Source organism: Sphaerotilus sp. (assembly GCF_013299175.1).
GTDB lineage: Bacteria > Pseudomonadota > Gammaproteobacteria > Burkholderiales > Burkholderiaceae_C > Sphaerotilus.
Window position 1 is genome coordinate 1 of the sequence record NZ_JAAFKF010000016.1, and the last position, 46,612, is coordinate 46,612.

The following is a 46,612-nucleotide window of genomic DNA, read 5'->3' on the forward strand; positions in this document are numbered from 1 at the left end:
CACGGATGTCGTAGCACACGTTGGCGAGCTTGCTGGACTTGGCGACGGTCTTGAGCACGGGAGAGGTCCGATTCAAAAAGGGTTGGGGAACAGGCCGCGAAGGCGCAGAAGGGCACAAAAGGTAGAATTTACCGCATCCCGACCCCTCCCGGCATCCGTGCCGCGTGCCGTGAAACTCCAGCCCGACCGCATCGATGGCGTCAACGCCATCTTCTCCACCACGGCCGACATGGTCTCGGTGAACAACCAGACCAGCCTGCAGCACTGGCGCAGCAGCGTGATCGTGCCGTTCAAGGGCGAGGTCGTGGCCTGGGCCTGCACGCGCCACGAGGATCTGCGCCGCGAGGATTTCGATGCACTGATGGCTTACAAGCCGGAACTCGTGATCTTTGGCAGTGGCCCGAAGATCCGCTTTGTCCACCCATCGCTGATCCGCACGCTGATCGACGCCCGCATCGGCGTGGAGTGCATGGACACACTGGCCGCCTGCCGCACCTACAACGTGCTGGCCAGTGAAAACCGGCGGGTCGTGGCGGCGCTGCTGATCGGGTGAAGCCCGCATCCAGGCCCATCCCGCCGGATGGGAGAAGCTCCCCATATGGACTTATAATAGATGGCTTATCCCCGTCAGGGATCCTCAGACTCAAAGAAATTGCATGACGCCCGCTCTCAACAAACCTCTTCCGGAACTTGAAGCGAATGCAACCGGCGGCGTGAAATTCACCCCCCAGGCGTTCCTCGGCAAAACGGTGGTGCTGTATTTCTACCCGAAAGACAACACGCCCGGCTGCACCACCGAAGCCATGCAGTTTCGTGACCACCACAAGGACTTCGTGGGCGCAGGCGCCGTGGTGTTCGGTGTGTCGCGTGACAACATGGCCTCGCACGACAAGTTCAAGCAGAACATCGAACTCCCCTTCGAGCTGATCGCCGACACCGAAGAAAAGCTCTGTCACATGTTCGGCGTGGTCAAGAACAAGATCATGTATGGCAAGAAGGTCAAGGGCATCGAACGCTCGACCTTCCTGATCGATCCTGCCGGCGTGCTGCGTGCCGAATGGCGTGGCATCAAGGTGGCCGGCCATGTCGAAGAGGTGCTCAAGGCTGTGAAGGAGCTGAAAAGCCCCGCTTGAGCAGGCTTGGCGGCACGGGCTGCCTGTGCATAATGGGTTCATGCGTTTAAGACATGAACCGCATCCGCCGACCAACGAGAAGCCGCACAGCTTGCTGTGCGGCTTTTTCTTTTTCCAGTGACGCCATAGCTCATGCCTCTGCCCAAACCTCCCGCCAAGCGCGGCTCCCTCCTTGACCCCTCTGCCTTCGATGCACAGGCCGCGCCCAAACCCGCGCGCCGAACGCTGAAGGCCCCGGCCGAAGAGACCGTCACCCTGGAGCTGCAGCCGCCCCCCCCGCCGGCTGCCGCACCGCCAGTTGCCAAGCCGGTGCCGATGGGTCTGCCCATCAAGGCTGCCGTGGCACCGTCAGCCCGTCCGGCCCCCGTCGCCAAGCCGGTGCCCAAGGCATCCCGCACGCGTTCCGCCCGCACCGGCCCCGCCAAGCTGTTCGTGCTCGACACGAACGTGCTGATGCACGATCCGATGTCGCTGTTCCGCTTCGAGGAACACGACATCTACCTGCCGATGATCACGCTCGAAGAACTCGACGGCCACAAGAAGGGCATGAGCGAGGTCTCGCGCAATGTCCGACAGGTCAGCCGCGAACTTGACGCGCTCGCCGCCAGCCAGGGCGATTCGGCGAAGTTCGATCCCGCCATCGGCATCCCGCTGGCGCGCACCGGCCACAAGGACGCGGGCGGCAAGCTCTTCTTCCAGACCACCTTCGTCGATTTCAAGCTCCCCGACGGTCTGCCGCAGGGCAAGGCCGACAACCAGATCCTCGGCGTCGTGCAGGCCCTGCGCACGCAGCAGCCCGAGCGCGAGATCGTGCTGGTGTCCAAGGACATCAACATGCGGATCAAGGCGCGCGCGCTGGGCCTGCCCGCGGAGGACTACACCAACGACAAGACGCTCGAAGACGGTGACCTGCTGTACACCGGGGTAATGGCGCTGCCGGCGGACTTCTGGGAGCGCCACGGCAAGACGATGGAGAGCTGGCAGCAGGCCGGCGTCACCTTCTACCGCATCAGCGGGCCGCTCGTGCCGTCGCTGATGATCAACCAGTTCGTCTACCTGGAGAGTCCGGGCAACGCGCCGCTGTACGCCCGCGTCACCGAAATCACCGGCAAGTCGGCGGTGCTGAAGACGCTCAAGGACTACACCCACGCCAAGCAGGCCGTCTGGGGTGTCGTGGCGCGCAACCGCGAGCAGAACTTCGCGCTCAACCTGCTGATGGACCCGGACTGCGACTTCATCACGCTGACCGGCACGGCAGGCACCGGCAAGACGCTGATGACGCTGGCCGCTGCGCTCAGCCAGGTGCTCGACGAGCGGCGCTACACCGAGATCATCGTCACCCGCGTCACGGTGCCGGTGGGCGAGGACATCGGCTTCCTGCCCGGCAACGAGGAGGAGAAGATGAGCCCGTGGATGGGCGCGCTCGACGACAACCTCGAAGTGCTGGCGCGGGGTGAAACCGGCGCGGGCGAGTGGGGCCGTGCGGCGACCAACGACCTCGTGCGCAGCAAGATCAAGATCAAGAGCCTGAACTTCATGCGCGGGCGCACGTTCCTGAACAAGATCGTCATCATCGACGAGGCGCAGAACCTCACGCCCAAGCAGATGAAGACGCTGATCACGCGGGCCGGCCCGGGCACCAAGATCATCTGCCTGGGCAACCTGGCGCAGATCGACACGCCCTACCTCACCGAAGGCAGCTCGGGTCTGACGTTTGCGGTGGACCGTTTCAAGGGCTGGCCACACGCCGGGCACATCACGCTGGCGCGCGGCGAGCGGTCGCGGCTGGCGGACTTTGCCTCGGAAGTTCTTTGAGTCAATACGCTTGAAGAATTGAAAAACACCTTGAAAGCGCCACACGGCGCTTTTTTCATGTGCATTCATCCATGGTGTCGCACCAAATACGTGCCAATCGTGTCGGGAAGTCACGCATTATTCATGCGTGAACTATGCCCGTTTCTGGCATTGACCGACCCGCTGTGTTGACTATGATCGCCCGCAAACAAAAATCACAACCATTACCCGCAGCAGGAACCAGTCGAGAATGTACGGAGGCGACCACTCAGCAGCGTTCGACGCCGCCAGGCAAGCCCTGCATGGCGGTCAGGCACCGCAGGCCAGGGCATTGGCCACCGCCCTCTTGTCGCAGGCCAAGTCCGCCGGCGATCTGCTGACCCAGGCGCGCGCCTTCCACCTGCTCGCCCGCATCGAGCACCAGCACGCCGACCTCAGCGCCGCCTTGTCGCTGGCGCGGCAGTCGGCCCACCTGCTCCACGTCCTGAACATCCCGCTGGAGGAATCGGCGGCCCTGTCGCACGTCGCCCACCTGTCCACGCTGCTGGGCCTGACCGAAGAGGCGGTCGAAAGCGCCACGCTCAGCGTGCGGCTGGTCGATGCACTGCCGCCGGGGATGCACACGGTCGATGCCTACAACTACCTCGGCGTGGCGTCCATCGCGGTCGATGCGGCGCATGCGGACAAGGTGCTGTGCAAGGCGGTCGCACTGGCGCAGGATCTGCTCGCTCCCCAGGCCGCCGTGCGCCCGATGAGCAACCGGCTGTTCAACGAGCTGTACCGGCTGGAGCTGTGCCGACAGCAGGCGCTGCCGACGGTGGTGCGGCCCGTGATCCAGGAGGAACTGGCGCGCTACACGGCGCTGCTGGATGAGCGCCATGGCCTGCGCGCGGACACCACCCCATTCGGCGCCGCGATGCTCCGCGCCACCTTGCACACCGCCCGCGCCGGCCTGCTCGCCCACAGCGGTGCATTCGACGCCGCCCTGGACGCCGCCGAACAGATCGATCTGGACGCCATTCCCCTGTGGATGCAGGGCTTCGTACACTTCGTGCGCGCACGCTGCCAGCTCGCCGCCGGCCACTGGCAAGCCGCACTCGCCACGACCCACCACACGCTCGCCATCGCGGCGGCGCAAGGCCAGATTCCCTTCACCCTGCTGTCGCACTACCAGCGCATGGAAGCCTTCGAGGCGCTGGGCGACACCGGCCAGATGCTGCGGGAATTCCGCGCCTTCCGTGCCCACCAGCTCCAGCAACAGGCCGAAACCCTCATCAGCCGCGAGCGCGTGGCGGCGCTGCGGCTGGCCTGGCGCGAACAGACCCGCGCCATGGAAGTCCTGCACAGCAGCACCCGCGCCCTCGAACAGTTGACCCGCGAAGACCCGTTGACCGGACTGGCCAACCGCCGCGCACTGGAGCTGTGCCTGGACGACCTGCTCTCGCAACACCCGAACCAGCCGGCCGTGCCATGGTGCCTCGTGATGCTCGACATCGACGGCTTCAAGCAGATCAACGACCGCTACTCCCACGTCCTGGGCGACCACGTCCTGCGCCAGATGGGGCAACTGCTGCGCGAGGTGGTGCGGACGCAGGATCTGGCCGTGCGGCTGGCGGGCGACGAGTTCGTGCTGATCCTGCGCGACACAACCGAGGCGGTGGGGCAACAGGTCATCGACCGGCTGGCGACAGCGATCGACCAGCACCCCTGGATCACCCTGCAGCCCGGACTCGCCGTGCGCGTGAGCATCGGGCTGGCGCAGGCGCTGGACGGTGACACCAGCACCAGCCTGCTGCTGCGCAGCGACATGCGGATGTACGCCGACAAGGCCGACAAGCTCGCTCGCCACTTCAGCCGCACCGCCCCGCTCAGCCCGCCCGCGCCCGACTGAACGCGGCGACTGGCTGGCAGGCCACGATCCGCCCGCCCTCCAGCACCGCCACGCCATCGGCCAGCGCCGCGACCACCGCGGGGTCGTGCGTGATGCACAGCAGGGCCACCCCCGTTTCACGCTGCAAGCTGCGCAGCAGGGCCAGGAGCTGCGCCTGCGCCTGCCCGTCCAGCGACGCGGTCGGTTCGTCGCACACCAGCACCTGCGGCGCGATCACCAGCGCCCGCGCCAGCGCGCACCGCTGGAGCTGCCCGCCCGACAAGGCGTGTGGCCGCCGCCCCAGCAGTGCCTCGTCCAGCCCGACCCGCGCCACCATCGCCCGCGTGCGTCCCAGCCGCTCGGCCGCCGACCACTCGGGCCGCAGCGCCTGCAAGCCCTCCGCCAGCGACTCGGCCAGCGTCAGGCGCGGATCGAAGGCCGCCAGCGCATCCTGGAACACCATCTGCACCGACGCCCGCGCCCGCCGCAGCGCCGCGCCCCGCACCGCGTGCAAGGCCACGCCCGCGATCTCCACCACGCCCTCCACCCGCGCCCGGCCCGCCAGCAACTGCACCACCGCCTGGGCCGCCGTCGTCTTACCGCTGCCGGAGGGGCCGACCAGCGCCAGCGTGCGCCCCGGTGCGAGGCGGAACGACACGCCGTGGAGCACCTCCCGGTACGCCGGCCGCCACGCCCCACGCCAGCCAACGGACAAGGGATACGCCACGCGCAGATCCCGGACCTGCAGCACCGGTGCCGAGTCCGCGGCCTCCGCCGCCGCGGACACCGGGACAGCCGCCGACCGGGCAGGTGCCGACACGGCCACGCCCGGCATCCGCACCACCGCATCGGCGTACCGTGCCACCAGCGCCGCGTCGTGGCTGATGAGCAGCAGGCCCAGCCCCCGCTCCCGCTGCAGCCCCCGCAGCAGGTCGAGCACCCGGCCCTGCGTGGCGGTGTCGAGCGCCGAGGTCGGCTCGTCCGCGATCAGGAAATCCGGCTGACAGGCCAGCGCCAGCGCGATCGCCACCCGCTGCTGCTGCCCGCCGGAGAGCTGGTGCGCGTAGGTCCGCAGCCCGCCCGGCAGATCGGCCAGCCCCACCCGCGCCAGCCACTGCGCCGCCTGCTGGTGTGCCACGGCACCACGGGCGGTGGTGTGGGTCTCGATGGACTCCACCAGTTGCGCGCCGATCGCGCGCACGGGGTTCAGGCTGCCGCCCGCGTCCTGGAACACCAGCCCGATGCGCCGCCCCCGCACCCGCTGCAGCGCCGCCAGCGGCTCGTCCAGCAGGTCCACCCCGTCCAGCCGCACAGACCCCGCCTCGATGCGCAAGGCGGGCGGTGGCAGCCCGATGAGCGTGCGCGCCACCAGCGATTTGCCGCAGCCGGACGGCCCGACCAGCGCCACCGTCTGCCCGCGTGCCAGCCGCAGGTCCAGCCCGTCCACCACCCGCGGCTGCCCCGGCCACGCCAGACACAAGCCTTCAACGTGGAGCATGGGGGTCTCCCGCTTCACGCACGCCGTCGGCCAGCAGGTTGAGCGCCAGCACCAGCGTCACCATGCCGACGAATGCCACCGACATCGGCCACCACACCAGCGGCGTGCGCGTCCACTCGGCGCGGGCGGCGTGGACCATGCCGCCGAAGCTGTCGAAGGCCGGATCGACCCCCAGCCCCACGAAGCTCAGCACCGCCTCGTACAGCACCAGCGCCGACACGTCGAGCACCGTCGTCACCAGCACTACCGGCAGGAGCTGCGGCAGCACATGCCGGAACACCAGCCGCCACGGCCCCAGCCCCAGCCCGGTCGCGGCCTGCACGAACGCCAGCGCCGCCACCTGCCGCACCCGCGCCCGCACGAGGCGGCACAGCCCCGTCCAACCCGTGGCGCCCAGCAGCAGGCAGAGCAGGAACACCTTGGCGTCCGCCCGCTCCAGCGCGCTGGCGTAGCGGTCGGGGTCGCGGTCGATGTGGAACTGCGCCAGCAGCACGCCCGCGGCGATCAGCAGCACGTTCGGCACCGCCTGCAGCACCGCGCAGAGGTATTGCACCGCCGCGTCCACCCACCCCCGCCGCCAGCCCGCCCACAGCCCGAGTCCCAGCGCCAGCGGCAGCGTCGCCACCGACGCGAGCACGCCGATGACCCACGCCGTCCGCACGCTGCGCAGCGCCTGCACGCCCACGTCCTGCCCAGTGCGGTCGGTGCCGAGCAGGTGGTAATGCCCGCCCAGCGCGACCGCCACGCCGGCCAGCACCGCGAGCAGCGTCGCCGTCGCCCATGCAGTGCGCAGTGGCAGCGGCGGCCCGTCTCCCGGCGGCCGACCACGGCACCACCACCGCACCACCGCCGCCAGCGCCAGCATGGCCAGCAGCGCCGCACCCGCACCCGCCGCGCCCCGCCGCAGCACATCGCCCGACCACTGACGCGGTGGATCGACCAGATGCGCGCCGCCATGGAGCAGCCGCGGAAAGTCGCGCACGGGCGTGCCATCGGCGGCGACGGACACCGCTTCGCGGCCGAAACCCTGCCACGCCAGCGGCCGGGAGTAGCTCGTCTCTCGCATCGCCCGCGGTCGGGACAATGCCACCTCCAGCAGCGACTCGGTCAGCGCGTCTGTCCTGCCCCGCAGATGCACGCTGTCCAGCAGCGCGATGCCCGCCAGCCCCCCCAGCACCACCGCCGCCGCCATCGCCGACCGGGGCACCAGCGCCCGCCGACACGCCGCCCGTGCCGCGGGATGCCGCCACAGGTGCCAGACCCACACGGTCAACCCGAGCGCCAGCCCCTGCATCGCCGCGTCCGTCCACAGCCAGACGAGCTGCACGCCACTCATGGCGAGCGCCCCACCCGCGGATCGGCCCACGCGCAGGCCAGGTCCACCAGCGCGTTCGTTCCCACCACCAGCACCGCGCCCACCCACACCAGACTGCGCACCACGGCGAAATCCTGCGCCGCGATCGCGTCCACCACGTAGGCACCCAACCCCGGCAGCCCGAAGAACTGCTCCACCACCACGCTGCCCAGCACCACCGTCGGCACGCTGTTGCCCACGCTGGTGAGGATCGGCACCAGCGCCTGCCGCAGCACGCACTGCCCCATCACCCGCGCCGCCGACAGCCCCCGCGCCTGCGCCGCCCGCACCGGCGCCGAGTCGAGCGCCTCCAGCAATGCTGCCCGCTGAAACCGCACTTCACCCCCGAGCCGCGCGAGCACCGCCAGCACCACCGGCAGCACCAGGAACCGCACCCCCTCCCCGCCCGGCACGAACCCCGACGCAGGTGCCAGCCGCCACACCCCCGCCACCACCGCCTGCCCGAACACCAGCACGAACAGCGTCGAAACCGCCAGCAGCACGCCGCACAGCGCCAGTCCCCACGCCTCGGCCCGCGTGTGCCGCGCCCACGCCAGCCCCGCTGCCAGCAGCGTGCTCATCCCCAGCAGCCCCACGACCACCGGCCCCGCCAGCGCCAGACTCACCGCCATGCGCTGGCGGAGTTCGTCGCCGATGTCGCCCGCGCCCTGCGCATCCGGCGGGCCGAAATCGCCTTGCAGCAGCGAGGCCGTGCGCAGCCAGAACACGGTGTCGGTGAGCTGTGCCGCGCCGGTGCGCTGGTCGTTGTGCCAGAGCGGGCGGTCGTAGCCGCGGGCGGCCTTCCATTGCACGACCTGCACCTCGGTCAGGCGCTTGCTGCCCAGGTTCTGGCGCGCCATGTCGTCCGGCGTGTGGAGGGTGAAGAACAGCGCGAAGGTCAGCAGGTGAACCCCCGCCAGCACTGCCCCCGCATGGCCCAGCCGCCGCAGCACGAACCCGAGCATCTCAGCGTCCCGCCCGGTGCAGCGCGCGCAAGGTCTGGCGCTGCCGACGCCGCTGCCAGCGCCAGCCCGCCCACGCCAGCCCACCCGCCCCGAACACCACCAGCCCCACCGGCACGGCCCACTGCGGCGCATTCCAGTCCCGCTGCTGCGCCACCCGATCCGCCACGTCCAGCCGCAGGTAGCGCACCCCGTCGCGCACCACGCTCGACGGCTTGGCGTTGCGCACCCACCGCTGGTAGGCCCCGCCCGCAGAGGGAAAGTAGCCGAAGCTCCACGGCGCGTCCTCCTGCACGGTGCGCACCATGGCGTCGAGGCGTGCCTGCCGCGGTGGCCCGTCCGGCACCTCGCGCAGCGCCACGTAGTCGCGGTCGAAGGCGGGGCTGGCGTAGTTGCTCAGGTTCTCGCCACCGGACACCGCCTTGCCGTTCGGGCCGTGCAGCAGGGCGAGGAAGTTTTCGGCGTCGGGGTAGTCGGCCAGCCAGCCGGACCAGTAGATCTGGTGCTGCCCGCGGCGCACCTTTTCCTGGAACTGGTTGTGGTCGGTGGCGCGCACGTCCAAGCGAATGCCTAGCTTGGCGAACTGGCGGACCATCCAGTCCAGATCGGCCTTGCGCTCGGGGGTCGGAGCGCCGAAGTAGTCGTAGTGCAGCACCAGCGGGTGGCCGGTGCGGGAATCGCGGCCGCCGGGATGACCGGCCGCCACCATCAGCGCCTGCGCGTCGGCGATCGGGCGGCGCTGCGGGCCTTGGGGCGTGGCGCGGTGGGTGATGGGGTTGTGGCGGCCGGGCTGGCCTTGCGGCGAGCCGAACAGCCCCGGCGGAATCGGCGACATCGCGGTCTCGCCGGCATCGGTCGGGAAAATGCGGCTGCGCTCCTCCCAGTCGATGGCGATGGAGATGGCTTGCCGCAAGGCGCGGTGGCGGGCGCGCTCGGCGTCCGACTGGCCCCAGCCGACAACGGGATCGTCGAGGTTGAAGCCGAGGTAGTAGACGCTCAGGTCGGCGTAGCGCGGCAGTTGCAGCCCGCGGGCGGTGAAGTCGCGGCGCGTGTCGGGGTCGTCGGCCATGTCGGACTGCAGCGCCGCGCCCCACTCGTCGCGGTCCAGCAGCGGCACGTCGAGGTAGCCCTGCAGGAACTTGCCGCGCACCGCCAGCCGCTCCGGCTCGATGCGGAACTCGACACGGTCGATGAACGGCGTCGGCCGGCCACAGTCGGCGAGGCGGCCGGTGGTGCGGTCCTCGTCCGTGCCGTCGCAGGGATAGGGCACGCCGCGGTAGTGCGGATTGCGGGCCAGCACATGGCGGCGGTCCTGCTCGGACACGACGAGGTAGTACGGCCCGGTGCCGACGGGCCAGCGGTCCAGCGACAAGCCTTGCCGCGCCATGCCGGGCTGGGCGTAGAAGGCGTCGGCTTCCCACGGCACGGGGGCGAGGAAGGTGGTCGCCATCCAGTGGTCCCACTGCGGCAGGCGGCCCTTCAGGCGGATGCGCAGCCGGTGGCGGCCCGGGGCGGACACGCCCGCCAGCGGCCAGCGGCGGAAATCGAGGAAGGGCCGGTCCGCCGCGCCCGGCGGATGGCCCTGCAACAGCCGCGCATCTTCGCGGCGCACCTGCTCGGCGTAGTCCTGCATCCCCACGACGTGTTCGGTCAGCACCGCCAGGAACGGCGCCGGCACCCGCGTCGTCGCATGGCGCTTCAGGGCGTAGACGTAGTCCTCGGCGACCAGCTCGCGGGTGCCCTGATGCGGAAAATCGAGCGGACTGCGCCGTGTGGCGATCTCGGCGCGGGTGAGCTGGTGGTAGCGCAGACGGCCTTGTGCGTCGGTGGCGAAGGCGGGGTGCGGCTGGTAGCGGATGCCAGGCTGGAGCGGGATGTCGTAGACGCTTTCGGCCACCTGCACGGCGGGTGCGTCATCGGGCAGGACGTGGCCGGCGCGGTCGAGCAAGGTCGGTTTCACCAGTGCCGCGGCAGTCTTCGGGACCAGCCGGTAGGGGCGGTGCAGGTAATGCACGCCATAGAGCGGCTCGTAGACCTGGTAGGTGAAGGGACTCTCGTTGCTCCAGTAGGAGGCGGTCGGATCCAGGTGGTGGGGCGAGTGTTCGGTGAAGGCGGTGTAGAGGGTGTTCGACGCGGCGGCGGCGGGCGGGTACGGGCTGTTGCTGCAGCCGGCCAGCAGCAGCACGCCCACCCACGCCAGCCGCCACACCGTCAGTCGCCCCAGAGCATCAGGACATCGCGCCCCTGCACCACCAGCTCGATTTCCACGCCCACCGGCAACGTCACCTTGGTCGGCACATGCCCGAACGGCAGCCCGGTCAGGATGGGCGTGTCGCAGACCGAGCGCAGGTGCTGCACCATCGCCTTGAGGTTGTAGCCGCGGTCCAGCGGCGACTTCCGCCAGTTGCCGAAGTCGCCCAGCACGATGGCCTTCTGCGCACCGAGCACACCCGCCTGGTGGAGCTGCAGCAACTGGCGCTCGACGCGGTACGGGTGTTCGTTCACGTCCTCGACGAAGAGCACGCCGCCCGTCACCGTGGGCCAGTGCGGCGTGCCCAGCAGCGAGCACAGCACCGTGAGGTTGCCGCCCCAGAGCGTGCCCGTCACCTCCAGCCCGTCGAAGCCCGCTTCGGTGCGGAAGCCCACCGCCTCCAGCTCGCCGGACATGGCCTCGCAGAAACAGTCCGGCGTGATCTCGTCGAGTCCGCCGTCCGCGTCCGCCCGGCCGAAGTCGTCGCAGGCGAGCGGGCCGGCCCAGCTCGGGGTGTTCGTGTGGGCGAGCAGGCCGAGCTGCAGAGCGGTCTGGTCGCTGTAGCCCACCCAGCGCGTGCCGCGGGCGGCGGCGTCGGCGAGCAAGGGCCAGTCGATGCGGTCCAGCAGCCGGGTCAGGCCGTAGCCGCCACGGGAGGCCATCGCGACGGACGGCGCGGCACGGGCGACGCGGTGCAGCGCGGCCAGCCGCAGGTCGTCGTCGCCGGCAAAACGCTGGAACTTGGCGGTGGCGCTTTCGTCGATCTGCACGTCGAAGCCCAGCGTGCCGAGGCGCTTGGCGGCCAGCCGGATCGGCGCCACCTTGGCGAGGACGCCGGACGGGCTGTAGATCGTCAGCGTCGGGCGCTCGGCGGGGGCGTCGAGAGCGGTGGGTGCGCGCGCAAGGTCAGTCATGGGAGCAGTCCGGGTGCAGGGTCGGGGAGGATTCTTCGGTCAGCGCGTCCGCATCGTCGGCGGCCAGCTCGCACGCCTCCCCGGCGGGGATCGGCGCAGCGGGCGGCGATGGTAGCGCGGCGTCGCCGCGTTCCTCGGCACGCTCCTGCAGCCGCTGCGCCTTCTGTTCGGCGCGGCGCCGGGCGAAGAACGCACGCAGCAGGTCGCCGCACTGGTCGGCCAGCACGCCCCCTTGCAACGCCGTGTGGTGGTTCAACTGCGGCTGGGCGAACAGGTCCACCACCGAGCCAGCGGCACCGGTTTTCGGGTCGTAGGCGCCGAACACCACCCGCTTGAAGCGCGCATGGAGCAAGGCCATCGCGCACATCGCGCACGGCTCCAGCGTCACGAACAGCTCGCACTCGGGCAGGCGGTAGTTCTCCAGCAGCGTCGCCGCGTGGCGCAGAGCGACGAGTTCGGCGTGGGCGGTGGGGTCGTGCGTGGTGATCGGGCGGTTGTAGCCGGTGGCGATGACCTGCCCGTCGCGCAGGATCACGGCGCCGACCGGCACTTCGCCGACCAGTGCGGCGTTGAGCGCCTGGTCGAGCGCGAGGCGCATGGCGTGTTCGTCGGCGGGCGAGCAGGCCATGGCGGGTATTTCGGGGGTCACGGGAGCTTCAGGCATGGTCGGAGATTATGCTGGCGCGATGTCCAATGTCCTCGCCCAACCGCCCGACGACGCGCTGCCCGCACTGGCCCGGGCACTGTCGCCGCGCATCCACCTCGGCACCTCCTCGTGGAGCTTCCCCGGCTGGGCGGGACTGGTCTGGGCCGGCATGCACCGCGATGCCGAACTCGCCCGCGATGGCCTGCACGCCTACGCCCGGCATCCGCTGCTGCGCACGGTCAGCATCGACCGCAGCTTCTACCGCCCGATGACCACCGCGCAGTTCGCCGAGTACGCGGCGCAGGTGCCGGACGATTTCCGCTTCATCGTCAAGGCGCCGGCCCTGGTCGCGGACGCCGTGCTGCGCGCTGCGGATGGCCGGGGGGTGCAGCCGAACCCGGCGTTCCTCGACCCGCGCACCGCCATCGACGCCTTCGTGCAACCGGCGCTCGACGGGCTGGGCCACAAGATCGGCGCGCTGGTGGTCGAGATCCCGCCGCTGCCGTCCGTGCTGCGGCGCGACATGCCGGCGCTGTTCGGGCGGTTGGCGCGCATGTTGGCCGCCCTGCCCGCACTGGCGCCCACCGCGCCGGAGGGGGTGATCGCCGTCGAGGTGCGCGATGCGGACTGGCTGGTGCCGGCGTTCCGGGATGTGCTGCGGGAACACGGCGCACGCTACTGCCTCGGCCTGCACCCCCGCCTGCCGCCGATCGCGGAACAGCTTCCGTTGCTGCGTGCCATGTGGCCGGGGCCGTTCGTGTGCCGCTGGAGCCTGAACCGGCTGCACGGCGCCCAGGGCTACGAGGCGGCCAAGTCGGGCTATGCGCCGTTCGACCGGCTGGTCGATCCCGATCCCGAGACCCGCACCGCGCTGGCCCGCATCGTGCGCGGCACGGCAGCGGCGGGGTTTCCGGTCTACGTCAGCGTCAACAACAAGGCGGAAGGCTGCGCGCCGCTGTCGGTGGTGGCGCTGGCGCAGGCCGTGATCGCCGAGACCTGACTCGGCTTGGCTCGGGCAAGATGGACGCCATGCTCGACGCCCAATCCGACCTCGCCCCCCTGCCCGACACCCCGCTCGGCCGCTACCGCCACTACAAGGGCGGCGAATACGAGGTCATCGGCGTCGCCCGCGACAGCGAGACGCTGGCGCCCATGGTGGTCTACCGGCCGCTCTACAACGCGACCGGCCTGTGGGTGCGGCCCCATGCCATGTTCATGGGGACCGTGTGCCTCGATGGACAGACCGTGGCGCGGTTCCAGCCCCTGCCACCCTGATCCCTTGAACGCCAGGGGCAACAGCACGGCAAAGCGCCGGCTGTTGCGGCTTTTGCACCTCCGGGTGCTGCCTACAGTCATGAGCGACGCTGCCCGCCCTCGCCCACATGACTGCACCCCTGCACGACCACCCGGCAAACCGCCTGCTGCTGCACCTGTCGCGGGTGCTGTGGCTGACCCTGTGCGGATGCCTGTGGGTCGCGGCGCCCTTCGCACAGGCTGGCACCACCCCGCCGTGCCAAGCCCCCTGCCAGACCGACCTCGCCGGCACCTGGCGCTTCCTGCCCGGCAACCTGGTCGGCGCTCCGCAGTTCGACCCCGCCCAGCGCAGACCCGATGCCCAGTGGCGTGACATCCGCGTCCCGGCGAACTGGCACCTGGAGGGCATCGACCACAGTGGCGTGGCCTGGTACCGCAAGGAATTCGAGGCCCCCGCCGCCGCGCCCGCCACCCGGGCCCTGCTCCAGTTCGGCGGCATCGACTACTTCGCCGATGTCTGGCTGAACGGACGCTACCTCGGCGCGCACGAAGGTTATTTCGAGGCGTTCGCCTTCGACGTGACGCACGCGCTGCGCCCCGGCCAGCGCAATGAACTCGTGGTGCGTGTGGACAGCCCGGTCGAGCACCCCAGCGCCTGGTCGCTGCGCAAGCGCCTGATCAAGGGCATCTTCTCGCACCACGACACCCGCCCCGGTGGCGCCTGGTCCACGCGCGGACAGGAGCAGAACACCGGCGGCATCTGGAGCGAGGTCACCCTGCGCTTCGGGCAGCCACTGGTGCTCGACGAGCCGCAGGTGCGCAGCCGCGTGGACACGGCGGCCGGCACTGTCGCGGCCACCGTGACGCTGGGCACCTGGAGCGACACCCGCCGTCCGACGCCGCCCGCCGAGCTGGAGCTGACCTTCACGCCCCACAACTTCACGGGCCGCAGCTACCGGGAGCGGCGCGCCTGGCCGGTCGCGGCCGGGCACACGCACCAGTCGATCGACATCGCGCTGCCCGCGGCCGAGCTGTGGTGGCCGGCGGAGCTGGGACAGCCGCACCTCTACCGCGTGCAGGCCACGCTGCGCAGCGGTGGCCGCGTGCTCGACCAGCGCGAGACCGTGACCGGGCTGCGCGAGGTGCGGGTCGATCCCCGCACCCAGCAGTGGCACGTCAACGGCCAGCGGCTGTTCCTGCGCGGCACCAACTACATCCCCACCCAGTGGCTGGCCGAGATGGACAGCGGCGCCTACCGCCGGGACATCGCCCTGATGCGCGCCGCCCACGTCAACGCCGTGCGTGTCCATGCCCACGTCGGCGACCGCCGCTGGTACCGCGCCTGCGACGAGGCGGGGCTGCTGGTCTGGCAGGACTTCCCGCTGCAGTGGGGCTACACAGACAGCCCCGAGTTCCAGACCGAAGCCCAGCGCCAGGTCGCCGCCATGGTGCGCACGCTCGACAGCCACCCGTCGATCATCGCCTGGAGCCTGCACAACGAGCCACCCTGGGACGCCTGGTGGATGAAGTACAAGTATCCGGACTACGACCCGCACCAGAACCGCGTGCTCGACGACGATCTGGAACGCACCGTGCGGCATCTCGACAGCAGCCGCTACGTCCACAAGGCGTCCACGTCCGGCGAGCACCAGTGGCAGGGCTGGTACTCGGGCCACTGGACCGACTTCAACAAGCCCACCACGCACGCGCTGGTGACGGAGTTCGGCGCGCAGGCACTGCCCGGCATCGCCTCGCTGCGGCGCCTGTTCAACGAGGACAACCTCTTCCCGGACACCGACAAGAAGCTTGAAGCCTGGCAGTACCACAACTTCCAGCCCGACGAGACCTTCAAGAACGCCAAGATCAGCAAGGGCAAGAACATCCACGCGTTCATCGCCAACAGCCAGACCTACCAGGCCCGGCTGATCCAGCTCGCCGCGGAGTCGCTGCGCCGGCAGAAGTACCACCCGGTCGGTGCCATCTTCCAGTTCATGTTCGTCGAGGACTGGCCCTCGATGAACTGGGGCGTGGTCGATTACTGGCGCGTGCCCAAGGCCGGCTACGACGCCCTCGCCCGCGCCTACCAGCCGCTGCTGCCCAGCATCGAGTGGGACCAGGAACAACCCGCCGCCGGCAGCGTGGCCACGTTCACGCTGTGGCTGGTGAACGACACGCTGCAGTCCCACACCGCACTGGCCTACGCCTGGCGCCTGGCCTGCAACGGCAAGACGCTGGCCGAGGACCAGTTCACCGCCGCCGTCGAAGCCGACGCCGCCACCCGGCTGCGCCGCATCGAATCCCCCGCCCTGCCGCCAGGCAGTTGCACCCTGCGCGCCACCGTGACCAGCGCACAGGGCACCCCTCTCGCCGACAACCAGCATGACTTCAATGTTCTCTGACCGCTCCACCCGCCACGGACGCCACCCGCGCCACGCCAGCGTGAACGTCCTGCGCCTCGGACTCGGCCTGTGCGCTGGACTGGTGGCGGCGGGCGCGCTGGCGCAGACCACCGCCGGCAGCCTCGCTGGCGTGGCGCCTGCGCCTGCGCAGCCTGTGCTCAACCAGCTAGGCAGCAAGCCCGGATGGCCCCTGCACGCCCGGCTCGTGCAGACCGAGCGCGACAACCGTCCGGTCAAGGCATCGGTGATCGACCTCGCGAACGGCGCAGCGGTGCGCAACCTCGTCGCCGGACCCGGTGCGCTGGACGCCGACAGCGGCGACTGGATCCGCAACCTCGATCTCGGCGCGCCGCTGCCCGCGGGCCGTTACGCGCTGCAGATCGCCGGGCTGGAGCCGGTGCGCTTCGAGGTCGGGAACGCGGTCTACCAGCCGCTGCACCGGGCGCTGCTGCGGGCGTTCTACCTGCAACGCTGCGGCGCGGCGCTGCACGATGCGGAAAGCGGTCTCGACCACCCCGTCTGCCACGCCGAGGACGCCACGCTCGCCCACGCCGACGAGGTCAACCCGAAAGGCCACCCCCTGGGCGCGGCCGGTGGCTGGCACGACGCGGGCGACTACGGCAAGTACGTCTCCACCACCGCCGTCGCCATCGCCCGGATGCTGGCCGTCTACGAACGCGACCCGGCCCGCTACGCCGACGACGCCACCGGCATCCCGGAAAGCGGCAACCGCACACCCGACCTGCTCGACGAGATGCGCATCGGCCTGGACTGGATGCTGGCAATGCAGCGGCAGGACGGCGCCGTCTACCGCAAGCTCGGTGGTCCGAACTGGCCGCACAAGAAAGCGCCGCACGAAGATGTCGTGCCGCGGCTGGTCTACGGCGTCAGCTCACCGGAAACGGCCAAGGCGGCAGCCACCTGGGCGCAGGCCGCCCGGTTGTTCGCCACGCACGACGCAAAAACTGCCGCCCGCTACCTCGACGCGGCGCGGCGAAGCTGGGCCTGGCTGGAGGCGCAATCCGGCCCGGCCCAGCGGTTCGACTACACCGAGGGCGACGACAACGGCTCCGGCCCCTACCGCGCCAACGCGACCGACACCGAAGCCTCGCTGACCTACGACTGGGACGACCGGCTCTGGGCCGCCACCGAGCTGTACCTCACCACGCGGGAAGCGCCGTACCTGAAGCGCATGGAGCAGTGGCTGCCGCAAGCCCCGCTGAACCTGTTCGAGTGGAAAGACCCGTCGGCGCTGGCCATGTCCTACCTGCTGTGGCACCCGGCGCTGCAGGGGCGCGAGGATCTGGCCGCTCCGGTGCGCCAGCGCATCCTGCAGCGCGCCCGCGGTCTTTCGGAGCAGCACCGCAAGAGCGGCTGGGGCATCGCCAACAACCGCTTCGTCTGGGGCTCCAACAAGATGACGGCCGAGGAAGGCATCACCCTGTGCATGGCCTACCAGATCGGCGGCAATCCGCAGTACCTGGCCGCCGCCCGTGACCAGCTCCACTACCTGCTCGGGCGCAACCACTTCGGCAAGTCTTTCGTCAGCGGTGTCGGCAGCGACGCGGTGCGCGAGGTCAGCCACCTCTGGTACCAGGTCAGCCACCAGCCCATCCCGGGGCTGTTCGTCGGCGGGCCGAACACGCTGGAGCAGTCGAACATCGGCCCCAAGGGCCGCGGCCCGCTGAGCTGGATCGACGACACCCGCTCCTACGCCACCAACGAGTTCGCGCTTGACTACAACGCCAGCCTCATCGGCTTGCTGGGCGAGCTGGAAACGGACTGCCACACACGCCGCCCTGCCCGCTGACCCTTGCGCCGACCGCGCCAATCGCATCTCTCCACAACAACAACCGCTGGAACCTCGATGACCCGTCCGCACCACGCCCACCAACTCGGCCGCCGCACCGTCGCCCTGGTCCTCGCCGGAGGCCGCGGCTCGCGCCTGAAGCAGCTCACCGACCACCGCGCCAAGCCGGCGGTGTTCTTCGGCGGCAAGTTCCGCATCGTCGATTTCGCGCTGTCGAACTGCGTGAACTCGGGCCTGCGCCGCATCAGCGTGATCACGCAGTACAAGTCGCATTCGCTGCTGCGGCACCTGCAACGCGGCTGGAGTTTCCTGCGCGGTGAACTCAACGAGATGATGGAGCTGCTGCCCGCCCAGCAACGCATCCACGAGGACCACTGGTACCGCGGCACCGCCGACGCCGTCTACCAGAACCTGGACATCCTGCGCAGCAAGCGGCCGGCCTATGTGCTGATCCTGGCGGGCGACCACGTCTACAAGATGGACTACTCGATCATGCTGGAGGACCACGCCGCCAGCGGCCGGGCCTGCACCGTGGGCTGCATCGAGGTGGACCGGCAGGAAGCGTCGGCCTTCGGCGTGATGTCGGTCGATGCCGAGCGCCGCATCACCCGCTTCGACGAGAAGCCCGCCGACCCTGCCCCCATGCCCGGCAAGCCCGGCCGCTCGCTGGCCAGCATGGGCATCTACATCTTCAACGCGGACTACCTGTTCCACCTGCTGGAGTCCGACCTGGACAACCCGGCCAGCCAGCACGACTTCGGCGCCGACATCATCCCCCGCGCCGTCGCCGACGGGCAGGCGCACGCGCACCCGTTCTCGCTGTCCTGTGTCACCACCAACAGCGAGGCGGTGGACTACTGGCGCGACGTGGGCACGCTCGACGCCTACTGGGCCGCCAACCTGGATCTGGCCGAGGTATTGCCACAGCTCGACCTCTACGACACCGAGTGGCCGATCTGGACCCACCAGTTCCAGACCCCGCCAGCCAAGTTCGTGCGCGGGCGGGATGGCCGACTCGGCGTCAACTACAACACCATGGTCTCCAGCGGCTGCATCGTGGCCGGCTCGCACCTGTCGCACAGCGTGCTGTTCTCGAACGTGCGCATCGAGACCGACAGCCACATCGACGGCGCCGTGATCATGCCCGGCGCGGTCATCGGCGAGGGCTGCCGCCTGCACAACGTGATCATCGACTGCGGCAGCCAGTTGCCACCCGGCACGGTCATCGGCGAAGACCCGGTCCACGACCGCCTGCGCTTCGAGCGCACGGAGCAAGGCGTCACGCTCGTCACCCGCTCGATGCTGGAGACACCTGTGGCCAGAACTTGAGCGGCTGGGACGCCGCAGATGCCCTGGGATTGCCGCGCGACTCCTGCCATTCCACCAGGGCCATCGCTCCAAGAATGGGACACCCATTCGGACAGGAGACACCCCCCATGAACGCCAGCGACATCGCTCTCAACCTGGAACGCGAACTGCGGTACGCCGTGGGCACCAGCCCCGAAGCGGCCGACCACTACGACGTGTTCCGCGCCATGAGCCTTGCGCTGCGCCAGGAGCTGGTGGACCGGGAGCGGCAGACCCGCCAGTCCCGTGCGCAGCAGCCGACCAAGCGCGTGTACTACCTGTCGATGGAATTCCTGATCGGCCAGTCGCTGATCAACAACGCGCTCAACCTCGGTTCGCACTCGGGTTGCGGCGCGGCGCTGGACAGCCTCGGGCGCAACCTCGACGAGCTGGCCGCGCACGAACCGGACGCTGCGCTGGGCAACGGCGGTCTGGGTCGGCTGGCGGCGTGTTTCATCGACTCGATGGCCACGCTGGGCATCGCGGGCACGGGCTGCGGCATCCGCTACGACTACGGCCTGTTCCGCCAGGAACTCGTCGATGGCCAGCAGCGCGAGCGCCCCGACAACTGGAACGCCGACAGCTCGCCCTGGCTGATCGAGCGCCATGCCGAGGCCCACCAGATTCCCGTCTACGGCCACATCGAGCACCTGCAAGGCCCGGACGGCGACTACCTGCCGATGTGGATGGGCTGGACCACGGTGGTGGGCATGCCCTGCGACATGCCCATCGTCGGCCACGGCGGACACACGGTGAACACGCTGCGGCTCTACGCGGCGCGCAGCTCCGAGTCCTTCGACATGCAGATCTTCAACTCGGGCGACTTCATCAAGGCGGTCGAGCAGAAGGTGGCCTCCGAGACCATCTCCAAGGTGCTCTATCCGACGGATGCGGTCGATGCGGGCCGCGAGCTGCGGCTGGTGCAGGAGTATTTCCTGGTGGCCTGCGCGCTGCGGGATGCGCTGCGCACCTTCGATCTGGAAGGCCATCCGATCGACGAGCTGCCCCGGTGGGTGGCGGTCCAGATGAACGACACGCACCCGGCGCTGGCGGTGGCCGAGCTGATGCGGATCCTGGTGGACGAGCGCCGCCTGCCCTGGGACGGCGCCTGGGCACTGACGACCGGCACGCTCGCCTACACCAACCACACGCTGATGCCGGAAGCCCTGGAGAAGTGGTCCGTGGCGCTGTTCGAGCGGGTGCTGCCGCGGCACCTGCAGCTCATCTACGAGATCAACCGCCGCTTCCTGGCGGTGGTGCAGGCACGCTGGCCCGGCGACGATGTGGCCGCCGCCGAGCTGTCGCTGATCGAGGAAGGCCCGCACCGCAAGGTCCGCATGGCCCACCTGGCGATCGTCGGCAGCCACTCGGTCAACGGCGTCGCGGCGCTGCACACGCAGTTGGTCAAGAGCCACCTGGTGCCGCGCTTCCACCAGCTCTGGCCCGAGAAATTCAACAACAAGACCAACGGCGTGACCCCGCGTCGCTGGATCAACCAGGCCAATCCGGGTCTGGCCGCGCTGCTCAACGAAACGCTGGGCACGGGCTGGGTCACGGACCTCGACCAACTGCGCGGGCTGGAGGCGCACCTGGACGACACCGCCTTCGTCGAGCGCATCGCCCGCATCAAGCACGACAACAAGCTCCGGCTGGTGCGCGAAGTCGCCAAGGGGCAGCACCGGGCGGTGGACGTGCAGACGCTGTTCGATGTGCAGAGCAAGCGGATGCACGAATACAAGCGCCAGTTGCTCAACCTGCTGCACGTCGTCCACCTCTACCTGCGCGTGGTGGAGGACGGCGCGGACATCACCCCCCGCACGCACATCTTCGCTGGCAAGGCCGCCCCCGGCTACGACATGGCCAAGCGGATCATCCACCTGATCAACGCCGTCGCCACCACCATCGGCCGCGACCGGCGAGCCGATGGCCGGCTGTCGGTGGTGTTCGTGCCGGACTACAAGGTCTCGGTGGCCGAGTGGCTGATCCCGGCCGCCGATGTCAGCGAACAGATCTCCACCGCCGGACTCGAAGCCTCGGGCACCGGCAACATGAAGTTCGCCATGAACGGCGCGCTCACGGTGGGCACCTGGGACGGCGCCAACATCGAGATGGCCGAGCAGATCGGGCCGGAACACCTCTACATCTTCGGCCTGCGCGCCGAGGAGGTCGAAGCGCGCCAACGCCAGGGCTACCAGCCGCGCGCGCTCTACGAACAATCCCCGGCGATCCGGCGGGTGCTCGATGCGCTGGTGGATGGCCGCTTCGGGCGGCACGCGGGGCAGTTCCAGCCGATCGTGGACAGCTTGCTGTACCACGACACCTTCTTCGTGCTGGCCGACTTCGCTGCCTACGTGCAGGCCCAGGAGCGGATCTCGGCCGATTTCCGCCACCCGGCCGCCTGGCACCGCAAGGCACTGCTGAACATCGCGCGCATGGGGCAGTTTTCCAGCGACCGCACGATCCGCGAATACGCCCGTGACATCTGGAGAGTCTGATGAAACACGTCCCGACCCTGTCCCTGCTCCGCCAACCTCTCGCCGGCTGTCTGCTGATCGGCTCGGTCCTGGTGCCGTCGATCGCCAGCGCCGAACCCGACTCGGAAAACGAGGTCTGGAAAGGCGTCTACAGCTCGTTCTCGACCCCGCTGGGCCGATTGATCGACGGCAGCGCGGAGGAAAGCCTGAGCTACCGCCTGGCGTTCGATCTGCCGGCCGACAACTCGACGCTGAACCTCGGCGGCGGGCCGGCAAAGTCCTCGACCGTCCAGTTTGGCTTGAAGTATGTGCCGCTGACCTCGTGGTTCCTCAACGTGAACCTCATGAAATACCTGCAGCCGGACATCCAGAAACCCTGGAACCCGGACTTCACGTATTCCTTCGGGTATGACGACTGGCACCCCTACACCTTCAGCGCCCAGTATTCGAACAACGGCGGCAACCGGTTCCAGCCCGACGCCACGAAGAAGGAGCGCAGGACCGATTTCATGTCGGGCGGCCTGAACGTGTCGTTCAAGTTCCCGCTGCCGAAGTTGCTGCATCCGCTGCTGGCGCTGGACGAGGAGGACGCCGTCGGCTGCTCGGTCGGCCTGAACGTGTCGCCCCATTACACCGACCTCGCCACCAACAGCGTCCAGAACAACAAGAAAACCATGACCCTGGGCTGCAAGTATGCGTTGCCCAGCAACTGGTATTTCAATTTCAGTTTGGCCAAGTTTGTGTCGAAAGAACAGCAGCAGCCCTGGGACGGCGATTTCACCTACGGGTTCGGATACTTCGACTGGCACCCCGGGAGCTGGAGTTTTCAGTACAACAACTATTCCGGCAACCGGTTCCCGTGGCACACGAAAGTCCCTGGCACCGGTCGATTCAAGGATGGATCGTTCACGCTGAGCACCAGCGGCAACTGGCTCTGACACCGACACCGACACCACACCGATACCGACATTGACTATGCAACTCGCCGATACCAGCCCCCTGCGCATCCTCGTGGTCGATGACCAGGACATGCAGCGGCTCATCGTCCGGCGCAAGGTGGAAAAGCTCGGCCACCAGGTCGTGGAGGCACGCGACGGTCTGGCCGCCCTGCAGACCCTGGCCGAGCAGCCGGTGGACATGGTGATCAGCGACTGGGTGATGGACGGCATGGACGGCACCCAGCTCTGCCGCACGCTGCGCAGCCGCACCGATCTGCCCTATGTCTACTTCATCCTCATGTCCAGCCGCGATGCGCGGGAGGATCTGCTGGCGGGGCTGTCGGCCGGGGCGGACGATTTCCTGCGCAAGCCGCTGGACTTCGACGAGATGGCGGTGCGCATCCGTGGCGGGCAGCGCCTGCTCGAACTGCAGAGTTCGTTGAACGTGCGCAACCGGCAGCTCCACGACGCGCTGGCCCACATCAACGCCGACATCCACGCCGCGGGCGAGTTCCAGAAAGCCATGCTGCCCCGCGCCGCGCTCGACTCGCAGCGCAGCCGCATGGCGTGGCTGTTCCTGCCGTCCTCGCGCGTGTCGGGCGACGCCATCAACGGGTTCCGCCTGGACGAGTCCCACATCGGTTTCTACAACGTCGATGTGGCCGGCCACGGGGTCGCCGCCGCGATGGTGGGCATGCTGATGACGCAGAGTCTGGATCCGCGCTCCAGCGGGTGCGTGCTGCGCCGTCCCGGACCCGACGGCCAGACGCAGATCACCCCTCCGGCCCAGGCGCTGGTCGCCCTCAACCGCCAGATGACCAGCCTGGAGCTGGGGTCGAACTACCTGACCTGCATCTACGGCGTGCTGGACGAGCGCACGGGCGAGACCGTGATGGTGCGCGCCGGCCACACGGTGCCGGTGATCGTCCGCGCCGATGGCACGACCGAGATCCTCGACGAGGAAGGCGACATGCCGGTGGGCCTGTTCGACTTCGCCGATTACCACCACCTGCACTGCCGGCTCGCGCCGGGCGACCGCCTGTGCCTGTACTCGGACGGGGTGACGGAATGCGAGTCGCCCGCGGAAGTCGAGTACGGCGTCGAGCGGCTGGCGGCCTTCCTCTCGGCGCACCAGCACGACCCGCTGGACGCGCTGGTCCACGCCTTCCGCGAGGCAATGCGCCAGTGGAGCGGCAGTGACAGCGATGCCTTCAAGGACGACGTGTCGATGCTCCTCATCGAACGCACCCATGCCTACGGTGCCGGCCCGACGCCGGCTGTGTGATCCCCGACTGGAGACCTTCTCATGCAACTCGACATTTCCCACTCTGGCGCCGACACGCTCGTGGCCGTCCACACGACCCGCCTGGATGCCTCGTTCGCGCCGCAGTTCAAGGCCGACATGATGGAGATCGTCAATGCCGGCGCGCGCCGCATCGTGCTCGACATGAGCGCGGTCAAGCTGATCGACTCCAGTGGCCTGGGCACGCTGGTGTCCATCCTCAAGGCGCTCAACGGCCAGGGCAGCATCGTCATCCGGGGGGCTTCGCCGACCGTGCTGGGCCTGTTCAAGCTGACCCGCATGGACCGCGTCTTCACGATCGAGCCGGCAGCCGCCACCGCCTGATCCGCGCACGCCCCAGCCCTACCGGAGTTTTCGCCATGAAAGCCATGATTCTCGCTGCCGGCAAGGGCACGCGCGTGCGTCCGCTGACGAACGTGCTACCCAAACCGATGATCCCGCTGATCCGCAAGCCGATCATGGAGGCGATCATCGACCACCTGCACCGGCACGCCTTCGACGAGATCTACATCAACACCAGCTACCTGTCGCACGCGATCGAGGACTACTTCCGGGACGGCGACCGGTTCGGCGTGTCGATCGCCTACTCCTACGAGGGCAAGCTGGTGGACGGCGAGTTCCTGGACCAACCGCTGGGTTCGGCTGGCGGAATGCGCCGCATCCAGGACCACTGCGGCTTCTTCGACGACACGTTTGCCGTGCTGTGCGGGGACGCGCTGATCGACGTGGACCTCACCGAGGTGCTGCGCTTTCACCGGGCCAGCGGCGCAATCGCCACGATCGTGACCAAGCCGGTGCCGCGCGAGGAGGTCAGCAAGTACGGGGTCGTCGTGACCGACACGCAAGGCCGCGTGCTGCGCTTCCAGGAAAAACCCAAGGTGGCCGAGGCGGCGTCGAACACGATCAACACCGGCATCTACCTGTTCGAGCCGCGGGTCTTCGACCACATCCCCGCTGGCACCGAATACGACATCGGCTCGCAGCTCTTCCCGCGCCTGATCGCCGCGGGCGAGAAGGTGTGCGCCATCAGCCTGCCCTTCGAGTGGGTGGACATCGGCTGCGTACACGACTTCTGGAACGCCACGCGCCTGATCCTGGAGGGCCGCGTGCAGGGCCTGAAGGTGCCGGGCCGCGAAATCCGGCCGGGCGTGTTCGCCGGACTGGGCGTGACGATCGCCGCGGACGCCACGATCCAGGGGCCGGTCTACCTGGGCAGCGGCACCCGGATCGGCGCGGGCGTCCACATCGAGGGGCCGGCCATGATCGGCGCCAACTGCGTGCTGCAGGCCGGTGTACGCATCCGCGGCGGCATCCTGGGCGACTACACCCGCGTCACCGAGGGCGCGCTGCTCGACGAGCGCATCGTCTTTGCCGGCAAGTTCATCGAGCCGAGCGGGCAGGCGGTGGACCTGGTCGATACCGACATGCGCTGGGTGCTGGGCGATGCCCGCACGCCCTCCGCCGAACACCCCGCGCACGCCGATCTGCGCACGGCCATGTACGAGGCGGCGCTCGCCGCAGGTTGAATGCAGCACAGCACACCGACCCCAACCCCACACGGCCACACGTTCCTGGACGCCGACATCCCCGCGACGCTGGACGATGTCTCGCGGCTGTGTGCCGAGCTGAACGCCCTGGCCATCGCACGCGGGGGCGTCACCTGGGCGGCCGAAATCGACCTGGGCATGACCGAAGTGCTGACCAACGTGGTCCGGCACGGCTACGGGGACAACGGGCGGGGCCGCATTGCCATGACCTGCCAGGCCACGGCGGCGCAGTGGCACTTGTCCGTCCACGACCAGGGCAGCCCGATCCCGACCGACCTGCTCGCCCAGGCCGATGGATCGGTGTTCGATTTCGACCCGGACGACCTCGACAACATCCCCGAAGGGGGCATGGGTCTGGCGCTCATCCGGGGCTGCTTCGACCAGCTCGACTACGTGGCCAACGGCACAGGCAACCACCTGCACCTCGTCAAGGACATCCCGCCCTCCACGGACTGAAGCTCTGCGGCGGACCCGCCCGCCCGCCGGCCACCACGCATCCCGCCCCTACCCGAGAACCATCATGGCGTTTTACTTCGAACCCTTCGAAAGCCGCAAGCCGCCCGAGCCTGTGCCGTATCGACCGGGCATCGAGCTGGTCTGGCAATTCCTGGCGGTGATCGCGCTGGTGTTCGGCGCCAGCTACATCCACTGGCGCTGGAGCGTCTCGCTGAATGCGGACGCGCTGTGGTTCGCCGTGCCGCTGGCGGTGGCCGAGACGCTGGCCTACATCGGTCTGATCCTGTTCACGGTCAACCTCTGGCAGACGCGCGACTACCCGATGCGCCCGGCGCCGGACAGCATCCGCCAGTGCGTGGACCAGGAGGAGATGCCGGAGCGCCCGGTCTCGGTGGACGTGTTCATCACGACCTACAACGAGGACGAGGAGCTGGTGCGGCTGACCATCCGGGATGCCAAGGCGGTGCGCTATCCGCACCCGATCGACCTGCGTATCCATGTGCTCGACGACGGTCGGCGCGACACGATGCGCGCCATCTGCGACCACGAGCAGGTCCGGTACATCAGCCGCACCAACAACGTCGGCTTCAAGGCCGGCAACCTGCGCAACGCCATGGAGCAGACGGGGGGCGATTTCATCGTCATCTGCGACTCCGACACCCGACTCTTCCCGAGCATCCTGGAAAACACGCTGGGCTACTTCCGCGATCCGGACGTGGCCTGGGTGCAGACGCCGCAGTGGTTCTTCGACCTGCCGCAGGGCCGCCCGCTGCCCGACTGGCTGGCGCGGCACGTCGGCACGCCAGGGCGCTGGCTCGGCCGGCTGGTGGAGGGTGTGGCCGGGCCGGTCCACATCGGCCGCGACCCCTTCGTGAGCGAGCCGCAGATGTTCTACGACATCATCATGCGCCGGCGCAACGCGGCCAATGCGGCGTTCTGCTGCGGCGCAGCGAGCATCCACCGGCGCGAAGCGGTGATGCAGGCGGCGCTGCGGGCCTACGCCAGCGCCATCGACAGCGAGGTCAAGCGCCTGTCGGTGGACATCCAGGACCACCAGACCCGCGAGGACTTCCAGGACGCGCTGCGCGGCCAGATGGTGCTGGAAACCGAGTTCACGCCCTACAAGTTCCACGTCTCCGAGGACATCTACACCTCGATCGTGCTGCACAACGACCCGGAGCGGCGCTGGAAATCGGTCATGCACCCGCGCATCGAGTCGAAGATGCTGTCGCCGCAGGATCTGCTGTCCTGGGCCGTCCAGCGGTTCAAGTACGCCGGCGGCACGCTGGACATCATGCTGCACGACAACCCGCTGTTCAAAGGCCGCATGACGCCGCTGCAGCGCGTGATGTACCTGAGCACGTTCTGGTCCTACCTGGGCTGCGTGTGGAACATCGTGTTCCTGGTGGCCCCGATCGTCGCCATGTTCACGTCGGTGTCGCCGGTGGCGGCCTACTCCAACGACTTCTACGCCCACTTCCTGCCCTTCATCCTGCTGTCCGAGCTGGCCTTCATGTTCGGCACCTGGGGCACCAATGCCTGGGACGGCAAGGCGTCCTACCTGTCGTTCTTCTCCATCAATTTCCGCGCCTTGTGGACGGTGCTCAAGGGGGAAAAGGTCAAGTTTCCCGTGACCCCGAAAGACCGGCAGGAGGGCAGTTTTCTCCACCTGGTGACCCCCCAGATCACGGTCGTGGCGCTGACGCTTCTGGGCATCGTTTACAGCGCATATCGCGTCTTCGGCGCAGGGCGGCTGGACGAGACTCCGAGCTTCATCGTGAACACCTTCTGGGGACTGAACAACGTCATGTGCATGTTGCCCATGATCCGCGCCGCCCTGTGGAAGCCTGAGGACGAACCGCAGGAAGCCCCGCAGTCCGACACCCCGACCGACGCCGGACGCACCCGACCCGCACCGGTCCTCGTCGCGCCACAGTGACCCTTACTCCCCGAGAGCGAGCAACCCCATGAGCCTCCCAGACAACCTCGTCAAGGCCCGCAGCTACCTGGTCTTCATCCTCAGCCTGACGGTCGCCTTCAGCGCCGTGGCGTGGATCGAATTCCGCAGTGGCTGGGCCATCAGCCCGGCCGGCGCCACCATCCCGGCCAGCCCAGACCGGGCCAAGACACGCACGGCCCGCGAACTCACCGACCGCGAGCGGACCTGGGCGCGCACGGCCTGGAAATACTTCCAGAAGAACACCGACCCCACCAGCGGCCTGCCCGGCTCGGTCGAGAACTACCCATCGGCGACGATGTGGGACGTGGGCTCCTACCTGCTGGCCGTGCTCTCGGCGCGCCAGCTCGACCTGATCGACACGGCGGAGTTCGACCAGCGCATCGGCAAGGCGCTGACCTCGCTGGGCACGCTGCCGCTGTTCGACAAGCAGTTGCCCAACAAGGCGTACAACACCCAGACGCTGCGCATGACCGACTACGCCAACAACCCGACCGAGCGCGGCGTGGGCTGGTCGGCGATCGACCTGGGCCGGTTGCTGGTGCCGCTGAACGCGCTGGTCTGGCAGTACCCGCAGCACACCGAAGCCGCCCGCAAGGTCATCGGCCGCTGGGACACCACCCACCTGTCGCGCAACGGCGAGATGCTGGGTGCCCGCGTGGACAAGGCCGGCAAGACCGAGCTGGTGCAGGAAGGCCGGCTGGGCTACGAGCAGTACGCCGCCAAGACCTTCTCGCTGATGGGCCAGGATGTCACCACCTCCTACAACTACGCCCGCCAGATCGCGTACGTCGATGTCTACGGCGTGCGCGTGGCCCACGACCGGCGCATCCCGAGCGTGTTCGGCGCGCAGAACTTCGTCATCAGCGAACCCTATGTGCTCGACGGTCTGGAGTTCGGCTGGGACAGCGCCTCGCGCGAGCTGGCCTGGCGCGTGTACTCCGCCCAGCAGCGCCGCCACGAGCGCACCGGCAAGCTCACCGCCGTCACCGAGGACCACCTCGACCAGAAACCGTACTTCATCTACAACACGGTGTTTTCCGACGGCAAGACCTGGAACGCGATCACCGAGTCCGGCGAAGACGCCTCGGCCTTCCGCTCGCTGAGCGTCAAGGCGGCGTTCGGCTGGTACGCGCTGTTCGACACGCCCTACACCCGCCAGTTGATCGACGGGGTCGCGGACCTGAGCGACCCGGAGCGTGGCTGGTTCGCCGGCCGCTACGAGGAATCGGGCAAGACCAACAAGTCCGTCAACGGCAACACCAACGCGGTGATCCTCGAAAGCCTCGCCTTCATCCGCAAGGGTTCGTTCATCCGCTATCGGTAATGGGGTAATTGGTAATGGGTCATTGCACCGGGAAACACGCCATGAACAAGTTTGCAATCACCGCTGCTGTCGTGCTGGCCTGCGGCACTGGAGCGCCGGCCACGGCCAACTTCCCGATCGGCGTGGTGGACATGAGTCCGCTGCCCGCGTGGTCTTATCCCCACCGCCGCGGCCCGCTCACCAAACGCGAGATGGAAATGGCCAAGATGGCCTGGTCCTTCTTCGAGAACAACTACCAGCCCGAGACGGGGCTGGTGAACGCCGTCAACGAGTATCCATCGACCACGATGTGGGACACGGCGTCCTACCTGGGCGCGCTGGTGGCTGCGCGCGAACTGGAACTCATCGAGAAGAGCCAGTTCGACAAGTGGCTGGTGGCCTTGCTGCGGACCTTCACGACGATGGAGCTGTTCCGCAGCGAGATGCCGAACAAGGCCTACCACACCAAGACGGCCAAGAAGGTGGATTACGGCAACAACCCCGGCGAGATCGGCTTCTCGGCGCTGGACATCGGCCGGCTGCTGCTCTGGTTCAAGATCATCAAGGAACGCTACCCGGAACACGGCAACGCCATCGACCGCGTGGTGATGCGCTGGAACTTCGCCAACACCGTGGACAAGTACGGCACGCTGTTCGGCGCCAGCGTCAACAAGGACAAGAAGACCGAGTACCTGCAGGAAGGCCGCCTGGGCTACGAGGAGTACGCATCCAAGGGCTTCCAGCTCTGGGGGTTCAACACGACGCGGGCCTCGATGCCCGAGCCGTTCAACATGATCCACATCTATGGCGTCAAGGTGCCCTACGACGTGCGCGACCCGCGCATGTTCTCGCAGCACAACTACGTCGTCTCCGAGAGCTATGTGCTCGACGGGATCGAGCTGAACTGGGACCACCCCTACGACCGCAGCACCGCCGACAACGAGCACTCGCAGCGGTGGATGGAAAACTTCGCCCACCGCGTCTACCAGGCCCAGGAAAACCGGTTCCGCGAGGCCGGCATCCTGACCGCCCGCTCCGAACACCAGCTCGACCGCGCGCCCTACTTCGTCTACGACACCGTCTACAGCACCGGCTACGCCTGGAACACCATCACCGACACCGGCACGCATGTCCCCGAGATGTCGGCCATCTCGCTCAAGGCGGCGCTGGGCATGTGGGCGATCTGGCAGTCGCCCTACACCGACCTCCTGTTCGACGCCATCGTGGACGCGTATGACCCCAAGAAGGGCTATTACGAGGGCATCTTCGAGAACGGCACCGGCCCGATCAAGACGCAAACCGCGAACAACAACGGAATCATGCTGGCAGCTCTGCTCTTCAAGGTGCAGGGCAAGCTGTTGAAATGGGGCAAGGTCGATGGGGGGCTGTGGGAATCCACCAACGCCGATCCCTTCGCCGAGAACAGCCTCGCGCGCCCGATCTTCGTGCGCCGTGGCAGCCAGTTATCGGACCCGAGCAGAGGATCGCTGCTGCCCCGGATCTTCGGCCCCACCAACATCCTCAAGGCACTGGGGCGCGCACCGGACACTGCCGAGAGTTGCATCACATGCGAAGACCAACGCTTCAAAGACTACTCACCGTCCTGGCAGGTGCGGCCGCGCTGACCAGCACCGGCTGCGGCGTGGTCGCGCGCGGTGTCGATCGCGCAACGCAGGAGGTGCTCCAGATCGGCCATGTCGGCCGCTCGGGCAAGCTCACGCCCAAGGAGCTGGACTGGGCAAAAACCGCCTGGAAGTACATCGACAACAACACCGTGCCCGCCACCGGGCTGGTGAACTCGGTGGACAAGGTGCCCACCACGACCGTCTGGCAGATCGGCGACTACCTGGCCGCGCTGGTGGCCGCCAACCAGTTGGGATTGATCGATCTGCTGGAGTTCGACCGGCGGGTGTCCAAGCTGCTGGACTTCCTGAACAACATGCCGCTGTCGAACCTGTCGCTGCCCAACCGGGTCTACAACACCCAGAACGGCCTGATGGTCAACTTCGCGAACCAGCCGGCCGACATCGGCTGGTCGGCCATCGAGATCGGCCGGCTGCTGACGTGGATGAAGATCGCCGGCCAGCGTTACCCGCACCTGCGCGAATACTTCGACAAGGTGGTGCTGCGCTGGAATTTCTGCCCGGTCATCGACGACTGCGGCGTGCTGTTCGGCGCCGGCAGCAAGGAAGGGCGCACCTCTCCCGCCCAGGAAGGCCGCCTCGGCTACCTCCAGTACGCCAGCGCCGGCTTTGCCGCCTGGGGCTTCGAGACGCGCAAATCGGCCGTGACGGCGCCGTGGGAAGCGATCGACGTGATGGGCGTCAAGCTCCAGGTCGATGCCCGCGACGACCGCGTGACCGGAGAAATCGCGCCCGTGGTGACGATGCCGTATGTCCTGCTGGGCATCGAGTTCGGCTGGGAATACCCGCGCGATCCGAAGTTGCTCGGCAACCGGCAGGAAAGCGACACGCTGCAGAAGCTCACCGAAGACATCTTCCGCATCCAGGAACTGCGCTACCAGAAGCAGGGCATCCTCACCGCCCGCACCGACCACCCGGTGCAGAAGCCGCCGTTCTTCGTCTACGACACCGTGTTCGCCTCCGGCTATGCGTGGAACACCCTGTCGGACCAGGGCCGCCAGGTCGAGGGCATGTCGCTCGTGGCGACCAAGGCGGTGTTCGGCATGTGGGCCCTGGCGCGCAACGCCTACACCGACCGGCTCCTGCTGTCGGTCGAAGCCCTGCACAAGAATGACAAGGGCTGGTTCGAGGGCCGCTACGAAGCCTCCGGGGGCTACGAGGATCTGCTGACGCTGTCCACCAATGCGTTCGTGCTGCAGGCGCTGCTGTACAAGGCGCAGGGCCGCCAGTACCCGAAGCAATCGCAGATCGGCTACTTCGGCTACACCCTGGGCAACCAGTTCGCCCGGCCGCAGCACTGTTTCCCGGTGGAGCGCCCGGTGTGCAAGGCACCGACCACGACCGACGGCCGCTCCTTCCTGCGCTGATGCGACCTCGCCCATGAAATGCAAGTGAAACGCAAGCCTCTCCTGGAGGTGCTGAGCGCCTGCCTGCTGACCTGCGCCAGCGTGGGCGCACTGGCCCAGGCATTTCCCAAATCGGCACAACCCGGCTGGGTCCACCTGCGCGACAACAAACCCGTGCTGGCGGCCGAGGCGTGGCTGCGCGCCGCCGAGGAATCCACCCAGCGGCGCACAGCGGCCGGACTGCGGGAATCCGCCTACGCCCATGTACTGGCCACCATCGCCTACGAGCGGGCGGGAGATGCCCGCGCCTACGTGAGCTGGTCGGATGCGATCCGGCAATACCTCGAATCCGGCGGAGCCTGGGAGCAGGACCGAGAGTCGCTGCGCACCCGCTGGAAAACGCTGGAGCGCCAACTGGCCCAGAGCGGCGCCACGTCCGCCCCCTCGCTGAGCGCGGACGAGCAGATGCTCATGGACCTGGTGAAGCGGGTCGAGATCCTGACCTACACCGGACCCCGCACCGGCCTGGTCGAACCCCGCAACGGCTCCACCGATCTCAGCAACATCACGCCGCAGTACATGGCCGGCGCGGGCCGCCCGACATCGGCCGAGGAGATCGCCCGCCCCGAGCCGCGCTACAGCGTGAACCACACCGACGCACCACGGCCGAGCGGCGTCGCCCGCGAGCCGCGGGTGGCCACGGGACCGGGCGCGGTGCCCGCACCCGCACCAGTGCCCGCGCCACCGGCAACGGCGGCCGGGCCGGCACCTTCGTGGATGCCGCGCACGGCGGTCGCCGTGCAATCCGCCCAGATGGACACGCCGCCGGCCGCAGGGTCGGCGCTGGCCTTGCAGTCGGTGCGGCTGCCCCGGCAGTTCCAGCCCCGCGCCGGCGCCGCCCGCAGCCTGACGCCGGCCGAGCGGGCCACTGCCCTGCTCGCCTGGCGCTATGTGCAGGTCAACCGGCAATCGACCACCGGGCTGGTCAACGGCAAGGACGCCTACCCCGTGACCTCGGGGGCCGACATCGCCATGACGGTGAGCGCCTACCTGTCGGCACTGGCGCTGCAGTTCGTCGAGCGGGAGGACTTCCTGACCGACATGCGGCAGTTGCTCAACACCCTGGGCGGGCTGCCGCTCTACCACCAGGAACTCTTCAACCGCGAGTACGACAGCCGCACTGGCCGGATGCTGGACCTCTCTGCCCGCAGCTCGGCCATCGGCAGCGGCTGGTCGGCCGAGGACATCGGGCGCTTGCTGCTGTGGCTGAAGGTGCTGGCGCAGACGACGCCGGACCTCGCCCCCGCAGTCGAATCGGTCGTGGGCCGCCTGCGGCTGCAGCGGTTGGTGGCGGCGGGCCAACTGCACAGCGTGCTGCACACGGGCGAGCGCGAACTGCTGCAGCGCGACCTGCGGCTGGGGCGCCAGCAGGTGACGGCGGCGGCACTGTCGCTGTGGGGCGTCGTGCTGCCGCAGATGTTCGGCTATGACGATGTGCTGCTGCGCAAGGCGGACGGCGTGCGGTTTCCCGAAGACCGTCGCGAAGGCGGCACGGTCTCGCCCGAGGTCTTCGCCCGCGGCATCATCGAGTTCGGCGGGCTGGACGGCTGCTTCGAGGCGGCGGCGCGCGCGGCCCTGGTCGCCCAGCACCAACTGGCTGCACGGCGCGGACAACCCGTCATGGTCGCCGACGAGTTGCTCGACCGGCCACCCTGGTTCGTGCAGGGACAGTTGACGCCCGTGGCAGACGCCTGGAAGGTCACGGGGTTCGACCAGCAGCCCTACCCCGCGCTGGCCACCTTCAGCACCAAGTCCGCCTACCTCTGGTCGGCCATCGACACGGCGCCGGCCACGCAATCCGCCCGCACCCTGGCCGACCAGACCGAACCCTCGGACCATGGCCTGCACGGCGGGCGCTACCTGTCGGGCGAACTCAACCGGGCGCTGACACTCGACACCAACGCCAGCGTCCTGCTGGCGCTGCACCACACGCTGCGCGGCGGTGTCCCGGTCCTGCGGGTGGACAACCCCGTGGACCACCGCTGCCCGGGCCTGCAATCCCCCACCACACCGTGACCCCATGAAGACCTTTGCCCGTGCTCCGCGCTTGTGCTTGTTGCCCCTGTTGACGCTGGGCTTCGGGATGGGCCTTGGTGGAGCGCAGGTGCAGGCGCAAATGCCAGCGCCAGCGCCAACCCGATCCGCCATCACCACCTCGGCGCTGTGGGTTGGCAACAGCTTTTTCTACTCCAACAACAGCATGCACAGCCATGTAGAGGCGCTGATGCAGGCCAGTGGCCGCGCACAGCCCTACCAGGCCATCTCGGCCACGATCAGCGGCGCCGGCATCGGCTGGCACGATCTGCACGCCTATCTGCGCCCCGGCGCGCTCGGCACCTTCCGCTTCGACGAGTCCAACGGTGTGGTCTTCACGCCGCAAGGGCGCCGCTTCGATTCGGTCCTGCTGATGGACTGCAGCCAGTGCGCCACCCACCCCGCGCTGCGCGAGGGCTTCCACGCCGACATGGCGCGGCAGGTGGGCGTGGTGCGGGAATACGGTGCGCAGCCGGTGCTGTTCATGTCGTGGGCTTACCAGGATCGCCCGGAAATGACGGAGGTACTGGAACGCGAGTACGTTGCCGCCGGCCACACCCTGGGTGCGCAGGTCATCCCGGCCGGACTGGCCTTTGCCCGCGCGCTCGCGGAGCGGCCGGACATCCGCCTGCACCAGCCCGACCTGCGCCACCCGACGATGCGCGGCACCTACCTCGCCGCCTGCACCGTCTTCGCCACCCTCACCGGTCTGTCGCCCGTGGGCAGCCGCTACACCGCCGGCATCGACCCCGAGATCGCCCGCTTTCTCCAGACCGCAGCCTGGAACACGGTGCTCGAATTCCAGCACCGGCCCTGAACCAGCGGTCAAGCCGGTCAGTGCGGCACCCAGCGGAACAGCCACTCCTTCTTCACGCACCACCACACCACCGCCAGCACGCCCGCGTGCAGCAGGCTGTTGAGCACGAAGTTCTCCGAATGGCCCAGCGGCAGGTTGTCCACCAGCAGGACCAGGAAGATGTGGACCGTGAAGACGTAGAGCGATGCGCGGCCCAGCGGAATGAAGAACCAGCCCAGCGCCCGCTCGATCGGCCGCCAGCACACGGTCAGCAACGCGAACAGGCTGATGAACAGCACCACCTCGTTGAGCAGCCGGCCCGGCCCGAGGTTGTGCTTGAGGAAGAAGCGGCCGTAGAGATCGAGGAATTGCGCGCTGCCGATCAGGTGCAGCCGTGTCCACTCGGGGAACTTGTCCATCGGGTGGTTGAGCGTGAACACCATGAACCCCAGCGCCAGGGTCGCACTGAGCCAGACCAGCCAGCGCGACGACGGCCGCGACAGGAATTCGACGATCTGCTCCTTGAACACACCCGCGATGACGGCGTGGACATAGAGCAACTGCCAGGCGGCGAGCGGGAACGCATATTCGAACTGCGCACCCGTCAGGCGGATCTCGGCCGTGCCGGAGACGGTTTCCGGCAGGAAGAAGTTGTAGGCATACAGCGCGAAGCTGGCCGCCGACAGCCAGCGTGTCTTGCGCCGGTCGATGCAGTACAGCACCAGCGGCGACAACAGGAACAGCACCACGTACAGGCCGATCACCTGGAACTGGTGCGGCCCGCAGCGCAGCAAGGTGGCGTCCAGCACCAGCTTGAACGCCCCTTCGGACAGCAGCGGATAGAGCGGGTAGATGGCGCCCGTGTAGGGATCGGAGAAGGTCGTCACCGAGTCCATGTCCAGACCCGGCAGATACCGCAGCGCCCCGACCAGCAGGATCACCAGCAGGTTCGCCTTGTAGAGATCCCACGCCCGCGCCAGCATCGGCCGGACACAGGCACGCAGCCCGTCCGCCCGCATCTTGCGGCCGAACACGATGCCCACCACGATCCCCGCCAAGGCCACGAAGGTCTCGGCCGACGACACCACCCCGATGCGCTCCCACGACAGGTAGGTGAACACGGAGAAGACATCGAAATGCACGGCGAACAGCAGCACGAAGACCAGACCCCGCAGGAGGTCCAGGCGGGGGTCTCGCGTCGCATGTGAATCGGGAAACGCCCAGCCTTGCGAGCGGCCGGCGGATGCGGCCGGCAGATTCAGAGAGATCATGTCGTAGCAGAGTCCGGTTGACGTGGCCAGGTGTGGCCGATTGCCATTGCCATTGCCATTACCCATTACCAATGCCGTTATCGGTATCTGGCGCACCATCTTGATGCCACGCCAGACCCCGCAGTCCCGGAACAGGCCGGGCTTAGCGCGCCAGTTTTCACCGTGCAAGACGCCGGGAGCGCGAACAATTCACCCATCCCTAGCGTCCGAGACAGAACACCGGCATGAACTGGTCCGCCGTACTGCGTTGCTTCCGATCCAGCGTTGGTCCCTGGATGCTGGCGAGCCTGCTGGGCGCCGGCACTTGCGCCCTGGGCAGCGTCTGGCTGTACCAGGCAGAGCACCAGGCCGCGCAGCATTCCTTCGACCTGGCCGCCGACCACACGGCAGCAGAACTCCAGCGCCGCTTCGCGGACACCACCACGGCCCTGAACGCCTTGCGCGGACTGGTGGTGGGCGCGAGCGACCTCTCGGCCAGCCAGTTCGAGCAGTTTGTCGCGCTGCAGGATCTGCCACGGCGCCTGCCGGGCATCCGCCAGCTCGGCCACGCCCAGCGCGTGGACCTGGGGGCGCAATACAGCGTGCGCTTCCTGCAGACGTGGCCGTCCGCAGGTGACGCCACCGGCTGGGATCTCGGTGCCGAACCCCAGCGCCGCGAGGCGCTCCAGCGGGCCATCGACAGCGGCCAGGCCACCCAGACCGAGCCGTCCCTGCGTGCTCCCGGCACACCAGGCGAGTCCCGCACCTGGGTGATCCTGCCGGTCTACCTGCCGGGCCAGTCCATCGCCACACCGCGTGCGCGCCGGGCCGCTGCCACCGGTGCCGTGTTCGTCAGCATGGTGCCGGGAGAGCTGCTGCAGGGGCTAGACGCCGTGGACACCGGGCGCATCGCCCTCACGCTGCGGGACACCGGACACGCCGAGCGACCGGAGCCACCGGTGCTGCACGACACCACCGCCCCCGGCGCAGCCCCCTGGTTCCGCCGGGTCCAGCGCCTCGAACTCAACGGCCGCCCGGTGACGCTCACGCTCGCCAGCACGCCCGCCGCCGAACAGGCCGTTCACAGCCGCCGGTCCTGGCTGCTGGCACTCGGTGGCGGACTGTTCGGCGTGCTGCTGGCAGGGCTGCTGGGCCGATCCGCCCAGGCGCATCGGCGGCTGCAGACCCGGTTGGACGGGCAGACACAGGAGCTGGCGCATCTGGTGCAGCTCCAGCAACACCACGCCACCGCCGTACCGATCCAGACACTGGACGCGTGCATCGCCTGGGGCAATGCGGGGTTCACCCGGCTGGCGGTCCACACCCTGGCAGACCTCGCCAGTGGCTTGCAGGCGCAGCGGCTCGGCGCCTACCCGCTCATGCCGGAACACCGCAGCCAGTTAGAACAGGCCATCGCCCAAGGCCAGCCCTGCCGGCTGGAGCCGTCCCGCCGCCCATCGGACACTGGCGACCAGTGGGTGGACACCGAGGTACAGCCGCTGTGCAACGCCGATGGCACCGTGGTGGGTTTTCTGGAAATCAGCCACGACTTCACCCGCCAGCGCCAGACCCAGGAGCGGCTGGAAGGTGCGCTGCGCGACAACACCGCCCTGCTCAGTGCGCTGGACCAGCATTTCCTGGTGTCCGTGACCGACCGCACCGGCGACATCACGGAGGTCAACGACGCCTTCTGCCGCGTCTCCGGCTACGAGCGCAACGAGCTGCTCGGACAGAAGCACCGCATCGTCAACGCGCACGTCCATCCGCGCAGCTTCTGGGTCGAGATGTGGCAGACCGTGGCAGCCGGCCGGCCATGGCGGCGCGAGGTGTGCAACCGGGCGCGCAGCGGTGCGCTCTACTGGGTGGACAGCGTGGTGGTGCCGTTCTCCGACGCCAGCGGGCGCATCGTCAAGTACATCTCCATCCGCACCGACATCACCGCACGCAAGCAGCTCCAGACCGACCTGGAGCGCAACCGGCAGCGCGCCGAAGAACGCGAAGCCTTCCTGCGGGAACTCACCGACCGGCTGCCGCTGTGCATCGCCTACGTCGATCGCCAGCAACGCTACCGCTTCATCAACCAGGCCGAGTGCGAGCGGGTCGGTCTGACCCGCGAGGACGCGCTCGGCCGCATGGTCACGGCCGATGTCGCCGCCTGCGGCGAACCCGCCCTGGCGGGTCAGTTGCAGCACTTCGAGCTGGAACGCTACGGCCCGGCCGGCCACACCACGCTGGAGATGCGCCTGGTGCCCGACCACGACGGGCAAGGTGCCATCGCCGGCTATTTCTGCGTCGGCACCGACATCACCGCCCGGCAGGAGGCCGCGCGGCTGCTCCAGCAGCGCGAACGGCTGATGCACCTGCTCATCGACAACTTCCCCGGCCCGCTGGCGCACTGGGACACCGAACTGCGCTGCACGGTGGCGAACGCGGCCTACCAGGGCTGGTTCGATCTGAATCCGATCGACATGGTGGGACACACGCAGCGGGAGCTGTTCGGCCCGGAGGTCTTTGCGCAGATCGAACCCTGCCTGCGCGCGGCGCTGCGCGGCGAGCGCCAGACGCTGGAGCGTTCGCGCAAGCTCGCCGATGGCAGCCGGCGGGACTACCTGCTCCACTACGTGCCCGACCGGGACGGCGACAAGGTGCGGGGTCTGGTCTCGGTGGTCATGGACGTGACCGACATGAAGGACGTGCAGCGCCAGTTGCGCCAGCGTTCCGAGCAGGCCGAGCAGGCCAGCCAGGCCAAGAGCCGCTTCCTGGCCAACATGAGCCACGAGATCCGCACGCCGATGAACGCCATCATCGGCATGACCGGCCTGGCGCTCGAATCGGACCTGAATGCGGACCAGCGTGAGCTGCTGCAGATCGTGCGCAACGCGGGCGACTCGCTGCTGGCGCTGATCAACGACATCCTCGACTTCTCCAAGATCGAGGCCGGGCAGATGACGGTGGAGCAGATCGAGTTCGACCTCCACGACTGCGTCCAGCACTGTGCCCGCCTGCTGGTGGAGCGCGCCCACGACAAGGGCATCGCCTTCGAATGGGCGATGGGGCGCGACGTGCCGCGGCTGGTCACGGGCGATGCCCACCGGCTGCGCCAGGTGCTGGTCAACCTGCTGTCGAATGCGGTCAAGTTCACGGGCAGGGGCTGGGTGTTGCTGAGCGTGTTCACACGGCAGGGGATCGGCGCGGACGGCACGCAGGTGATCGAGTTCCGGGTGCGCGACACCGGAACCGGCATTCCCCCCGACAAGCTCGAACACATCTTCACGCCGTTCTCGCAGGCCGACGAATCCATCACCCGCAAGTTCGGCGGCACGGGTCTGGGCGTGTCCATCTGCAACGACCTGGTGCAGCTCATGGGCGGCCGGCTCAGCGTGGAGAGCACGCTGGGCGAAGGCAGCACCTTCCACTTCAGCCTGCGCCTGCCCGTGGCGGCCGTGCAGCCGGTGGTGAGCATTCCAGGATCGGCGCCGATCCGGGTGCTGGACCGGGCGCCCATGCCGGACAAGGTGCTCTCGCACTACCTGCAGCAGTGGCGCCTGACCTGCGAATTCCTGCGCACACCCAACCAGATCCTGGGCAAGCTCGGCGCCGACGGCAACGCCACCACCCCGCCCCTGCTCGTCAAAGCCTCGTGGCTGCCGCTGGCCACCCCGGAGCAATGGGCCAGGATCTGTGCGCAAACCCTGGTGCCGGGCCGCATCCTGCTGGTGGACGCGCCGGTGCCCGCCTCGGTGTCGGCGGAATTCGGCCACCAGTTGCGCTGGCCGGGTTCGGTGTCGGCGCTGTTCGACGCGCTGGCGGTCTCGACGAGTCTGGTCCTCAGCTCGCTCGACCAGGACAGCACCGGCAACGGCATCGGACACGGCCCGCAGACGGAGGGCGAGCAGCGGTACGTGCTGCTGGTGGACGACAACCCGATCAACCGCAAGCTGGCGGTGCGCGTGCTCGAAAGCATGGGCCACATCGTCGCCCAGGCCACCAACGGGCTGGAGGCGGTCGAGCGGCTGGAGACGGAATCGTTCGATCTGGTGCTGATGGACATGCAGATGCCCGTGATGGACGGCTTCGAGGCCACGGCCCGCATCCGCGAGCGGGAGGCCCTGGGCGGCGTGCGCCGCACCCCGATCGTCGCCATGACCGCCCACGCCATGGCCGAAGACAAGCGCCGCTGTCTGGCCGCCGGCATGGATGGCCACCTCAGCAAGCCCATCGTCAAGCAGGCACTGCGGTCGGCAGTGGCCACCTACGCCCTGCCGCGCACGGGCGCACCGGAGCCGATGCTGGCCTTGCCGCACCCCGCCGCACCGCCAGCACCGGTCGCCAACCCGCGTGGCTGGATCGAGGTGATCACGCCAGCCACCGCCACCGCTGTCACCACCGCTGCCACGCACCCGCCCATCCGGGACGAAGCCGCCGCGCTGGCGCATCTGGATGGCGACCACGACCTGCTGCGCGAGCTGAACGAGATGTTCCTGGCCAGCATCGATGCGCAGCGCGCAGAGCTGGCCGCCGTGGATGTCCACACGGAGCTGGCACGCCTCACATCCCTGGCCCACGCACACAAAGGCGCGGTCGGGGCGCTGGGTGCGACCACGGCGCGCCAGGTGGCGTCGGACCTGGAATCGGTTTGCCGCGCAGGCGATGGCGCAGCGGCCGTGGCATTGCAGCAGCAGCTCCACACCGCCTTGGGCGCCCTCCAGGCCGATCTCCTGTCCAGCCTCGACGCCTCGATCCCGCATTGAACCCACCACAGGCCGCCGGCATGCAGCACACGTCCCCCCTGAACCAGATCACCCTGCGGCACGCACCCGTGCATGGCGCCCACGGCAAGCTCCTGGCCATCCGCCTGGACTGGCAAGCGCCCGCCGACGCCCCGGCCATCGAGGTCGAGCCGTGGCTGCCCAGCCTGGTTGGCTACCTGTGCGGCCCTGGGGCTTGCTGGATGCTGCCGGTGCCCTCCGCGCAAGCCCTGGCCAGCCCCGCGCTCGACCAACTGCCCAACAGCGTGTGGCTCGAATACAGCGCGCAGCTCCTCGCGCAACCCGCCGCCGTGGACCGCCTGGGCCACCTGGCCGCCCGTGGACTCACGCTGGTCTGCCAGCAACCCTTGCCACCGAAACACCCCTTGGCCGAGCGCACCCTGATCGGCTCGCCGGTCGAAGGGGCGCAGCGCCTGCAGACCGGCATCCGCTCGCTCGACCAGATGGAATCCGCCTTCCGCCACGGCGCCACGGCCACGCTGGGCTGGCCGATCCACAACGCCATCACCGCCAGCCCCGGCAACGGCGAATCCGACATCCGCATCGTGCTGGAGGTGCTCAAGCGCATCGACGAGGGCGATGCGGTCGATAAGCTTGAATCCTGTCTGGACCGCAGCCCGACCCTCTCGTTCCGCCTGATGGGCTACCTGAACTCGGCCGCCTGCAACCTGCGCTCGGAGGTCAGCTCGCTGCGCCACGCGATCATGATGCTGGGCTACTCCAGCCTGCGGCAGTGGGTGGCCCTGCTGCTGGCGTCGTCGGTCGAGACGCCCCGGACGCGCCCGCTGATGCAGGCGTCCATCCGCCGGGCCTTCTTCCTGCAGAAGATCGCCGCCTGCCAGGGCAACACCGACGACCACGGCGATCTGTTCCTGTGCGGCGCGTTCTCGATGCTGGACCAGATGCTGGGCAAGCCGATGGCGGCCCTGCTGGAGGACATGCCGATCGCCATGGAAGTCAAGGACAGCCTCGTCCACGACCGGGGTCCGCTGGCGCCGTACCTGCGGCTGGCCCGCTTGCTCGAAAGCGAAGGCCCCTTCGACCACGAAGAGGCTTGCGAGGCCACGGCCACCACACGGCAGGAGGTCAACCACGCCTTGCTGGAGGCGCTCAACCTGGCGTTCGCGACCGGCTGAGGTGCCCGGCCGATCGCGGCGCGTTCACTCCCACTCGATCGTCGCGGGCGGCTTGCTCGACACGTCGTAGGTCACGCGGTTGATGCCGCGCACCTCGTTGATGATGCGGCTCGACACCTTCTTGAGCAGTGCATACGGCAACTCCGCCCAGTCCGCCGTCATGAAGTCGCTGGTCTGCACCGCCCGCAGCGCCACCACATAGTCATACGTGCGGCCATCGCCCATCACGCCGACGCTCTTCACCGGCAGGAACACCGTGAACGCCTGGCTGGTCAGGTCGTACCAGCTCTTGCCGGTGGCGGGGTCGATGGTGGCGCGCAGCTCCTCGATGAAGATGTGGTCGGCGCGCTGCAGCAGGCTGGCAAAGTCCGCCCGCACCTCGCCCAGAATCCGCACGCCCAGGCCCGGCCCCGGGAACGGATGCCGGTACACCATGTCGTGCGGCAGCCCCAGCGCCACGCCGAGTTCGCGCACCTCGTCCTTGAACAGCTCGCGCAAGGGTTCGAGCAGCTTCAGGCCCAGCGTCGCGGGCAGGCCGCCGACGTTGTGGTGGCTCTTGATCGTCGCCTTCTTGCTGGCCGTGCCGCCACTTTCCACCACGTCCGGGTAGATCGTGCCCTGGGCCAGCCACTTGGCGCCCTTGTTGCCTTCGCCCTTGAGCTTGGCGGCTTCGGCCTGGAAGACTTCGACGAACTCGCGGCCGATGACCTTGCGCTTCTGCTCGGGGTCGGTGACGCCCTTGAGGTGGCCCAGGAACTGCTCGGCGGCCTGGACGTGGACGACCTTGGCGTGCAGCCGGCCGGCGAACATCTCCATGACCATCGCGCCTTCGTTCAGGCGCAGCAGGCCGTGATCGACGAACACGCAGGTGAGCTGGTCGCCGATGGCGCGGTGGATCAGCGCCGCCGCCACCGACGAATCGACGCCGCCGGACAGGCCGAGGATCACCTCTTCGTCGCCCACCTGCTCGCGGATCTTCGCGACCGCTTCCTGGATGTAGTCGCCCATGATCCAGTCGCCCTGGCAACCGGCGATCTCGCGCACGAAGCGGGTCAGCAGCGCCGCGCCCTGCAGCGTGTGCGTGACTTCGGGGTGGAACTGGACGGCGTAGTAGCCCTTGTCCTCGTTGGCCATGCCGGCGATCGGGCAGCTCGGGGTGGACGCCATCAGCTTGAAGCCGGGCGGGAGCTGCGTCACCTTGTCGCCGTGGCTCATCCAGACCTTGAGCATGCCGTGGCCTTCGGGCGTGGCGAAGTCCTGGATGTCCTGGAGCAGCGCCGTGTGGCCACGGGCGCGGACTTCGGCGTAACCGAACTCGCGGTGGTCGCTCCACTCGACGGTGCCGCCAAGCTGCACCGCCATCGTCTGCATGCCGTAGCAGATGCCCAGCACCGGCACGCCCGCGTCCCACACGGCCTGCGGCGCGCGCAGTTGGTGGTCTTCGTAGGTGCTGGCGTGGCTGCCGCTGAGGATGATGCCCTTGGGGGCGAACGACCGGATGAAGTCGTCCGACACGTCGTTCGGGTGGATCTCGCAGTAGACATGGGCCTCGCGCACGCGGCGGCCGATGAGCTGGGTGACTTGCGAGCCGAAGTCGAGGATGAGGATCTTGTCGTGTTGCATGTCGAACTCAGGCGAACTCAGGCGACCACATGCGCCGGGTGCGGCGGCGTGGCGGGATGGCGTCGGAAGTGGCGCAGCGCGAGCACGGTGGCCGTGACCTGCAGCGCCGAACAGAGGAAAAACGGGGCGCCGATGCGCCAGTCGCCACGCGGCAGGTGCGACACGAAGCCGAGCAGCGCCGAGCCGATGACGGGCGCGAACACGGCGGTCAGGCTGTTGAGCGAGCCGAGTGCGCCCATCGTGCGGCCCTGCGATTCGTCGTCGGCGGCGTTGGAGACCAGCGTCTGCATGGCGGCCTGCACCATGAAACCGAAGACGTTCAGCCCGATCACGGCGTACATCATCCAGCCCTCGGTCGCCGCGCCCCACAAGGCGTAGGTGATGGCCGACGAGATCAGGCCGATGACGGCGATGCGCTGCGGCGTCGTGCGTTTCAGGGCCACGCGGATCAGCCCGCCCTGCACCAGCACCGACATCACGCCCACGGCGAACAGCGACCAGCCGTTTTCCTTCGGGCCCCAGCCGAACTTGAACATCGTGTAGAGCACCCAGGTGGTGTGCAGGATGAACTGCGCCAGACTGGACAGGCCCATCACGACCACCAGCGGGCCGACCCCGCGCAGCTCGGTCAGGCGACGCAGGGAGGCCACCGGATTGACCTTGGTCCAGTCGATGGCCGGGCTGCGGCGCTCCACCGGCAGTGACTCCGGCAACACGAAGGCGCCATAGATGGCGTTCAGCACCGCCAGCCCGCCCGCCACGAAAAACGGCAGGTGCAGGTCGATGGCCCCCAGCAGCCCGCCCATGACGGGGCCGAGGATGAAGCCCATGCCGAACATCGCGCCCAGCAGCCCGAACCGCTTGCCGCGCTGCTCGGGGCTGCTGATGTCGGCGACATACGCCTGCGCGATGGACGCATTGGCCTGCAGCGCACCGCTCACCAGCCGCACCGCCACCAGCATCCACAGCGCCGTCGCCAGCCCCGTGACAAAGAAGCTCAGCGCCAGTCCGGCGAAACCCAGCAGCAGCACGGGCCGGCGGCCGTAGCGGTCCGACAGCGCCCCCAGCACCGGCGAGCCGATGAAGTTGGCGAAGCCGAACGCGAAGGTCACGACGCCGTACCAGAACGCCTGGTCCGCCTGCGAGCCGGTGAACTTGCCCACCAGCGGTGCCAGCACCGGGATGATCAGGCCGATGGCGACCATGTCGATCAGCACAGTGATCATGATGAAGGGCATCGCCGCAGTGCGGCCCTTCGGCTTGTCGTCGCTCAAGCGCGTCACTCCATGCGGTAGTTGGGCGCTTCCTTCGTGATCTGCACGTCGTGGACGTGGCTCTCACGGATGCCGGCGGAGGTGATCTCGACAAACTCGGCGCGGTCCTGCATGTCGGTGATCGACCCGCAGCCGCAGTAGCCCATCGAGGCGCGGATGCCGCCCGCCATCTGGAAGACGATCGACAGCATCGATCCCTTGTACGGGACACGGCCCTCGATGCCTTCCGGCACCAGCTTGTCGGCGTTCGGGTTGCTGGTCTCGTCGTTTTCCTGGAAGTAGCGGTCGGCCGAACCCGCCTTCATCGCGCCGATCGAGCCCATGCCGCGGTAGCTCTTGTAGCTGCGGCCCTGGAACAGCACGATCTCGCCGGGCGCTTCTTCCGTGCCGGCGAACATGCCGCCCATCATGACGGTCGACGCGCCGGCCGCGATGGCCTTGGCGATGTCGCCCGAGTAGCGGATGCCGCCGTCGGCGATCAGCGGAACACCGGTGCCGCGCAGCGCGGTGGCGACGTTGTCGATCGCGGTGATCTGTGGCACGCCGACGCCCGCGACGATGCGCGTGGTGCAGATCGAGCCAGGGCCGATGCCGACCTTGACACCATCCGCACCGGCTTCCACCAGCGCCAGCGCCGCTGCGCCCGTGGCGATGTTGCCGCCGATGACATCGACGTGCGGGTAGTGCTGCTTGACCCAGCGCACGCGCTCGATCACGCCGTGGCTGTGGCCGTGGGCGGTGTCCACCACGAGGGCATCGACACCGGCCCGGACCAGCAGCTCGATGCGCTCTTCCGTGCCGTCACCGACACCGACCGCCGCGCCGACGCGCAGCTTGCCGTGGGCATCGCGGGCGGCGTTGGGGAAGGTGGTCTGCTTGGTGATGTCCTTGACGGTGAACAGGCCGCGCAGCTCGGAGTCGTCGTTCAGGACCAGCACGCGCTCCAGCTTGTGCTGGTGCATCAGCGCCTTGGCCTGCGCCAGCGAGGCGCCTTCCTTGACCGTGACCAGCCGCTCGCGCGGTGTCATGATTTCGCGCACCGGAGCGTCCAGGCGGGTCTCGAAGCGCAGGTCGCGGCCGGTGATGATGCCGACGACACGGCCGTTCTCGACCACGGGGAAGCCGGAGATGCCGTGCGAGCGCGACAGCTCCATCACGTCGCGCACGCGGGCACCCGGTGCCACGGTGATCGGGTCTTTCAGCAGACCGGATTCGTAGCGTTTCACGCGGGCGACTTCGGCCGCCTGCTGCTTCGGGCTGAGGTTCTTGTGGACGATGCCGATGCCGCCTTCCTGCGCGATGGCGATGGCCAGACGCGCCTCGGTGACCGTGTCCATTGCAGCGGACACGAGCGGCAGGTTCAGGGTGATGTTGCGCGACAGCTTGGTCGCCAGGGAGGTGTCGCGGGGCAACACCTGGGAGTACGCGGGGACCAGCAACACGTCGTCGAAGGTCAGTGCTTTGCCAA

General features: G+C 68.6%; 32 protein-coding genes and 3 pseudogenes. 25 read left to right on the top strand and 10 right to left on the bottom strand.

What is annotated here, in order from left to right:
- Positions 1-169: 169 nt before the first annotated feature.
- The 4 genes from QZW52_RS04625 to QZW52_RS04640 all read left to right on the top strand — a co-directional run bounded on the left by QZW52_RS04625 (position 170) and on the right by QZW52_RS04640 (position 4,818).
- Positions 170-553, top strand: coding sequence for an Mth938-like domain-containing protein (locus tag QZW52_RS04625; protein ID WP_293995808.1), 384 nt, complete (start codon positions 170-172; stop codon positions 551-553).
- Between the two features lie 103 nt (positions 554-656).
- A complete protein-coding gene (locus QZW52_RS04630) occupies positions 657-1,133 on the top strand; it encodes a peroxiredoxin (RefSeq protein ID WP_293995810.1) in 477 nt (158 codons plus the stop codon).
- A 132-nt stretch (positions 1,134-1,265) separates the two neighbouring features.
- Positions 1,266-2,948 (top strand): PhoH family protein, encoded by a 1,683-nt coding sequence (locus tag QZW52_RS04635; RefSeq protein WP_293995812.1) that lies wholly within the window; start codon positions 1,266-1,268, stop codon positions 2,946-2,948.
- Between the two features lie 229 nt (positions 2,949-3,177).
- A complete protein-coding gene (locus QZW52_RS04640) occupies positions 3,178-4,818 on the top strand; it encodes a GGDEF domain-containing protein (RefSeq protein ID WP_293995814.1) in 1,641 nt (546 codons plus the stop codon).
- Here the strand turns inward: QZW52_RS04640 and QZW52_RS04645 are convergent.
- From QZW52_RS04645 to tadA, 6 genes are read right to left on the bottom strand one after another with little or no spacing between them, the layout of a single operon-like run.
- Complete coding sequence (locus QZW52_RS04645) at positions 4,796-6,295, bottom strand: ATP-binding cassette domain-containing protein (protein ID WP_293995816.1); 1,500 nt, start codon at positions 6,293-6,295, stop codon at positions 4,796-4,798. The genes QZW52_RS04640 and QZW52_RS04645 overlap by 23 nt on opposite strands.
- Positions 6,282-7,631 (bottom strand): ABC transporter permease, encoded by a 1,350-nt coding sequence (locus QZW52_RS04650; RefSeq protein WP_293995818.1) that lies wholly within the window; start codon positions 7,629-7,631, stop codon positions 6,282-6,284. The genes QZW52_RS04645 and QZW52_RS04650 overlap by 14 nt, the downstream gene beginning before the upstream one ends.
- Complete coding sequence (locus tag QZW52_RS04655) at positions 7,628-8,614, bottom strand: ABC transporter permease (protein WP_293995820.1); 987 nt, start codon at positions 8,612-8,614, stop codon at positions 7,628-7,630. The genes QZW52_RS04650 and QZW52_RS04655 overlap by 4 nt, the downstream gene beginning before the upstream one ends.
- A gap of 1 nt (position 8,615) precedes the next feature.
- A complete protein-coding gene (locus QZW52_RS04660; RefSeq protein WP_293995822.1) occupies positions 8,616-10,820 on the bottom strand; it encodes an ABC transporter substrate-binding protein in 2,205 nt (734 codons plus the stop codon).
- Between the two features lie 2 nt (positions 10,821-10,822).
- Positions 10,823-11,776 carry an LD-carboxypeptidase gene (locus QZW52_RS04665; protein WP_293995824.1) on the bottom strand — a complete coding sequence of 318 codons (954 nt, stop codon included), beginning with the start codon at positions 11,774-11,776 and terminating at the stop codon, positions 10,823-10,825.
- Complete coding sequence (gene tadA, locus QZW52_RS04670; protein WP_434738273.1) at positions 11,769-12,440, bottom strand: tRNA adenosine(34) deaminase TadA; 672 nt, start codon at positions 12,438-12,440, stop codon at positions 11,769-11,771. Before tadA ends, QZW52_RS04665 begins: the two co-directional genes overlap by 8 nt.
- Before the next feature lie 22 nt (positions 12,441-12,462).
- Here tadA and QZW52_RS04675 point away from each other — a divergent pair, with 22 nt between their 5' ends.
- The 19 genes and pseudogenes from QZW52_RS04675 (at position 12,463) to QZW52_RS04755 (ending at position 35,113) form a co-directional block, all read left to right on the top strand.
- Positions 12,463-13,422, top strand: coding sequence for a DUF72 domain-containing protein (locus tag QZW52_RS04675; protein WP_293995826.1), 960 nt, complete (start codon positions 12,463-12,465; stop codon positions 13,420-13,422).
- A gap of 29 nt (positions 13,423-13,451) precedes the next feature.
- Positions 13,452-13,697 (top strand): DUF1653 domain-containing protein, encoded by a 246-nt coding sequence (locus tag QZW52_RS04680; protein WP_293995828.1) that lies wholly within the window; start codon positions 13,452-13,454, stop codon positions 13,695-13,697.
- Positions 13,698-13,804: 107 nt separating this feature from the next.
- Positions 13,805-14,317 (top strand): annotated as a pseudogene (locus QZW52_RS19265) (glycosyl hydrolase 2 galactose-binding domain-containing protein); the annotation flags it as partial.
- Positions 14,303-14,803 (top strand): annotated as a pseudogene (locus tag QZW52_RS19270) (hypothetical protein); the annotation flags it as partial. The pseudogenes QZW52_RS19265 and QZW52_RS19270, both read left to right, overlap by 15 nt.
- 45 nt (positions 14,804-14,848) lie before the next feature.
- A pseudogene (locus tag QZW52_RS19275) lies at positions 14,849-16,075 on the top strand (glycoside hydrolase family 2 TIM barrel-domain containing protein); the annotation flags it as partial.
- Complete coding sequence (locus QZW52_RS04690; protein ID WP_293995832.1) at positions 16,065-17,885, top strand: glycoside hydrolase family 9 protein; 1,821 nt, start codon at positions 16,065-16,067, stop codon at positions 17,883-17,885. The pseudogene QZW52_RS19275 and the gene QZW52_RS04690, both read left to right, overlap by 11 nt.
- A 57-nt stretch (positions 17,886-17,942) precedes the next feature.
- On the top strand, positions 17,943-19,214 hold the full coding sequence (glgC, locus tag QZW52_RS04695) for a glucose-1-phosphate adenylyltransferase (RefSeq protein ID WP_293995834.1): 1,272 nt from the start codon (positions 17,943-17,945) through the stop codon (positions 19,212-19,214).
- Positions 19,215-19,321: 107 nt separating this feature from the next.
- Entirely contained in the window at positions 19,322-21,727 is a 2,406-nt protein-coding gene (locus QZW52_RS04700; RefSeq protein WP_293995836.1) for a glycogen/starch/alpha-glucan phosphorylase, read from the top strand.
- Positions 21,727-22,644, top strand: coding sequence for a hypothetical protein (locus QZW52_RS04705; protein ID WP_293995837.1), 918 nt, complete (start codon positions 21,727-21,729; stop codon positions 22,642-22,644). Before QZW52_RS04700 ends, QZW52_RS04705 begins: the two co-directional genes overlap by 1 nt.
- 37 nt (positions 22,645-22,681) lie before the next feature.
- Positions 22,682-23,929 carry a PP2C family protein-serine/threonine phosphatase gene (locus tag QZW52_RS04710; RefSeq protein WP_293995839.1) on the top strand — a complete coding sequence of 416 codons (1,248 nt, stop codon included), beginning with the start codon at positions 22,682-22,684 and terminating at the stop codon, positions 23,927-23,929.
- 21 nt (positions 23,930-23,950) lie between these two features.
- Positions 23,951-24,271, top strand: a complete 321-nt coding sequence (locus QZW52_RS04715; protein ID WP_293995841.1) for an STAS domain-containing protein — start codon at positions 23,951-23,953, stop codon at positions 24,269-24,271.
- Positions 24,272-24,306: 35 nt separating this feature from the next.
- Positions 24,307-25,473 (top strand): nucleotidyltransferase family protein, encoded by a 1,167-nt coding sequence (locus tag QZW52_RS04720; protein WP_293995843.1) that lies wholly within the window; start codon positions 24,307-24,309, stop codon positions 25,471-25,473.
- On the top strand, positions 25,474-25,950 hold the full coding sequence (locus QZW52_RS04725; protein WP_293995845.1) for an ATP-binding protein: 477 nt from the start codon (positions 25,474-25,476) through the stop codon (positions 25,948-25,950).
- Positions 25,951-26,014: 64 nt separating this feature from the next.
- Complete coding sequence (locus tag QZW52_RS04730; RefSeq protein ID WP_293995847.1) at positions 26,015-27,889, top strand: glycosyltransferase; 1,875 nt, start codon at positions 26,015-26,017, stop codon at positions 27,887-27,889.
- Positions 27,890-27,917: 28 nt separating this feature from the next.
- On the top strand, positions 27,918-29,234 hold the full coding sequence (locus QZW52_RS04735; RefSeq protein WP_293995849.1) for a DUF3131 domain-containing protein: 1,317 nt from the start codon (positions 27,918-27,920) through the stop codon (positions 29,232-29,234).
- A 41-nt stretch (positions 29,235-29,275) separates the two neighbouring features.
- Positions 29,276-30,838, top strand: a complete 1,563-nt coding sequence (locus QZW52_RS04740) for a DUF3131 domain-containing protein (protein WP_293995851.1) — start codon at positions 29,276-29,278, stop codon at positions 30,836-30,838.
- The gene (locus QZW52_RS04745) at positions 30,781-32,223 is read left to right on the top strand and encodes a DUF3131 domain-containing protein (protein WP_293995853.1); all 1,443 of its coding nucleotides are present in this window, start codon (positions 30,781-30,783) and stop codon (positions 32,221-32,223) included. The genes QZW52_RS04740 and QZW52_RS04745 overlap by 58 nt, the downstream gene beginning before the upstream one ends.
- Positions 32,224-32,247: 24 nt before the next feature.
- The gene (locus QZW52_RS04750; RefSeq protein ID WP_293995855.1) at positions 32,248-34,278 is read left to right on the top strand and encodes a DUF3131 domain-containing protein; all 2,031 of its coding nucleotides are present in this window, start codon (positions 32,248-32,250) and stop codon (positions 34,276-34,278) included.
- Between the two features lie 4 nt (positions 34,279-34,282).
- The gene (locus tag QZW52_RS04755; protein ID WP_293995857.1) at positions 34,283-35,113 is read left to right on the top strand and encodes a hypothetical protein; all 831 of its coding nucleotides are present in this window, start codon (positions 34,283-34,285) and stop codon (positions 35,111-35,113) included.
- A 17-nt stretch (positions 35,114-35,130) separates the two neighbouring features.
- Here QZW52_RS04755 and opgC read toward each other — a convergent pair whose 3' ends face one another.
- Positions 35,131-36,363, bottom strand: a complete 1,233-nt coding sequence (gene opgC, locus QZW52_RS04760) for an OpgC domain-containing protein (protein ID WP_293995859.1) — start codon at positions 36,361-36,363, stop codon at positions 35,131-35,133.
- Between the two features lie 275 nt (positions 36,364-36,638).
- Here opgC and QZW52_RS04765 point away from each other — a divergent pair, with 275 nt between their 5' ends.
- Both QZW52_RS04765 and QZW52_RS04770 read left to right on the top strand, forming a co-directional pair.
- Positions 36,639-41,093 carry a PAS domain-containing protein gene (locus tag QZW52_RS04765; RefSeq protein WP_293995861.1) on the top strand — a complete coding sequence of 1,485 codons (4,455 nt, stop codon included), beginning with the start codon at positions 36,639-36,641 and terminating at the stop codon, positions 41,091-41,093.
- Between the two features lie 20 nt (positions 41,094-41,113).
- Positions 41,114-42,247 carry an EAL and HDOD domain-containing protein gene (locus QZW52_RS04770; protein WP_293995863.1) on the top strand — a complete coding sequence of 378 codons (1,134 nt, stop codon included), beginning with the start codon at positions 41,114-41,116 and terminating at the stop codon, positions 42,245-42,247.
- A 24-nt stretch (positions 42,248-42,271) separates the two neighbouring features.
- On the opposite strand, the gene guaA is transcribed toward QZW52_RS04770, so the two are convergent.
- The 3 genes from guaA to guaB all read right to left on the bottom strand — a co-directional run.
- Complete coding sequence (gene guaA, locus QZW52_RS04775) at positions 42,272-43,870, bottom strand: glutamine-hydrolyzing GMP synthase (protein ID WP_293995865.1); 1,599 nt, start codon at positions 43,868-43,870, stop codon at positions 42,272-42,274.
- Between the two features lie 17 nt (positions 43,871-43,887).
- Entirely contained in the window at positions 43,888-45,153 is a 1,266-nt protein-coding gene (locus QZW52_RS04780) for an MFS transporter (protein ID WP_434738274.1), read from the bottom strand.
- On the bottom strand, positions 45,150-46,612 hold a 1,463-nt coding region (gene guaB, locus QZW52_RS04785; RefSeq protein WP_293995869.1), incomplete at its 5' end, for an IMP dehydrogenase. The genes guaB and QZW52_RS04780, both read right to left, overlap by 4 nt.

Excerpts from the sequence above, each read along its gene's own strand:
- QZW52_RS04630 (WP_293995810.1), top strand. The coding sequence starts at position 657 with ATGACGCCCGCTCTCAACAAACCTCTTCCGGAACTTGAAGCGAATGCA.
- QZW52_RS04635 (WP_293995812.1), top strand. The coding sequence starts at position 1,266 with ATGCCTCTGCCCAAACCTCCCGCCAAGCGCGGCTCCCTCCTTGACCCC.
- QZW52_RS04640 (WP_293995814.1), top strand. The coding sequence starts at position 3,178 with ATGTACGGAGGCGACCACTCAGCAGCGTTCGACGCCGCCAGGCAAGCC.
- QZW52_RS04645 (WP_293995816.1), bottom strand. The coding sequence starts at position 6,295 with ATGCTCCACGTTGAAGGCTTGTGTCTGGCGTGGCCGGGGCAGCCGCGG.
- QZW52_RS04650 (WP_293995818.1), bottom strand. The coding sequence starts at position 7,631 with ATGAGTGGCGTGCAGCTCGTCTGGCTGTGGACGGACGCGGCGATGCAG.
- QZW52_RS04655 (WP_293995820.1), bottom strand. The coding sequence starts at position 8,614 with ATGCTCGGGTTCGTGCTGCGGCGGCTGGGCCATGCGGGGGCAGTGCTG.
- QZW52_RS04665 (WP_293995824.1), bottom strand. The coding sequence starts at position 11,776 with ATGACTGACCTTGCGCGCGCACCCACCGCTCTCGACGCCCCCGCCGAG.
- tadA (WP_434738273.1), bottom strand. The coding sequence starts at position 12,440 with ATGCCTGAAGCTCCCGTGACCCCCGAAATACCCGCCATGGCCTGCTCG.
- QZW52_RS04675 (WP_293995826.1), top strand. The coding sequence starts at position 12,463 with ATGTCCAATGTCCTCGCCCAACCGCCCGACGACGCGCTGCCCGCACTG.
- QZW52_RS04680 (WP_293995828.1), top strand. The coding sequence starts at position 13,452 with ATGCTCGACGCCCAATCCGACCTCGCCCCCCTGCCCGACACCCCGCTC.
- QZW52_RS04690 (WP_293995832.1), top strand. The coding sequence starts at position 16,065 with ATGTTCTCTGACCGCTCCACCCGCCACGGACGCCACCCGCGCCACGCC.
- glgC (WP_293995834.1), top strand. The coding sequence starts at position 17,943 with ATGACCCGTCCGCACCACGCCCACCAACTCGGCCGCCGCACCGTCGCC.
- QZW52_RS04700 (WP_293995836.1), top strand. The coding sequence starts at position 19,322 with ATGAACGCCAGCGACATCGCTCTCAACCTGGAACGCGAACTGCGGTAC.
- QZW52_RS04705 (WP_293995837.1), top strand. The coding sequence starts at position 21,727 with ATGAAACACGTCCCGACCCTGTCCCTGCTCCGCCAACCTCTCGCCGGC.
- QZW52_RS04710 (WP_293995839.1), top strand. The coding sequence starts at position 22,682 with ATGCAACTCGCCGATACCAGCCCCCTGCGCATCCTCGTGGTCGATGAC.
- QZW52_RS04715 (WP_293995841.1), top strand. The coding sequence starts at position 23,951 with ATGCAACTCGACATTTCCCACTCTGGCGCCGACACGCTCGTGGCCGTC.
- QZW52_RS04720 (WP_293995843.1), top strand. The coding sequence starts at position 24,307 with ATGAAAGCCATGATTCTCGCTGCCGGCAAGGGCACGCGCGTGCGTCCG.
- QZW52_RS04725 (WP_293995845.1), top strand. The coding sequence starts at position 25,474 with ATGCAGCACAGCACACCGACCCCAACCCCACACGGCCACACGTTCCTG.
- QZW52_RS04730 (WP_293995847.1), top strand. The coding sequence starts at position 26,015 with ATGGCGTTTTACTTCGAACCCTTCGAAAGCCGCAAGCCGCCCGAGCCT.
- QZW52_RS04735 (WP_293995849.1), top strand. The coding sequence starts at position 27,918 with ATGAGCCTCCCAGACAACCTCGTCAAGGCCCGCAGCTACCTGGTCTTC.
- QZW52_RS04740 (WP_293995851.1), top strand. The coding sequence starts at position 29,276 with ATGAACAAGTTTGCAATCACCGCTGCTGTCGTGCTGGCCTGCGGCACT.
- QZW52_RS04745 (WP_293995853.1), top strand. The coding sequence starts at position 30,781 with ATGCGAAGACCAACGCTTCAAAGACTACTCACCGTCCTGGCAGGTGCG.
- QZW52_RS04755 (WP_293995857.1), top strand. The coding sequence starts at position 34,283 with ATGAAGACCTTTGCCCGTGCTCCGCGCTTGTGCTTGTTGCCCCTGTTG.
- opgC (WP_293995859.1), bottom strand. The coding sequence starts at position 36,363 with ATGATCTCTCTGAATCTGCCGGCCGCATCCGCCGGCCGCTCGCAAGGC.
- QZW52_RS04765 (WP_293995861.1), top strand. The coding sequence starts at position 36,639 with ATGCTGGCGAGCCTGCTGGGCGCCGGCACTTGCGCCCTGGGCAGCGTC.
- QZW52_RS04770 (WP_293995863.1), top strand. The coding sequence starts at position 41,114 with ATGCAGCACACGTCCCCCCTGAACCAGATCACCCTGCGGCACGCACCC.
- guaA (WP_293995865.1), bottom strand. The coding sequence starts at position 43,870 with ATGCAACACGACAAGATCCTCATCCTCGACTTCGGCTCGCAAGTCACC.